This is a genomic window from Bacillus sp. P4_E1 (genome assembly GCF_056401715.1).
In genome coordinates this window covers 57,672-106,188 of the sequence record NZ_JBFUIV010000019.1, presented here as the reverse complement: position 1 = coordinate 106,188, position 48,517 = coordinate 57,672, and the positions used below count along the sequence as shown (strand labels likewise).

Genomic DNA, 48,517 nt, shown 5'->3' with positions numbered 1-48,517 from the left:
CTCTAGGACCAGTGGAACCAGTAGCGCCCGTGTTACCTCTAGGACCAGTGGAACCAGTAGCGCCCGTGTTACCTCTAGGACCAGTGGAACCAGTAGCGCCCGTGTTACCTCTAAGACCGGTCGCACCAGTAGCGCCCGTGTTACCTCTAAGACCGGTCGCACCAGTAGCGCCCGTGTTACCTCTAGGACCAGTGGCACCAGTCACGCCCGTGTTACCTCTAGGACCAGTGGAACCAGTAGCGCCCGTGTTACCTCTAGGACCAGTGGCACCAGTCACGCCCGTGTTACCTCTAGGACCAGTGGAACCAGTAGCGCCCGTGTTACCTCTAGGACCAGTGGCACCAGTCACGCCTGTGTTACCTCTAGGTCCGGTAGCACCAGTAGCGCCCGTGTTACCTCTAGGTCCAGTAGGTCCAGTAGGTCCTCTGCCGAACGAAGCTGAATTAACTAGAGTAGTTTGTAACTCTGCAATTAATTTAAGGAGTTCTTGGAGTGTACAAGGATCAATTCGGAATAACTTTGTAATGTAAAGTAAATAATTAATTAAAATTTGAAGTTCAACAAATACAGCACTTGCTACGAAGGTTGGATTTTTTAATATAGTTATTAAGTTTTTAATGATGGCTAATCCTTGTGCTTTCAGAGCGGAGGTAGTGTCTAGTGAACAGATGAATTTGCTTAGTAGGTGCAATGTATCTATTAGATTCTCAATGTTTTTGGGAGATGGATTGGCGAAAAGTTTAGGGATTATTTTTATTAAATCGTTAATGATTGCACGGAATGTTCTAATTTGCGCTTTAGTAATTGGAATCGTTGGGGTAGTTGGAATTCGTCCAGCGCTAGTTGGAAAGCATGGATTGGAGTATTTATTTTGATTGTCGTTAAAGCGAGACATTAAATCTCTCCTTTCTAATAAGAATGTGAACGAAACTCATCATAGTAGATGCAGAGAGTAGTTAAATGGTCATAGTGAAATGGATTCTTTCGAGAAAAAAATAAAAAAAACGCCTTATTATAGGGCGTTTTTTTTATTTTCAGCATATTGATAATATCGCTTTAGTGAAATTTTTGATTTGAAGCCAACTAATTTTATGATTTCTGGCTCTGGGGTTTGTTTTTTTATTAGGCGTAAAATAAACGTGTTCCGGAAATGTTGTCCAGAAATGCCTTTACGTAAATTCGCTCTTGCTACTTCAAGTCGGATCATTTTTTGGATAGCGATTTCTGTTAGTGCTTTTGGTGCATTGTTTTCGTATACCCATCTGTATGTTCCGCGGTTAAAATCGAATGCAACAAACAACGGGTCATTACTATGGTATTTAGGACGAACTGGTTCTGGAATACTTTTATAATATGTGTACAGTTGTTTTTTGTCTTCGATTGCTAATGTGATTGTTCTTTCTACTCCTGCGGTTGCTGGAATAGAAAGTGTATTAGTTTCAAAATGAACGTGATGCATAGTTAATGCTGTAAGCTCTTGTAAGGATAGTCCGTAGTCGATTAATATACTTAAAATGGCGATATTACGATCCATTAATAATGGACGAACGGGACGCTGTTTTTCTGAAAGTCCTTCTAATGAAGTGACTATATGCTTTAATCTTTTTTCTTCATCGGATGAAATGAAATCTTCATTACGCAATGCACGGTTTGGTTGAATAGTAATTTCCATATCATTCAATGGATTTGGAATGTTAAGAAAATGATGYATTCTATTTAATACAATAAATACACGATGCATTGTTTTCTCAGAGTAGTGTCGATTCTTTTTTAAGTCTGAAAAGTAATCTTCATAGTCTTTTGTACAAAGTGTTGCCCATATATTACTGGAAGGGAGCTTTTTGTTTTTTTCTAACCAATGTCCAAAATCTTCAATGTCATAAACGTAACGTTTAATGGTTGAAGACTTTCGGCCTTTATTCAATAAAAAAATAGAAAAGGCTTGTATTGTATCATGGAATTCCGTTGTTTCCATAGTCCCACCACCTTGATTATTTCTTATATTATAGCAAACTTTTCTGAAAATAGGCATTTGCAAGAGGGACTGGAATAATAATATTTGGTGAGTGGATAAAATGAGGTGATTGTATGGAACAATCGATGCGTAAGAAAAATAACAATCAAATTAATATTGTATTAAACCATCGAAAGAAAATTTCGTTACCGGCATCAGAAAATAAAACGGTAATTTCAAGTGAAACCACTACTAAACATGAGATGTTGCAGAGAATTGAAGAAGAGATGGGAAAGCTTGTTGGGATGGATGAAATAAAAAAGATAATAAAAGAAATTTATGCTTGGATTTATGTAAATAAAAAAAGACAAGAGATGGGGTTGAAATCTGAGAAGCAAGTGCTTCACATGTTATTTAGGGGGAATCCCGGTACTGGGAAGACAACCGTTGCTAGAATGATAGGGAAATTGTTGTTTGAGATGAATATTTTATCGAAGGGGCATTTAGTTGAAGCAGAACGTGCTGATCTTGTGGGGGAGTATATCGGTCATACAGCGCAAAAGACGAGAGATTTAATAAAAAAGGCCATGGGAGGTATTTTGTTTATTGATGAGGCGTATTCTTTAGCGCGGGGGGGAGAGAAGGATTTTGGGAAGGAAGCTATTGATACACTTGTGAAGCATATGGAAGATAAGCAGCACGGTTTTGTATTAATTTTAGCTGGATATTCAAGAGAGATGAATCATTTTCTTTCATTAAATCCAGGGTTACAATCTCGTTTTCCATTTATTATTGAATTTGCGGATTACTCGGTAAATCAGCTGTTGGAAATTGGAAAGAGAATGTATGAGGAGCGTGAATATCAGTTATCTAAAGAAGCGGAGTGGAAATTTCGAGATCATTTACATGCGGTAAAGTATTCGTCGCAAATTACATCGTTTAGTAATGGGCGATACGTACGGAATATTGTTGAAAAATCGATTCGTACACAAGCTATGCGATTGTTACAAGAGGATACGTATGATAAATATGATTTAATTGGGATATCAAGTATGGATTTAATGCTTGAAGAGGAGACGCACAGTACGTAAACTGTGCGTCTGTTTTTATGCATAAGTTCGTTTACTCTTTTTTTGCTTTTTCTTGGTGAGTTTTATGAAGACGTTCCATTTTAGCGCTCTTTTCGTGCGCTGAATTTGGATCATGTCCAAATTGGTTTACTGAGCTTTTTTGAACTCCTTTATTAACATGGTTTGTCATTTGCATTCACCTCGCTTTAAAAATTAGTATAAACATTATGTAAAGAAAAACTCGTTAGAAAAGAAAAACCTCTTTACGATATGTAAAGAGGTTAGATTGCTATTTATGCATTGAGCGCTCCTTTGTATCGATGCGTCTATGCGGTAAATGCCATTTGTAATGAATAGAAACCATGCGGAAGCAAACAATTAAAATGAATAAGGTGTATAGAGCCCAATCGCTAACGATGACTTTAGCGCCAATCAAAAAACCGGCTAAAATCGTCCAAAACGCATATACATCAGCTCGAAGGACGAGAGGTTTTCTACGTGCTAAAAGATCACGAATAATACCGCCGCCAATGCCAGTTAAAACAGCAGCTACAATTGTAGCGCTAATTGGTAAATTTAATTTTTGGGCGTATAGAGCTCCTTGTACGGCGAACGCTGATAAGCCGATGGCATCTGTGATGTTTTCCCACTTTTTCCAATGTTTAATTAATTTATTAGGAAAAAGAAAAATGATCGTCATTGATAATAGTGCGATTTGGAATAACATGTCTTGTTGCCAAAACGCGACGATTGGATAACCGATTAATAAATTACGAAGGGCACCTCCCCCAAATGCGGTTGCCATTCCTAAAATATATACCCCGAAAATATCATAATCCTCTTCCATTGCAACAATGGCTCCGCTTAGTGCGAAAGCGATTGTGCCTATGATGCTAAAAATCTCCCATGCCATGAATTTTCTCCCCCGCTAACTAGATGAAATGTGCTTCCTCTGCTATTATATTAGAAGGTTTAAATTTCGAAAAGGATGAGTGAACATATTTGATGGAAGAAAAAGAAAAAATCATATTAGTTGGCTGTCAATTGCCACAAGATGATGATGAAAAATTTATGCATTCCATGAAAGAGCTTGCATCGCTAGCGAAAACTGCGCGAGCGGAAGTGTTAGTATCAACGACGCAAAAGCGCCCGAAGTTTCATCCGGCGACTTATATAGGAAAAGGTAAACTAGAAGAGCTTGCAGCGTTGACGGAAGAATTAGAACCAGCTGTTATTGTTTTTAATAATGAGTTAACACCAAGTCAAATTCGGAATTTATCTTCAGTATTAGATGCGAGAGTGATTGACCGAACGCAGTTAATACTAGATATTTTTGCGCAACGTGCGAAATCGAGAGAGGGTAAGCTTCAAGTAGAATTAGCTCAATTGCAATATACAATGCCGCGCCTTATGGGACAAGGTCTTGCTTTATCACGTCTTGGTGGTGGAATTGGTACAAGGGGACCAGGAGAGACGAAGCTTGAGACAGATCGTCGTCATATTCGATCTCGTATTGATGAAATAAAGAGACAACTAGCGGTTGTTGTGGAGCATCGAAAGAGATATCGTGAGAGAAGAAAAGATAATAAAGTGTTTCAAGTTGCGTTAATTGGGTATACAAATGCAGGAAAATCTACGTTGTTTAATAGATTAACGGAAGCTGATACGTTTGAAGAAAACTTATTGTTTGCAACGCTAGATCCGACGACAAGAAAGATGCCGTTACCTTCTGGTTATACAGTGCTTTTGACTGATACGGTTGGTTTTATACAAGATTTACCTACGTCACTAATTGCTGCTTTTCGATCTACGTTAGAAGAAGCTGGGGAAGCGGATGTTATTTTACATGTTGTTGATTCAGCAGATCCTAATTATGTAGGGCATGAGCAGACAGTAAAACAATTATTGTCGGACCTTGAAATTAATCGTATTCCTATTATTACGTTATATAATAAAAAAGATAAATTGCATCAAAACTTCATTCCATTTCCGAAAAGTGATTTCTTAATGACTAGTGCTTTTGAAGAAAGTGATTTATTGCGTATAAAAGAAGCGCTAGAAACGAAGATGAAGGAAGAAATGGATGATTATCAAGTGGAAATCCCTCCGAGTGAAGGTAGGTTATTAACGCTTTTAAAGACAGAAACAATATTAACTAAAATGGAGTTTCTAGAAGATAAATTTGTATATGATTGTACAGGGTATATATTTGCTCATTCATCGCTTAAGGGGCAATTAAAGAGATTTTTAGTGGAAGAAGGAGAAAATAATGTTTGATCGTTTGAAAAATGGAGAAAAAATTGCTCCAATCGTAAAAGAAGTAGAAAGTCAAATTATAGAAGTACATAAACATGTGGATGAAGTGATTGAGAGTAACCAATTTCGTGTATTAGAAAGTTTTCGTAAACACAAAATTAGCGATTCGCATTTTATTCCGACGACAGGTTATGGTTATGATGATATTGGTCGTGACACGTTAGAAAAAGTGTATGCTGATGTATTTGGGGCAGAAGCGGGTCTTGTTCGTCCGCAAATTATTTCAGGTACTCACGCAATTTCGACAGCTCTATTCGGTATTTTACGTCCAGGAGATGAACTGCTATACATAACAGGAAAACCATATGATACGTTAGAAGAAATCGTTGGTGTACGCGGAAAAGGTGTAGGCTCATTTAAAGAATATAATATTGGTTATAACGCAGTTCCGTTAACTGAAGAGGGATTTGTGGACTTTGAATATGTTGCAACTGCGATCCATAGTAATACGAAGATGATTGGTATTCAGCGTTCAAAAGGATATGCTACTCGTCCGTCGTTTACTGTTTCACAAATTAAAGAGATGATTGCGTTTGTGAAAGAGATTAAACCTGATGTTGTTGTATTTGTAGATAACTGCTATGGCGAATTTATTGAAGAAGAAGAGCCATGTCATGTTGGTGCGGACTTAATGGCAGGCTCTCTTATTAAGAATCCTGGCGGTGGAATTGTTAAAACTGGTGGTTACATTGTTGGTAAAGAGCAGTATGTTGAAGCGTGTGCATATCGTCTAACATCTCCAGGAATCGGTGCGGAAGCAGGGGCATCTTTATACAGTCTGCAAGAAATGTATCAAGGTTTCTTCTTAGCGCCGCATGTAGCGGGACAAGCGCTAAAAGGTGCGATTTTTACAGCTGCATTTTTAGAAAAGTTAGGGATGAATACATCACCAGCTTGGAATGCACCAAGAACAGATTTAATTCAGTCTGTTCAATTTGATGATAAAGATCGTATGATTGCGTTCTGTCAAGCGATTCAATATGCATCTCCAATTAATTCTCATTTCACTCCATATGCAAACTATATGCCGGGTTATGAAGATGATGTAATTATGGCTGCGGGGACGTTTATTCAAGGTGCAAGTATTGAGCTGTCGGCTGATGGTCCGATTCGTCCGCCTTATGTTGCTTACGTGCAAGGTGGGTTAACTTATTCGCATGTAAAGATTGCGATTTGTTCTGCGATTGATGCGTTAATTGAAAAAAAACTATTAACAATTTCTTAAAGGAAAGCTGTCGATTTCGGCAGCTTTTTTCGTGTGGAAGTAATGATTTGTGCCATTAGAAAAAAAATGAAAAAATTCACAAAAAAATCATGTAAGAAAAGCTAACATCTATTGACACTAAACATAACATGGTATAAAATGAGAAACAGTTAAGGCGAAGGAGGAACTGAAACAATGAAAGAAGATAGACGTTCTGCTCCGCTGTTTCCAATTGGTATTGTAATGGATTTAACACAATTATCTGCACGTCAAATTCGCTACTATGAAGAGCATAATCTTATTTTTCCAACCCGTACAAAAGGGAATCGTAGATTATTTTCATTTAACGATGTAGATAAATTGTTGGAAATTAAAGATTTGTTAGATCAAGGCTTAAATATGGCCGGAATTAAACAAGTATTGCAAATGAAAGAAAATCAAACAGAAGCAGTGAAAGTAAAAGAAGAAACGAAAGAAATTTCAAAATCCGAGCTTCGCAAAATTCTTCGAGATGAACTACAACATACAGGTAGATTTAATCGGACCTCATTGCGACAAGGTGACATTTCAAGGTTTTTTCACTAAAGATAACTGATTCTGAAGGTGTTTAGAGGGACTAAGGAGGAATTTATAATGGCTAGGTACACAAAAGAAGATATTTTCCGTTTGGCGAAAGAAGAGAATGTAAAGTATATCCGTCTGCAATTTACGGACCTTTTAGGGGTAATTAAAAACGTAGAAATTCCAGTGAGCCAATTAACAAAAGCTCTTGATAACAAAATGATGTTTGATGGATCTTCTATTGAAGGTTTCGTACGTATTGAAGAATCTGATATGTATTTATATCCGGATTTAGATACTTGGGTAATTTTCCCTTGGACAGCTGAAAAAGGTAAAGTAGCTCGTTTAATCTGTGATATTTACAATGCTGATGGTACTCCATTTGATGGTGACCCACGTAACAACTTAAAGCGTGTGTTAAAAGAAATGGAAGCATTAGGATTCTCAGATTTCAATCTTGGACCAGAGCCAGAATTCTTCCTATTTAAAGTTGATGAAAAAGGAAATCCAACATTAGAATTAAACGATAACGGTGGATACTTCGACCTTGCGCCGATGGATCTAGGGGAAAACTGTCGTCGTGATATCGTTCTTGAACTTGAAGAAATGGGCTTTGAAATTGAAGCATCTCACCATGAGGTTGCGCCAGGTCAACATGAAATTGACTTTAAATATGCAAATGCAATTCGCTCATGTGATGACATTCAAACATTCAAGCTTGTTGTAAGAACGATTGCTCGTAAACATGGTTTACACGCAACATTTATGCCGAAACCATTATACGGTGTGAACGGTTCAGGTATGCACTGTAACTTATCACTATTTAAAAATGGTGAGAACGTATTCTTCGATCAAAACGGTGATTTACAATTAAGTGATGATGCTCGTCACTTCATCGCAGGTATTTTAAAACATGCGCCAGCATTTACAGCGGTAGCAAACCCAACTGTAAACTCTTACAAGCGTTTAGTACCTGGATATGAAGCTCCATGTTACGTAGCATGGTCTGCACAAAACCGTAGTCCATTAGTGCGTATCCCTGCATCTCGTGGTATTAGTACACGCGTAGAAGTACGTAGTGTTGACCCAGCTGCGAACCCGTATTTAGTAATGGCTACATTATTAGCAGCAGGTCTTGATGGAATTAAAAATAAATTAACTCCACCAGCTGCAGTAGACCGTAACATCTACGTAATGACAAAAGAAGAGCGTGAAGAAGCAGGTATCGTTGACTTACCAGCAACATTAGCGCAAGCGTTAGTTACTTTACAATCTAATGAAATCGTATGTGGCGCATTAGGTGATCATTTACTTGAGCACTTCATTGAAGCAAAAGAAATTGAGTGGGATATTTTCCGCACGCAAGTTCACCAATGGGAACGCGATCAATATATGTCTCTATACTAAGAGAGAAAAAAGCCCTAATACTACGGTATTAGGGCTTTTTTTATTTGTGGCAAATATAAAGGCTTGTGAAATGAATTGGATGGGTGCCCGCAAAAAGTCATGTGGATTATTTAAAATGCGTGCTAGCTATGAATGAAAATGTGGAAGTTGAAATATGGTGTGGATGTATTTAATTCGAAAATTAAGTATTGAAAAATATAGTACCTTGCAATAAACAATACTAAGTGGTATATTATGGATAAAATAGCTACCGTTTATTGAACAGTACTAAAATGAGAAAGGGGGATTGTCCTTGAACGTTCAGTTTAAAAAAGGTGTGTTAGAACTATGTGTTTTGGCACTAGTGAAACGTAAAGATAGTTACGGTTATGAACTTGTTCAGCAAATCTCTAATAAATTTTTAATATCGGAAGGTTCTGTATATCCGTTATTACGTCGTTTAACGAAAGAGGGATATTTTCAAACGTATTTAAAAGAATCCACGGAAGGACCGCCCCGTAAATATTATCAACTAACAGAGCAAGGAGAGATGCAACTTACTTTATTAGTAACAGAGTGGCGTGATTTTGCTAAAGGTGTTCAAGAAATTATTGAAGGGGTGGAATGGGATGAGTAAAGAGCAGTTTCTTAAAGAATTATCAAGTCATCTTAGAAAGTTACCAGAAGAAGAGCGACAAGATATTTTATTTGATTATGAAGAGCACTTTCAGTTTGGGATGGAAGAGGGGAAAACTGGATCAGAAATAATAAAAGGACTTGGCTCTCCGAAAGTAATTGCGAAAGACTTACTTGCGATGTATCGATTTGATGAAATGAAAAAAGATCCGTCGACTTCAAATGTGACAAGAGCTGTCATGGCAGCGGTTGGACTTAGTTTGTTTAATTTTATTATTGTGTTAGGCCCGTTAGTTGCAATTATAGCTTTTATATTTTCCTTTTGGGTCGGTGGGATTGCTAGTGTAGTGACACCATTTTTCGTTATTGTAAAAGTATTTATGGGCACTTTCATATGGTTGGATCTTTTCGTTAGTATAACGTTTGTCGGAGTAGGTTTGTTGTTATGTATTGTAGCTTATTATAGTACGAAGTGGTTTAAAAGATTATGTGTACGCTATGTAGTCTGGAACTTCAAAATGATAAAAGGGGAGTAGATGATGAAAAAGATATTATTAGTAGCTATCGCTTGTATCATTATTGGAGTAATAGGGATTTCACAAACATATGAAAAAGCAGTACAAACTGCAGAGAAAGGAGATAAAGAGGACGTAATTAAAAACGAAACGCTAAAAAATGTAGAAGTTAAGTTAGATGCTGGAGATATTGTTGTCCAAAAATCTCCTGATTCCTCTTTTTATGTAAAGCAAAAAGGAGACGTAAGTAAACAGGAGATTCGTATTGCTGAAGATGGTGATACATTAAAAATCATAGGGGAAATAGAAAAAGGTGTTTCATTTGATTTTTCATTTTACAATTTCGGATTTCAAACGCCTACATTGACTATATTAGTACCTGAACGTTCTTATCAAGAGATAAAAGTAAATTCATCCGCTGGACAAATAGAAATAAGTAATGTGAAAAGTGACCGCGTAAGTGTTGAAACACTCGCCGGAGAAGTGGATTTGAAACATGTAACAGCAAAGAGTGTGGAGGGGTCTACAAAAGCTGGTGAGGTGAATTTTAAAAAAGTAATAGGGAAAGTAACAGCAAAAACGGCTAGTGGGGATATAGATATTATTGATCATGATTCTAAATATGATTTAGAGGTAAGTTCAACTGCTGGAGATGTAGATATTACTTTATTGGAAAAACCACGAGATGCAGTTATAACTGGGCAAACTGCTGCTGGAGACGTGACAATTTTTAATGAAGACAATAAAAATATAACGATTGGTAATGGTAGTAAAAAGATTAGCGGTAAAACCGCTGCTGGAGATGTTACTATTGAAACGCGTTAATAATTAATGAAACGCATTCTTTTGAATGAACGGAAATCTATCAAAATATAAAAAGAAGATAATTACCTATATAAATAAGGGAATTATCTTCTTTTTATTATTTTTAATGTAAATCACGATATACGCCAATTACTTTTCCAATAACTGACACTTGTTTTAAAATAATAGGTTCTAGTGAAGAGTTTTCCGGTTGTAGACGGAAATGATCTTTTTCTTTATAGAAACGTTTAACAGTTGCTTCGTTATCTTCTGTTAAAGCAACTACAATTTCACCGTTGTATGCAGACTGTTGTTGGCGAACAACAACTAAATCACCATCAAAGATACCGGCTTCAATCATGCTATCTCCAGAAATGCGTAACATAAACACTTGATCTGCTCCAGCAACGATACTAGCTGGAAGTGGGAAGTGATCTTCTACACTTTCGACTGCTGTAATCGGTAAACCGGCAGTAACTTTTCCGATGATTGGAACTTGAATAACAGATTGTGTTTCCGTTCGGTTGTCACCTAAAATTTCAATTGCGCGTGGTTTTGTTGGATCGCGTCGAATATATCCCTTTTCTTCTAGTCGTGATAAATGTCCGTGCACTGTAGAACTAGAAGCAAGGCCGACTGCTTGACCGATTTCACGTACGGAAGGTGGATATCCTTTTTCTTGTACTTTTAGCTTAATAAAGTCGAGAATGTCTTGCTGGCGTTTCGTTAACTTTTCCATGTTTTCTAACACCTCGTTTTCTTTCATTTTTCTTATTATTAAGTATAACATGCGAAAAAACATTCTACAAACATAAGTTCGAACGAAAGGCAAATTTATGATACACTATAAGGAAAATATAGTGAGAAAGAAGGGTTCAAAATGAATGCAATTATTTATGCACGTGTGAGCACAACAAAAGAAGCACAGGAAACATCATTATTGCGTCAAAAAGATGAATTATTGCATTTAGCTGAGCGCTATCAAATGGATGTTACAAAGGTAATTGAGGAGCAGGCTAGCGGTTATACAATTGAACGTGATGGCATATTAGAAGTGCTAGATACAATTCGAGATGAACAAGTTGATGTACTACTTATACAAGATGAAACGCGTCTTGGTAGAGGAAATGCAAAGATTGCGTTAATGCATTGTTTACATAAAGAGGGGATAAAAGTTTATACGCACACGCATAGTGGTGAATTACAGCTTTCAGATTCTGATTCGATGGTGCTAAATATAATTGGGATCGTTGAAGAGTATCAAAGAAAGATCCACAATTTAAAAATTAAACGTGGCATGCAAAGAGCAGTGGAGAAAGGATTTCGTCCAGAAAATAATTTGAAAAATCGTCATTTAAGCGTAGGACGTGAGAAAAAAGAAGTGCCAATTGAGGAAATTGTACGTTTGCGCCGGAATGAATTAACTTTTGAAGAAATTGCAGCAACACTTCGTGGTTTTGGTCATGATGTTTCAAAAGCAACTGTACATCGAAGGTATGTAGAATATACAAAGCAATTGCTTGATAAAGAGGAATAACTATTGTATGATAATAATCAGTTTTGAGTAGAAGGGGGATTCGAGATGCCAAGTCAAGAACTCATTGAACGCATTAACTTCTTAGCGAAAAAAGCAAAAGCTGAAGGCTTAACTGAAGAAGAACAACGTGAGCGCCAATCGCTTCGTGAACAATATTTAAAAGGATTTCGTCAAAATATGTTAAACGAATTAAAAGGAATTAAAGTCGTTAACGAAGAAGGCACGGACGTTACACCGGCGAAATTAAAAGCTTTAAAAAAGCAGGATAATGCAAAATTAAATTAAAAGATGGGCATAGCCCATCTTTTTTTATTTGTTAAAATTGTTATTTAATAACTTTCCAGTTTTCATTTTTCGTTGCTTCTATCCTTTTATGCTTCAATATATAGTTAGCGATAAGTTCAGACATATCTGTTGGTATGTCTTTTACTACTGGTTTATTTTGAAACATAAAGAAGTTCCCGCCACCGCTTGCACGATAATTATTCATAACAACGTCATATTCTTCATTCATATTAAGAGGAGTGCCTTTATACTGCAAAGACTCTACTCTCTCTCCAATTGGTTTTGAAATGTTTAATACATACGAAATCCCTTCCCACATATCGTAATTATAGTGTTGTGGTTTTGGTTCTATATAGGTAGGGTTTACGATGATGGTTCCATCTGCTTTTAATGTGAAATAAGAAGCAGAGAGTTCGAGAGCATCTTTTATATCCGCTCCGGTTATTCTAATTACTTTTAATGTATTTGGATAAATATAATTAGAAACGATGTCACGCATTGTTACATGTTTCGGGAAACCTGGAGATGTATTATGAAACAAACTTGTACAAGAAATTGAAACATTAGCTATATCCATCTGTATTTTATTTATGAATTCAATAAAAGGATGGTCTTGCAAACGTGTTTGCATAGCATCGGAAATTTGCATATCCCCATAAATTATTCCAATAGGTTTATCAAGCCAATTTTGTGTTTTCTCTTCATAATTGGCAACCAAGGAAAGAACATCTTGGTCTGCCGCAATTCCTTGTACGGGCAATAACTCTGAATAACTCTCTTTTTTTACCCATTTTTGTTCTGCTTTTTCGAATGTTACTGTTACTTTTCCAACTGAGTGTCCATTGCATCCGGTCTGTAAAATTGTTACACCATTAATCACGGTGTGAGCGATTTCTCGGTGTTGGTGGCCTGTTAGTAAAATATCTATGCCTTCAATTTCATGGCACATTGCATATCCTTGGTTTTCACCTGTTAAAACTTCAGTCGGTACTCCGGTTTGTAAATCACGTTCAAATCCCCCGTGATAGGCTACGACTAGTAAATCTGGTTTTTCATGTTTACGGATGTAAGAAACCCATTTTTTTGTTGTTTCAAATGCATCTTCAAATTGTAAATCTTTAATATGATGTGCTTGTTCCCAATGGGGGATGTAATGCGTTGTCACCCCTAAAATAGCAATTTTTATATTTGATTCAATATGTTTTATTATATATGGTTTCCCGAAATAAGGTTCTTTTCTGTTTTTATCTAAAATGTTTGCTGATAGATAAGAAGAATTTGCAGTAGCCACAGCATTATTTAATATATCCATTCCGTAATTAAATTCATGATTTCCGATAATTGCAATGTCATACTCTAAGTAGTTGGCTAATAAGGACATTGGGTTTTCCATATCTTTTTCGTATGTAGCGTAATGATAAGTAAATGGTGTTCCTTGAATGAAGTCCCCGTTATCAATCAGAAGAACGTTTGCATTTTGAGAACGTTCTTTTTTTATGAGAGTAGAAATTTTAGCTAAACCAATTTCTGCTTTGGAGTTATCTTGGTAGTGAATTGGATACACAGTACCATGTACATCGCTTGTTAATAAAATATTTAAAGTTACAATTTGATTTTGATTCAACGCCATTCACCTTTTCTATAGTTATCTTTCAATTAATCATATCAAATATATGAAAAGAATTTTAATGTGAATGTATAGAATGTGTAAAGATTCCGTAAATAAGCAATTATTTGTAAAAATATGTGATATATTTCTTCATGTTTATGGAAGGTTATTTTATAACAACGAAAAATGGAGGCATTAACATGTTGAAAAAAGTTTTTGCAATGAGCACAACAGTTGTACTAGCAGCGGGATTATTAAGTGGATGTGGAACGAAGGAATCAAGTGCAAGTAAAAATGAAGATACGAAAAAAGGTTATGTACCGAAGACACTAAATGTTCAATTTGTTCCTTCTCAAAATGCAGATACGTTAGAGGCGAAGGCAAAACCATTGGAAAAGCTATTAAGTGATAAATTAAACATTCCGGTAAAAGTTAGTATTTCAACGAATTACAATACAATTGTAGAAGCGATGGCATCTAAGCAAGTAGATGTAGGCTTTTTACCTCCAACAGCGTATGTGTTAGCGCATGAGAAAAAGGCTGCAAACGTAATTTTACAGGCGCAACGTTTTGGGGTAGATGATGAAACTGGAGCTCCGACAAAGGATTTAGTAGATGTTTATAAATCAGAGTTTGTTGTTAAGAAAGATTCTAATATTAATAGTGTAAAAGATTTAAAAGGTAAAAAAATTGGCTATCAAGATGTAACATCATCAGCGGGTTATGTATGGCCTGCGGCTGTATTGTTAAAAGAGGGAATCGATCCGCTAAAGGATGTGAAACCTGTTACATTAAAAGGTCATGATCAGTCACTTATTGCTCTTTTAAATGGTGATGTAGATGCAGCTGTTGTATTCCAAGATGCTCGCAATATTGTAAAAAAAGATTATCCGAATATATTCGATCAAACGAAAATAGTAAAATTTACGGAGAAAATTCCAAACGATACGATTTCTGTACGTTCTGATTTAGATGCAGAGTGGAGCAAGAAATTACAGGATGCTTTCATTGAAATAGGAAAGAATGAGGAAGGGCACAAAATCATTAAAGAAGTATACTCACATGAAGGATACGTTAAATCTGATGATAGTAAATTTGATATCGTTCGTGAATATGGAAAGAAAGTGAAAACGCAATAATACATATGGAAATGGCGACTAACTGGAAAGTGTGTGATTTCAGTTAGTTTGCCGTTTTTCAGTTATTGATAATACATAGAAGGTAGGTAAGATGTGTGATAGAGTTTCGAAATGTTTCCAAAGTGTATCCGAATGGTACAAAAGGATTGAATAATATAAACTTGAAAATTCAAAAAGGTGAGTTTGTTGTAATGGTCGGGCTATCCGGTGCTGGAAAATCAACACTTCTCAGATCGGTAAATCGCCTTCATGAAATCACAGAAGGAGAAATCATTATTGAAGGGGAGTCTATTACTGCTGCAAAAGGAAAAGGATTACGACGCATGCGCCGAGATATTGGTATGATTTTTCAAAGCTTTAACCTTGTGAAGCGATCAACGGTACTGAAGAATGTATTAGCTGGGCGGGTTGGATATCATTCTACATTGCGTACAACGTTAGGTCTGTTTCCGAAAGAGGACGTGGAGCTTGCATTCCAGGCGCTGAATAGAGTGAATATCTCAGAAAAAGCATATGCACGAGCTGATGAATTATCAGGGGGACAACAGCAACGTGTATCAATTGCTAGAGCATTGGCACAAGAAGCGAAAATCATATTGGCAGATGAGCCTGTTGCTTCGTTAGATCCTCTGACAACAAAGCAAGTAATGGATGATTTGAAGAAAATTAATGAAGATTTTGGAATTACGACAATTGTAAACTTACATTCTATTGATTTAGCGAGGCAATATGCTACTCGTATTATTGGATTACATGCTGGTGAAATTGTTTTTGATGGATTAGTAGAAGAGGCAACGGATGAAAAATTCGCTGAAATTTATGGGGACGTAGCTCAGAAAAGCGCATTATTAGAGGTGGCAGCTAAATGAATGAAGTGACGATATATTCGAAATCGATACCGAAGCCGCCGAGTAAATTGAAACATATGTTAACGGTTATTTTAGTTATTTTACTGTTGTGGGGTAGTAGTGTACAGGTCGACGCATCATTTTCAAAACTAGTAGTTGGTTTTCCAAATATGATGGATTTATTGAAGGAAATGGTGCCACCAGATTGGAGTTATTTTCAAATTATTACAACAGCAATGTTAGATACAATACGTATGGCGATTATTGGAACGACTTTAGGGGCGATTTTAGCCATTCCACTTGCACTATTTGCGGCAAGTAATGTATTTACTAGTGTATTTTTGTACAGTCCAGCTCGATTGATTTTAAATTTTATACGAACAATACCAGATTTATTATTAGCGGCTATTTTTGTAGCGATTTTTGGAATAGGACCACTTCCAGGTATTTTGGCTCTTACTTGTTTCTCCGTTGGACTCGTAGCGAAATTATTGTATGAGTCAATTGAATCAATTGATCCAGGTCCATTAGAAGCGATGACAGCTGTAGGAGCGAATAAGGTGCAATGGATAGTTTATGGGGTCATTCCGCAAGTGAAAGCGCACTTCGTCTCCTATGTACTTTATACATTTGAGGTGAATGTACGTGCAGCAGCTGTTCTAGGTTTAGTAGGAGCAGGTGGGATTGGATTATATTATGATCGTACACTTGGATTTTTACAATATCAACAAACTGCTTCTATTATTATTTATACCCTTGTTGTTGTATTGCTAATTGATTATATAAGTACAGTGTTGCAGGGGAAATTATAATGAGTAAAACGACGATAATCGTACCAAAACCGAAGAAACCGAGTATATATCGCTGGATTATTTTTATAGCACTTACAGTTGTATATGTATGGGCCTTTTCAGGAGTCCCGTTAGAGGGAATAAAGAATACGGCGGGAGAAATTACAAAAGCAATTATGACAGGCGTATTGAACCCAGATTGGTCGTATGTATCTTTGCCAGATGGTGAAGATTTATTACACGGTTTAATTGATACGTTGGCAATTGCGATATTAGGTACATTTATTTCTGCTTTTTTATCTGTTCCATTTGCTTTTTGGGCGGCAACGAATATGAGTAGTGGAAAATTAACTTCAGGAACTGGGAAATTTGTACTTAGTTTTGTTCGTACATTTCCTGAATTAGTTATGGCTCTTTTATTTATAAAAGCTGTTGGTCCAGGCTCTTTTGCCGGAGTTCTAGCTTTAGGGTTACACTCTATCGGAATGTTGGGGAAACTATATTCGGAAGGAATTGAAAATATAGATAAGGGACCGACGGAAGCGTTAATAGCAACGGGTGCAAATCGGTTTCAAATACTTTGGTATGCCGTATTACCACAAGTGTTACCGGATTTTCTATCGTATACGTTATACAGGTTTGAAATTAATGTACGATCCGCTGCGATTTTAGGTGTTATTGGAGCAGGTGGTATTGGTACGCCATTAATTTTTGCACTTAGTTCACGTAATTGGTCTCGTGTGGGAATTATTTTATTAGGTATCATTTTAATGGTAATTATAATTGATTTTATTTCAAGTTCTATTCGTAAGCGGATTATTTAATTTGTTTTAAAAGCATCTAATTCAGATGCTTTTTTGTATTTTTAAAGGTTATCAAAAAGGAGATATATCAGAAATTAGTATATTTGTATAAATATACAGATAATTATATTTATTTTTAAAATAAAAACAATTAAAAAGTATGTCATATTGAATGCCCATACATTCCCTAAATCACTGTGTTTTTTATGAAAAATCAAAAAAACATCAACATATTTGTCGATACATGTTGTATAATCTTGCGTGGGAAGCTATCATATAAATGTATAAAACGTTTACTAACATACGCGAAGGGAAGAATAGCATGTCACATTCAATCGAACAACTTTCTATCAACACGATTCGCACATTATCCATTGATGCGATTGAAAAAGCAAACTCTGGTCACCCAGGAATGCCAATGGGTGCAGCACCAATGGCTTATACATTATGGACTCAATTTATGAAACACAATCCAAATAACCCAACGTGGTTTAACCGCGATCGTTTCGTATTATCTGCAGGTCATGGCTCAATGTTACTATACAGTCTACTTCATCTATCTGGTTATGACTTAACAATGGATGATTTAAAGAACTTCCGTCAATGGGGAAGCAAAACTCCAGGACATCCTGAGTATGGTCACACAGCAGGTGTAGACTCAACAACTGGTCCACTTGGACAAGGTATTGCAACTGCTGTAGGTATGGCAATGGCTGAAAGACATTTAGCGGCTAAATACAACCGTGATGCGTATAATGTAGTAGATCATCATACATACGCTATTTGTGGTGATGGAGATTTAATGGAAGGCGTTTCTGCTGAAGCATCTTCATTAGCTGCTCATTTACAATTAGGTCGTCTTGTTGTACTTTACGATTCAAACGATATTTCATTAGATGGCGATTTAAATCGTTCATTCTCTGAAAGTGTAGAAGATCGTTACAAAGCATACGGATGGCAAGTAATCCGTGTTGAGGATGGAAATGATATTGAAGCAATCGCAAAAGCAATTGAAGAAGCGAAAGCTGACGAAAAACGCCCAACGCTAATTGAAGTAAGAACGACAATTGGTTTCGGTTCTCCAAACAAATCAGGAAAATCAGCTTCACATGGTTCTCCACTTGGTGTAGACGAAACAAAATTAACGAAAGAAGCATACGCTTGGACTGCTGAACAAGACTTCCATGTAGCAGAAGAAGTATATGACAACTTCCGTAAAACAGTACAAGATGTTGGTGAAACGACGCAAGCTGCGTGGAACACGATGCTCGGTGAATATGCACAAGCATATCCAGAATTAGCAAACGAACTGCAAGCAGCAATGAACGGTCTTCTTCCAGAAGGTTGGGAACAAAGCTTACCAACTTATGAATTAGGATCAAAAGCAGCAACACGTAATTCTTCAGGTGCTGTAATTAATGCAATTGCAGAGTCTGTACCATCATTCTTCGGTGGATCTGCTGACCTTGCTGGTTCTAACAAAACATACATGAATAACGAAAAAGACTTTACAAGAGCTGATTACAGCGGAAAAAACATTTGGTACGGTGTACGTGAGTTCGCAATGGGTGCAGCAATGAACGGTATCGCACTTCATGGCGGTTTAAAAACTTACGGTGGTACGTTCTTCGTATTCTCTGACTACTTACGTCCAGCAATTCGTCTTGCAGCATTAATGCAATTGCCTGTAACGTATGTATTTACACATGACAGTATTGCTGTTGGTGAAGATGGTCCAACACATGAACCAGTTGAGCAATTAGCAGCGCTTCGTGCAATGCCAAATGTATCTGTTATTCGTCCAGCAGACGGTAACGAATCAGTTGCAGCTTGGAGACTAGCTCTAGAATCTACAAAAACACCAACTGCATTAGTGTTAACTCGTCAAGATCTTCCAACATTAGAAGGTGCAAAAGACGATACTTATGAAAAAGTAGCAAAAGGTGCATATGTAGTTTCTGCAAGCAAGAAAGAAACTGCTGATGTAATCTTAATTGCAACTGGATCTGAAGTAAGCTTAGCAATCGAAGCGCAAAAAGCTCTAGCAGCAGACGGCGTTGATGCAGCTGTTGTTAGCATGCCATCTATGGATCGCTTCGAAGCTCAAACTGCTGAGTACAAAGAATCTGTACTACCAAAAGCAGTAACGAAACGTTTCGCAATTGAAATGGGTGCTACATTCGGATGGCACCGTTACGTAGGCCTTGATGGAGATGTACTAGGTATCGACACATTCGGTGCTTCTGCTCCTGGTGAGAAGATTATGGAAGAGTATGGATTTACTGTAGAGAACGTTGTTCGTAAAGTAAAAGAAATGCTTTAATGATTTTAGAAAAATCTCTCCAGCATGGGGAGATTTTTCTATGTAATTGAGTTTTTTCGACAGGAAAAGTTTTTTCTCTCTCCGTAGTCAGACAATCATTGCAAATCTTCTCTTATATAATGTAGGGAAAAGGTTGTCCAGATCGGGAGGGGAAAAATGAAAACGTATGAATTGTATTTAATTCAAGAGGATATTGCGAAAGCTTACTTTGGTCGTGAATATTTGTTTTTTGATTTATTTGCTCGATTTTCAGAATCTGGGTTCCTTTCGGAGAAGAAAGTATTATATAAACAAATGACGTATATTACGATGCCGTTACAAGTAATGAAAATTCATCATAAATTAGAACAAGCTTTGCGTGTTCTTGGTAAATATGAAAGAACAAATCATACTCATACGCTTTATACAGGAGCCGAATACGGAGAAATAATGGTGAAACCACAATATATTCGAATAAATACTTCTGGAAATGTATCCATGGAAACAACTTTCTTTGAGGTGCTTAGAAAGTGTGAGTTAACATTTTTAGCGATGGATTATGAAAATAAAAAGTACGGTTGGTTAAATCCTCTCAAACAAGTACGAACATATGTGTAAAAAATGTCGAATAGTATCTTGTCTTATTGAAAAGGTTTTAGTACACTGTAAGGTAGACAACATGAAGGAGGAAAAGATATGCCAATGTGGTTAGGTATTCTAGTGGGCGTAGTAGCACTAGTAGCAGGCGTGGCGTTAGGATTTTTCATTGCCCGCAAATACATGATGAATTACTTACAAAAAAATCCACCAATTAACGAACAAATGTTAAAAATGATGATGATGCAAATGGGACAAAAACCTTCCCAAAAGAAAATCAATCAAATGATGAGCGCGATGAACAAGCAACAAACAAAATAAGCGCAAAAGGGCACTCTTACCGAGTGCCCTTTTCTTTTGGTTATAAAACATATTTAAAACTTTTAAATATTCTGTATTTTTGTTACACTGAAAACATCGCTCATTTTAAGGGAGGAGGATAAATATGAAAGTGTTTTTTAATTTAGCTTGGTTTTTTAAGCAAGAAAAACGAGCGTACATAATCGGAATTATTATGTTATTTGGTGTCGCGCTTCTTGAACTTGTAGCGCCAAGAGTACTAGGGATTGTAGTAGATGAAATTAATAGTGGAACATTAACGTCTGAAAAATTGTTGAACTGGGTTATTCTATTAGTAGTTGTAGGAATTATGATGTATATATTACGTTATTTATGGCGTATTATGATTTTTGGATCTTCTTTAAAACTAGCTCGTCAACTGCGAAAGAATCTATATGAACATTTTACTAAGATGAGCCCATCCTTTTATCAATCACGTCGCACAGGCGATTTGATGGCACATGCGACAAATGATATTCAGGCGATTCAGCAAACTGCGGGGGCAGGTGTTTTAACACTCGTTGATTCATTAGCTGTTGGAGGATGTGTACTCGTAGCGATGGGATTTACAATTAGTTGGAAGTTAACGTTATTAAGTTTAATTCCGATGCCAATTGTAGCTATTTCTACAAATTATTATGGAACTTTATTGCATAGAAGATTTCATAAGGCACAGCAATCGTTTTCTGAAATCAATGATAAAGTACAAGAAAGTATGAGTGGGATGAAGGTAATTCGCTCACTTGGACAAGAGAAAGAGGATTTACAAGCGTTTCGGAAAAAATCTGAAGATGTCGTACATAAAAATATGCTAGTTGCACGTATTGACTCGTTATTCGATCCAACGATTTCCCTAATTGTCGGATTTTCATTTTTGATCGCAATTTGTTACGGATCATTATTAGTCGTACGAGGTGAATTAACTGTAGGGGAATTAGTAACATTTACAACGTACTTAGGGACACTTGTATGGCCAATGTTAGCTTTTGGATGGCTATTTAATATTATGGAGCGTGGACGTGCTTCGTATGATCGTGTGGAGAAAATATTTTCACAAACTTCAGATGTAGTGAATAAGGAAAATGCTATACATGCTATAGCAAGTGGTGATGTTTCGTTTGCTGTTGATTCGTTTTCTTATAAAAAGAATGAACTATTAAACTTAAAAGATATTTACTTTAACTTAAGAAAAGGTGAAACGTTAGGAGTTGTAGGGCGTACCGGTGCAGGGAAGACGACGTTATTAAAATGTTTAATTCGAGAGTATGATCATTTTAATGGTGAATTAAAAGTTGGGGAGCGGGATATTCGAGATTTAACACTTCACGGTGTGCGTTCTGCAATTTCATATGTACCGCAAGATCACTTTTTATTTTCAGCGAGTATTGGGGAGAACATTGCTTTTGGAAAGGCCGATGCTACATATAAAGAAATTAGCCGAGCTGCTGATATTGCTTGTATTCATAATGATATATTTCAATTTCCAGAAGGGTATGACACTGTAGTAGGTGAAAGGGGCGTTTCACTATCAGGAGGTCAAAAACAGAGAATCTCTATTGCGCGTGCATTATTAACAAATGCTGAAATTTTAATATTAGATGATTGTTTATCAGCCGTAGATGCAAAAACAGAAGAAACTATTTTAACTGCATTGAAACGAGAAAGGGCAGAGAAAACGACGATTATTACTGCCCATCGTTTAAGTGCTATTCAGCATGCAAATCTTATTCTTGTTATTGATGAAGGTAGGGTTATGCAGCGAGGGACACATGAGCAATTAATGAAAGAAAATGGTTGGTATAAAGAAATGTACGAAAGCCAGCAGTTAGAGGCATTAGTAGAGAAAGGAGGCGTATGATGGCTGAGAAAAAACGGAGTGATTTAAGAAGGTTGCTTTCTTATATGAGGCCCTATAAAGGGTTATTGGCGTTAGCATTTTTATTTCTAGTTGGTGCAACTGTAACTGAAATGATGGGTCCTTTTTTAATTAAGCAATTTCTTGATGAACACTTAGTGCCAGGTAACTTTGAACAATCAGCACTTGTAACCCTATTTGTAGTGTATATTATTGCTCATTTATTAAAAGTATTATTTACTTATTTAGACTTATTGTACTTTCAAAATATCGCTTTTAAGATTGTCCAAGATATGCGAGTTGAAGTGTATGAACATGTTCAAAAATTGTCATTAAGCTTCTTTGATCGTACGCCGATTGGTACGCTCGTATCTCGCATAACGAATGATACAGAAGCGATTAAGGATTTTTATGTTAGTGTACTATCAACATTCGTGAAAAATGTAGTCTTTTTAGTAGGGATTTTAGTAGCGATGTTTTTATTAGATGTAAAATTAGCGCTATTTTCGCTCATATTAATTCCGGTAATGTTTGCAATTATGGTGTTGTATCAACGGAAAAGTGCAGCTTTTTATTTAGAGGTACGTAATCAGCTGAGTATATTAAATGCAAAGTTAAATGAGTCCATTCAAGGTATGAATATTGTTCAGGTGTTCCGGCAAGAAAAGCGGATGAGAAAAGAATTTGAAGAAGTGAACAATAAACATTTTAGTGCTGGACGTCGTACATTGAAATTAGATGCATTACTTTTACGTCCAGCAACAGATCTTGTTCATATTGTAGCAATTGCGTTAGTACTTGGTTTATTCGGAATCGATGCTTTAAAGAGTCCTGTTGAAGTAGGGGTTTTATATGCTTTCGTTAACTATATTCATCGTTTCTTCCAGCCGGTAAATGAGATGATGATGAAACTATCTTTCTTCCAGCAAGCGCTTGTTTCATCATCGCGTGTATTTCATTTAATGGATGATAAAGATTTAGCTCCTGTTCAAATGGGGAGTGAACAGCCACGAGTAGCTAACGGGGAAATTCAGTTTAAAGATGTTACTTTTTCATATGATGGAAAGCGTGATGTTTTAAAAAATGTATCTTTTCACGTAAAGCCAGGGCAAACGGTTGCTTTCGTAGGGCATACTGGTAGCGGAAAGAGTACGATTATGAATTTATTAATGAGATTTTACAATATTAAATCAGGAAATATTGTAATAGACGGAGTAGATTTAGAGAAGTTCGAAGAACAAGAAATTCGAAAGAAAATTGGTCTTGTGCTGCAAGATGCATTTTTATTTGCTGGAAATGTAAAGCAAAATATTCGTATGTATAATGAAGAGATTACGGATGAAGAGATAGAGGAAGCGGCAAAGTTTGTGCAAGCGAATACGTTTATTGAAAAATTACCAGAGCAGTATGATACAGAAGTTGTCGAAAGAGGAGCTGCATTTTCTAGTGGTCAAAGGCAATTAATTGCTTTTGCTAGAACGATAGCAACCAATCCGAAAGTATTAGTGTTAGATGAAGCGACGGCAAATATTGATACAGAAACAGAAGAGGCTATCCAAACGGCATTGCAGCAAATGCGAAAAGGTAGAACAACGATAGCGATAGCGCACAGATTGTCTACAATCCAAGATGCGGATCAAATATTTGTTATGCATGAAGGGGAAATTGTAGAAAGTGGAACACATCAAGAGTTACTTAGTAAACAAGGACTTTACTATAATATGTACTTGCTACAAAATAAAGGGAGTTTGCAAAAGGCCTTGTAGAATTACAAGGCCTTTTTTCTATTCTCTCAGATATTAAAATGTAATAAAATCTTCGAAATATGTGAGAGGTTTGTCGTGTCCTTTAACTAGAGTTGTACATATTGTATATAGAATAACAAAATTTGATAGGAGCTTTTATATGCAAAATAGATCCAGTTCAAATATTACGTTTATTGATGTGTCTCATTGGGAAGGAAATATTAATTGGAATGCTGTGAAGTCATCTGGCATTCCAGCGGCGTACGCAAAAGCGACGGAAGGTGTGAACTATATTGACCCCACTTTCGTTCAAAATGTACAAGCTGCGAGAAATGCGAATGTATTAATTGGTGCATATCATTTTGCTCATCCAGAACAAAATGATGCAATTTCAGAAGCGAAATATTTTGTGAGTATATTACAGAGTAATCAGACGGACTTAATTCCTGTTTTAGATTTAGAATCGCCAACGGATACTAGCAATAGTAGTTTAACGGGTGCGACTATATCGAATTGGGCAAGAAGTTTCGTAAATTATGTGAAACAAGCTACTGGGAAAGATGTAATGTTATATACAGGAATTTGGTATATTAATGAATTTGGAATTAACGGGTTAAGTGACATTCCACTTTGGATTTCCAAATATTCTAGTATACCGCCTGCTGATGCTGGTGGATGGACAGAGTGGACAGCATGGCAGTACACAGATTCTGGGCAAATTTCAGGTGTAGGAAATTGTGACGTATCAGCAGCTGTTTCATTAGAAGCTTTACAAGGAAATGGAGCAAGTGGTGGAGGGAATGTTTCCACGCCTAATAATGCGACTCCAGTATACGGAGTTGCTGTAATTAATGGAGATAATGTGAATTTACGAAGTGGACCATCTTTACAGTCTAGTGTAATTCGCCAATTGAATCGTGGCGAATCATATGAAGTTTGGGGAGAACAAAATGGATGGCTCTGCTTAGGGACAAATCAGTGGGTATATAATGATTCAAGTTATATTCAGTATAAACATTATGTAGCAACTATTACTGGCGATAATGTGAATCTGCGAGATGCTCCATCATTAAACGGGAATGTTATAAGACAGTTACATCATGGTGAATCATATCGAGTATGGAGTAAGCAAGATGGATGGCTTTGCTTAGGGACAAATCAATGGGTATACTATGATTCAAGTTATATTCAGTATGGTGTACAATAAAGTGAATCTAAAAGGTATCTCGACTGAGGTGCCTTTTATGAAAAATATATAATTTTTACAAAGTATATATTGGTAACATAGTATAATGTAATTGATATATGTTTAAAAATAATCGGAAATGAAATAAAGGAGTAATAATATGGAGTATGTGCTAATAGGTGGGATTTTAATATTATTAGCTGTAGTGTTTGTACTGTTTTATAAAAATAAACAGTTAGAATCAGAGAGTCAGCAAGTAGAGTTTGAAAAGAAACAAGCGATTGAAACGTATGAAAATGAGATTGCAGCTACGATTACAGGGCATAAAGAACAACAGGATACTTTAAAGAATATGGAACAGAAAAAATATAATGATTTACAAGTGAATACAGCTAGAGAACTTGAAAATATGCGTATGATGAAAAATCAATTGGCTGTTCAACATAGTAAAGAACGTAGTGAAATGCAAGATAAGCATAGTAGTGAAATACATATGTTTCAAAATTTAATTGCGGATTTACGAGAATATACCAAAAATGGTGCTGAAGTGAATGCGCATGAAATATTACATTATATGAAGCGAGGTTTCGTTGAGCAAGGAATAATACTAGAAGAAGAGTTTCATATTATACCGAACGTTTTTATGATAAGCAATAAATATAGAGATAAACGTGACATAAATGATAATCGAATTCATCACCTTATCTTATGTAAAACTGGTATTTATCTACTTGTGACGAAAGAATGGACAGGGAAATTAATCCATGGCTTAACGAAAGAAAATGCGGGTATATATTCATTTATGATTGAGGAAATTGGTAAGTATCAACATGAAATTGAAAAAGAAGAGACATTTGAATTTATTACGGATGGAACTTCATTAACTTTGCAAGTAAGAAATGAAGGGAATCCAGCGTATAAAGCGAAAATTCTATCTCAAACTTTATATAATTGTTTGGAAGAAATGCAAGTAGATATTGTAAAGGAAAAAGTAAAACCAATTGTATATTTTGAAAATGAGAGTGGAAAAGAAGTTATTGATCTTTCTAATGAAGAATTGCCGAGATTTAAAAATAGAGAGCAAATTGTAATGTTTTTCAGAAATGAAGTTTTAACAAGTAAAGTAATATATACAGCACGAGAACTACAAAAGATTAGAGATATGATTGGCAAGATGAATTATGTTGTGAAGTGAAAAATAAAGTAGGGGTGTTGAATGAATGGAGAAAGGTAAAAGCTCTATATTGTGGGGAATGTTGTACATTTATATTTGTTTGCATATATTAATGTACATTGCGTTTATTTTCGTTATTGATATGGTTCATGTGTCATTGAGTGTAATGAGTATTTTGGTGGTAGTAATGCCTTTTATTTTATTAGTTATTATTCAAAAGTCTATCTTACATGTTTCGGCAAGACGTGATAAAGGTAAGAAACAACTGTTCACTATAATGATGGTAGGTCTCATTCCATTGCTAGTATGCACCGTACAATTAAGTATAAATAAATACACTTCAAATTTTAATCAGGATCGGTGGTTAAATTATGAAGAAAAACGAGTACATATGGTAGATGACCTATTACAGGAGCATAAATTGATAGGGAAATCAAACGAGGAAATTACAAAATTGTTAGGGGCCCCTACGAAAACAAGCAGTTTGGAAACGGGAATTACTACACTATACTATCTTGGGAATGAACGTGGTTTCATTCCTATAGATAGTGAATGTCTTGTTTTGCAATTTGATAAAGATGGTAAAGTTGTGAAATATGAGATGCAAAGAGATTAATGAGATTTAAAGAGAAGCTATATATTATAGCTTCTTTTCTATATTCCAATATAGAAAAAATAGGCAAATAGTAGTCATTCCTATCTATACGAATGAGATAGAGTTTGTTATATTGTAAAGGGTTATTTAGTTTAGAAGTCTGCTAGATAGCCTTAAATATTTTAGATTAGGGAGGGAAGTTAACACGAATTAAGATATAAACGTGTTAAATAATTAGTATGAAAAAAGAATTTTATAATGTTTTAGCTGCATCAATTGTATTTAGTATGGTAACGATTCCAAGTTTTTCCTATGCAGACACAGTAGAAAAGACCGTAACAATTTCAACAGACGAGCAAGCATTAAAAAGTATTGAAAGCCATATGAAAGATGAAGATGGACGTGGAGAGAGCAAAGGAATAACAAATGAAGTACAAGGAGATTTTTTTGTACATATAATAGGTTCAGCATCTTTATTTGATTCTGCTGAGTTACAAAAAGCGACAGGTGTTCAGCTTTCTAATCAAGTAGTGAAAGCCGAAAAACAAAAAGGAAACGCTTACTATATACAAACAGAATCTGGAACTGGGTGGATACAAAGTAGTGAAGGAAATGTAGAGGTTAAGGAAGTTTATCACTTGGCAAACGAAAAGTTAGTAATTAATGAAGAGACAGCTACATATTCCGCACCATTTAATTCATATAAAGACGAGAAAGTGTTACAACCGCAAACAATTATTGCAATTGGACAAGTTGGAGAGTGGTTCCAAGTTCAAATAGATAATGAGGTGAAATGGATTTATTCACCTTCAGCAAAATTTGAGGGTACAAAAGCATCTCTTATTCAAAGCACAACTCCAACTCGTACGAAACGTGCAGCGGTTATGTATACTGCACCAATAGAAGAGAAAACAGCGGATATTTACGGTGTACCATTAAAGGAAATGATTGTACCAACAGGTAATGAAAATATTCGTCCAGGTTATGCGATGAAACCAAAATACATTACAATTCATGAGACAGATAATTATAGTGTTGGAGCAAATGCTAGAAACCATGCACAATATTTATACAGTCAAGCAACAGGAACGACTGACCGTTCAGCATCTTGGCATTTTACAGTAGATGATAAAGAAATTTATCAACATCTACCATTAAATGAAAATGGTTGGCATGCTGGAGATGGATCAGAAGGAACCGGTAACAGAGAATCAATTGCAATTGAAATTGCTGTCAATCAAGATGGTGATTATAATAAAGCTGTGGAAAATGCTCGCAAACTAGCAGCCTATTTAATGGGGGAATTAAATATTCCTTTAGAAAATGTGAAAAAACATCAATTTTGGAGCGGAAAGAATTGTCCGGCCATTATGATAAGGAATAATGCGTGGGAGCCATTTTTACAGGGAACGAAAGCTTATTATGATGCGAATCATAAAGATGATATAACTGGCGGTTGGTATGAAGCAGATATTCGTGAATTAGATAAAAGAGGTATTATGGTTGGAGACGGTAAGGGTTCTTACTGGCCAGAACGTCTTGTAACACGTGGTGAATTTGCGAATTTAGTTTCAAGATCATTGCAATTACCAGAGGGGAAATCGAATTTCAAAGATTTAAGCACAGCTCATCCATCGCTAGTAGATGGTATTAATCGTGCAGCTAGTGCTGGGATTATAAGTGGACGAGGAAATGATATATTTGCTCCGAATGATACGATTAAACGTGATGAAGCTGTCATTATGATTGATCGTGCATTGCAATACAAAAATATTAAAGGTAATTTAGTTCCATTACCATTTACGGATCAAAATTTAGCGTATGATAAACAGGCGGTTCAACGTGTTTATGGGTTAGGTATCGTAAAAGGGAATGAGAATAATGAGTTTATGCCAAAAGGTTCTGCAACACGTGGGGAATCGGCAGCATTTATTAATAGAATGTTAAAAGTAATAGAGAGTAAATAATGGAAAGGCATTCGCTTTGGCGAGTGCTTTTTATTTTTCAATATGTTATAGAAAGGGGATGTGAATTTTGGCTGGAATAAGGAATGAAAGTGGAGGTGATGCATATATTTAGATGCATTGGGTAGTTTTTTGTAATTTCGTATAAAATGAAAAGGAGGTAGGGCGGTGAAATCAATACCGACTGATGTCCTGAGTAAGGAATTGATGGAAAGAGAAGGGGTTATATCTATTACAGTGATGGAATTTGAAAAGATAGAAGTGGCCGGAGTAGTTGTTTCTGGTCCAGCTGTTATTTTGATTAATCAAGAGTAAGTACATATTATTAATATAGAAAAGTAGAAAGAGCATCCATTTAGGATGCTTTTTGTTTGTATAGAGGTGCGCATGTGATAGATAATTGGAATATTGGAGGGGGAATATGTGGCAATTATTATAACAATGCTATTAATGGGAGTTTTATTAGGGTTTGTCGGAGCAGGAGGAGCTGGATTTATCATCGCGATACTCACTGTAGTATTCCATATCCCTATTCACGTTGCTCTTGCAACATCTCTAACTGCCATGGCATTTACGACATTATCTGGGGTAGTAAGTCATTATAGAGAAGGGAATGTTGTATTTGTAATAGGCGGAATTGTTGGGGGATTTGGAGCGATTGGTTCCTTTATTGGTTCGAAGTTTGGTTCGCTAATACCAGCGAATCTTCTACATTGGTTTACAGCGGGAATGTTATTTTTATCTGCAATTTTTATGTTTATTCGGTTGATTATGTTTCAAAAAAGATCACAGTCGTCTTTAAAAGGGCATAAAGAACTTTCGAAAGATAACGTGATTAAATGTATATTCCTCGGATTGGTGACTGGAATTTTAGCAGGTGCATTTGGTATTGGCTCAGCACCTTTTATCCAACTCGGATTAATGGTTCTATTAGGTTTAACAATCCGTCAATCTGTAGGGACGACAATGCTCGTTATATTACCAATCGCAATTGGAGGTGGGTTTGGATATAGTTCGGAAGGGTATTTAGATTATGTATTATTAGTACAAGTTTTAATCGGGACAATGTTAGGAGCATATATAGGAGCTAAGTTTACAAATTATGCACCTCGCATGCTTCTAAGGTTTTCGATGATTATGACACCAATATTAGCTGGATGTATGTTGTTAGTAGAGTAAAGAAAACTATTAATATATTTTACGAATGAATTATATAAGTAATTCATATTTCTCATATAAAAGGATTTGCTTTAATATAATGAGTATAAAGTTCGAGTATTCGAAGTATTACTTGAATTATATCCCTATCCCTTTTCTAAAAATGCGAACAAGTTTTGCCCTATTCTATTCAATAGTTTATTGTATAGAAATATATTGTTCGATGACCATTATGGAACGCACATAATGGGTAAATCCCGATCCTTAAAGAGGATGCCCCTAATCTTCATGTGAAAATATGATCGGATAAGAAAGCTGGCCAATTTATGGTCAGCTTTCTTTTTGTTCAATGAGTAAGTCTTCTTTAATTTCTGTTTGCAGTAATAAAGTTTTTCCGAAGCGACGTTTACATTCAGCTCGTACTTTTTGAATGGCTAGTAGCTGAGAAGTAGCAGGCACTGTGACAATGGCTTGCCGAGGTTTTCGGTTTTCTTCACAAAAAACACATTCCACAACATATTTAGAAATCATAATTTCATCCTTCCGGTTTGAATTTCTAAGAAGGGACTGCTCATGAAGTTGATGTAAACTTTCGGCATCTTTTTACTTATTTCCTCTTTTTTTTCAAAGGGGAAATAAAAAAGAAGGTGAATTTTAGTAGGGGAGGGATGTATATGGAGAGATGGATAGGTACGGCAGCTATTTGTATGAATGAAAGAAATGAAATTTTAATGGTATTGCAAGGAAAAGAAGGGGAAGAAAAAAGGTGGTCTGTCCCAAGTGGAGGACTTGAAAAGGGAGAAACACTAGAAGAATGTTGTATCAGGGAAGTTTGGGAGGAAACAGGCTACAATGTGGAGGTTGTAAATAAAATATACGAAAAAGAAGGTATTACATACGGGATTCCGGTGTATGTTCATTATTACTTTGTTAAAAAAATAGGCGGTAATATGAAAATCCAAGATCCGGATGAGTTAATACATGAGATTGATTGGAAAGGGATACATGAAGTTGGAAAATTATCGTTAGCTTTTCCGGAGGATTACGAGCTAATATACCGATATATAAATAAAAAAGCAAGTGTGTAAATACTTGCTTTTTTAGTGTATCCAAGATAAGAAAAGTGGAACGATAACTAAACTAGCTCCAGCTGTTAAAAGCATTGATAAACTTGCAATTGTACCTTCTACAGGACCGATTTCAAATGCTTTTGATGTTCCGGTCCCATTCGCGCTAGTACCTAGCATTATACCTTTTGCGAGTGCTGTTTTAATACGGCATATGCGTATGAGTGTAGGGCCGAATAACGCTCCAGTTAAGGCAGTTAATACAACGAAAACTGCTGTTAATTGTGACATGCCGCCAATCATTTCTGAAATAGCCATTGCAATAGGTGTTGTTACAATGTGCGGTGCTAAACTTTGTTCTATTGTAGAGTCAATTTGAAAAAAATTAGCTAGTAGTGCGGAAGTAATAACAGATAGAAAAGAACCGACAATGACATTAATTAAAATAGCAGTGCCGTGTTTTTTTAATAGATCAAAATGTTTATAGATTGGCCATGCGAAAGCAACTGTTGCAGGTTTTAATAATTCTGTTAGCCAATGACTACCAGATTCGTAGGTTTCGTATGGTGTATCTAATCCAAGTAATAAAGCGATTAAAATGATTGGGCATACAAGAAGGGGAGAAAGCAAACTCCAATTCCAGCGTTGATACATTTTTTTAGATACCCAATATGTGAATAGTGTTAATAGTAAACAAAGAAAGCCGATCATTGTGTTGATCCTTTCCGCTTTAATAGCAATTCTGTTAAAAGTCCTGTTACGAGAGTGACACAAAGTGTACTAATCACGATAATTAAAATGAGATCGATTCCATACTGTGATAATGTATCTTTGTAACGAATGACAGCGACTGCAGAAGGGATGAAAAATAAAATAAGTTCTTTTAATAAAAAGTCTGCACCGTCTTGTATCCATTCTTTTTTCACTATATTAAATTTTAATGAGATTAACAATAAAAAAATACCGATTATACTTCCTGGAACTGGGAGGTGTGCCTGTTTTGCAATCCATTCACCTGTCCAAGCGAAACAAAATAATAATAAAATTTGTCCGCTTAACTTCCACCATTTCATACAGTAACCACCTCTTTGTTTTTTACATAAAAATTGTAAAAAAGAATTAACAATTTCTACTATACGTTCATTCGAAATATTTGTCTAATATATAAATTATATGTTATTAATATATTAGATGTATTAATCGAAAGTGAAAAGGGTGTCCAAAATGGAATTACGGCATTTGCAATATTTTGTTGTAGTGGCAGAGGAATTACACTTTGGACGAGCAGCTGCTCGTTTACAAATGACACAACCACCGCTTAGTCAACAAATTCAGCAATTAGAAAAAGAAATGGGAGTTATGTTATTTTCAAGAACGAAGAGAAAGGTTGAATTAACAGAAGCAGGAGAAATGTTTTTAAAAGAAGTAAAAAAAGCGTTTGAACAAATTGAAAAAGCAGTAGAAGTTGCACAAAGTGCTCAAAGGGGAGAAGTTGGATCACTTTCAATTGGTTTTGTAGGTGCGGCGATATATGATATTTTACCATCAATCGTCAGAGAGTATAGAAAGAAATTTCCGAGAGTTTCTGTAGCATTACATGAATTGTCCACACCGGATCAGGTGCATGCACTTCATGATAATCGAATTGATATTGGATTTTTACGTCCGCCAATTCCAACGCAATTACTTGAGTTAGAACCAATTCAAAAACTTTCATGTACGTTATGTTTACCGAAGGCACATCCTCTTGCTGAAAAGGACGAAATACATATCGAAGATTTAAGGGATGAACCGTTCGTATTTATTACGAGACCAGTATGGCCAGCGTTATATGATACAATTTTATCGCTTTGCCGTGATGTAGGTTTTAGTCCGCACATTGTACAAGAAGCAACGGAGTATCAAACTGTTATGGGGCTTGTAGCGGCAGGTATTGGAATTACGGTAATACCTGTATCCGCAAATAAATTGTATAAAACAGAAGTTGTATATAAAGAGTTATGTGATTCTAATTTTGTTGCAGAAATGTCAGTGGCTTATAAAAAAATGAATAACAATCCAGAGTTGTTAGAGTTTTTGAAAATTGCAAGAGAGAAAAAAAGGATTGAAGTGGAAGATGCGAAGGCTGAATAGTTGATGAAGTTACAAGGTAGTCATGATAATTAAGTTATATAAAGATTCACCTCGTTAAACAAAAAACGGAAATGTAACTAAAGTGCATTTCCGTTTTTTGTTTTTTTGTTCAATGCTAAAGAGGTAAATATGCTTGGTTTCTAGGACTAAAGGCTTAGTAAAGATTCCGATTGAAGTGCGATGTTTAAAATGTCATATTCTTATACACTAGTAGTATAGAATGCGTATGTTATGAAGTAAGGTAGGGGGAAATTATGTCTTTATTTCGGTTAGCGAGAAAAAATATACAAATATTTGCTACCAAAAGGTTAAAACAATTTATGTGGATTGCTATGAATACAATGATTTGTTTTTTTATGATATCATTCCGATTTAATGAAGCTGTAATAAGTAAAGCGGAATATACACCTATGTTTGTAAAGTGGTTTTATGCTATGTTTCTATTTATAGTTTTTGTGTGTATTTTCGTTACATATAAAATGACAACCTCTCTTTTACAGGTAAGAAGAGAGGAGTTTAAATCGTATGAAGTAGTGAAGATGACAAGAAAAGAAATGTTATGTTTATTATGTCAGGAGCAATTATTAACTTACGGAGGAGCTTTTGTTTTCGGATTAATTCATGGTATGTTATTTTTGAAATTATTTATTATTATTTTTATGAAAGCAGTAGGAATCCAAGGGATAACCAATGCACCGATTACGATGTATGCGGTAGTGATAACAGCAGTTGTTATGATAACCGTCATTATAATATCAATGTGGCAATGTTGTAGGTTTACACAAAGGTTAAAGGGTGAAAAGTCATATGAAACGAGGAGAAAGGCATGAGAAATCATGGCTTTTTCTTCATTTTACACATGTTATTAATCATGATACAGTGGGAAGAACTGAAAAAAAGAGTTAAGAAGAAAGGTTGTATGGAATGATAAATGAGCAAGCGATCGTAAAAGTTGATCGATTAACAAAGCGAATTGGTTCAAAGACGTTAGTAGAAAATATTAGTTTTGAAGTGAAAAAAGGTGAAGTAGTTGGCTTATTAGGACCAAATGGTGCTGGAAAAACGACATTAATGCGAATGATGGTCGGAATGATCCGTATGACAGAAGGGGAAGTATGGATTGATGGTCAATCTGTAAAACAGCAATTTGAAAAAACTGCTGCGAAAATTGGTGCTGTAATTGAGACACCAGAATTTTATCCTTTCTTAAGCGGCTATGAAAATTTAACATATTTCGGACGAATGAATGGGAATGTGACTGAAGAGCGTATCGATGAAGTAGTGCAATTGTTAGGAATGGGACAAGTAATTGACCGTAAAGTAAAAGCATATTCACTCGGTATGAGACAGCGTTTAGGAATTGCTCAGGCACTTATACATAATCCAGATGTATTAATACTAGACGAACCGACGAACGGATTAGATCCTAGTGGTATACATGAAATGCGGATGTACATAAAGAAAATTGCGCATGAACAAGGAAAAGCTGTCCTTGTTTCTAGTCACTTACTCTCAGAAGTTGAATTAATGTGTGACAGGGTTATTATTATTCAGCATGGAGAATATGTCGCAACACAAAATATTCAAAGTGATAAAAAGGAAGAAACAGAAGAAATACATATACGTGTAGATGATGCGAATAAAGCGGCAGAGGTTTTAGAATACGATGTTTTAGTAAAAGAAAACGAATTAATTATAAACGTGAAAGATGAAGAAGTTCCAAATATTCTTCGTACATTGATGGAGAAAAACATTCAAGTTTATCGTGTATATGAAGAAAGAAAAACGCTAGAAGAGCAGTTTTTAGAATTAACAGGAGGAAAAGATATTGTTTAATTTAGTTTATAACGAGCTGTATAAAATATTTAAGCGAAAGCGAACGATTATTCCTTTTGCAGTTATTGCGGTATTAATTATTGGATTAGGATGGGTTACGGTAAAATATTTAGAGCCAGAAACAAAAGGGTGGAAAGCGGATTATACAGAACGCACTGTAGAAATTGAGAAAAAGCTCGGCATGAAAAAAGAGGATATTTTAACAGAAAAGTCAGGAGACGAGCTTGTAAAGGAATACCAGCTTAAAATGAAGCATTTAGATACAAATACAGCGCCAGCAAGTAGTTCTCCGCTTTCATTTATGAGAGATACAGGTTTTATCGTATTTCCAATTTTACTTCCGTTTATTCTCGTATATGCGAGTACGATTTTTGCGAATGAATATAGCTGGGGAACATATAAATTTTTAACAATTCGTCCAGCGAGCCGATTTAAAATTTTAACATCTAAGTTTTTGGCAATCGTTATATTTGCGGCATTATTATTTATATTTAATATGATTTTTTCCGTATTATGCGGGTTGATTATTTATAAATTCCAACAACCAGCTTGGGCTGAATTTGTCGTTCAAAATGGAAATATAATAAAACAAAATATTTTCGTAGAAGCAAGTAAATATTATATTTTATCTTGGTTACCAACTCTTGTGTATGCTGCATTTGCCTTTATGATTTCCGTTTTAACGAGATCGAGCGGAGGTGCAATCGGGATTTCTTTATTTCTTGCATTATCAGGGGGAATAGCGCTAATTCCGGCAGCAAGATATGAATGGGCGAAATATTTATTACCAGCGAATACAGATTTATATGGGCTTTTAAAGGGTGGAAGCTTTATTGATGGAGTAACATTCCCATTTGCTTCTTGTATGCTTCTTCTATACTTAGCTGTATTTTTAGGGGTTTCCTATACTGTATTTATAAAACGAGATTTAACAGCATAAGCAAAAGCCGTTAAGGGTAACTTAACGGCTTTTTGTTTGTAATAATTGATGAATAGCTTCTTCGGCTAATAGGGCGAAATACTCTGCGCTAATAGGCAATGCTTTTTCATCTACTGTAAAAGCTGGATGATGCCATTCATGTGTACCACTTGTTCCCATAAAGACGAATGAACCTGGTATTTCTTGTTGGTAAAAAGAAAAGTCTTCTCCTGCCATTGATGGTGTAGGAGAGATAACGTTTAGATTCATTTTCTCTGCAATATGAATAGAAAAATCAGTGAGTACTTTATCGTTTTGAACGGCAGGAGGACCTGGATAAAATCGGAATTCTGTTTTTACACCTAGTGCATCAGAAACGCCTTTAATGATACGTTTCATTAATGCCGGAATCTTTTCACGTGTTTCAGCTTGGAATGTACGGACAGTTCCTTCTAATATTGCTTTTTCGGGAATAACGTTCCACGTATTCCCTGAATGAATGTTTGTTACACTTACGACAGCGTTATGAGAAGAACTAATATTTCGGCTTACAATCGTTTGAAGTGCCATAACGATTTGAGATGATGCAACGATAGGATCGACGCCGGCATCAGGCACAGCTGCATGTGTACCAACACCATGGATTTCAATTTCAAATCGATCAACTCCGGCCATTAGTGGCCCATCTTTAATACCGATTGTACCTACTGGTAAATCAGGTTTATTATGCATACCGAAAATAGCTTGCACGCCACGTAAATGCCCAGCTTCAATAACTTTGCAAGCACCATTACTACTTTCTTCAGCTGGCTGGAATATAAGGCGGACAGTTCCGTTAAGAGAAGATTCTTTTTCCTTTAATAAATAGGCTGCACCAATAATAGCAGCTGTATGAAAATCATGCCCACAAGCATGCATTTTACCTTGTATTTTTGAAGTGTATGGAAGGTCTGTTTCTTCCTGGATAGGAAGGGCATCGATATCAGCACGAAGCGCTACAACCGGTCCGTTTTTATTACCAGAAATTTCAGCGATAACTCCTGTTTCTAAATTGGAATCAATAATAGTGATATTGGCCTCGTCTAACCAATTTTTTATCGCTTTTGTCGTTTCAAATTCTTCGTATGATAGTTCTGGATTTTCATGTAAATGCCGGCGAATGGAAATAAGTTTTTCTGTTAATTGATCAGGAATAGATGCCACTTATTATGCCCTCTTTCTTAAGTGAAATATTTGTATTAATTATACAATAATAAAAGAGAGGATTCTCAAATGAAAATCCTCTCTCGTTTTATGCTGCAACTTTTTTATGAGTATGCTGTTTTTTATAACGTCCACGCATTGCGTATGCAATTTGCGGAATTGCGATACCGATTAAAATAAGTGATACACCGATCCATTGTGAAGATAGTACAGCTTCTTTTAAAACGAATACAGACATAATTGTTGTAACTGGCAGTTCTGCTGCACCAAGAATAGTTGCTAATCCAGAACCGATTTTTGGAATGCCAATTGTAAAGGCAATAGATGGAATAACGATACTAAATATTCCTAATCCTAAGCCGTATTTCCAAAGGCCTTGAGAGATCGCCCCATTAAAAATAAATGTTGGCGGGAATACGATCATGACTAAAGTTAAAGCGCCAGCCATTAAAAGGACACCGCGTGTTAATGAAGGTACTTCAACGGCAACTTTCCCGCTTACGAAAATGTATGTTGCAAATGTAACAGCAGATAATAAGCCTAAAATGATTCCAGTCGTATCGAAATCACCAGCTGATGTTTCTAATAACCCACTTGATAAAAATGTACCTGCAAGTAAGAAGATTACTGAAATAACTTTTTCTCTTGAAGGTAATGTTTTTGTTGCGACTGCTTCAATGATAATCCCAACCCAAACGAACTGGAATAAAAGTATAATTGCAATAGAAGCTGGTACAGTTTTTAAAGAAGCGTAATAAAAAATTCCAGTAAAACTTGCAGACGTTCCTGCGACGAATAAAATTAACATTTGTTTTAGTGGAACACGATGTCTAGAAAATAGAAGTGTAATAGCAAGTAAAATAATCCAACCGAACAAATACTGGCTACCAATTACCTCTCCAAGTGAAAACCCTTCTGCATATGCAAGTTTAACAAAAATAGCTAAAACCCCATAACTACACGCTCCTAATAAAACTAAAAGAGAATAACGAAGCATGAAAAATTCCTCCCATCTATATGAAATTGTTCCGTGACGGACATATATAACTAGAGGGAAGTATACAAAATTAAAAATGAAGGGTCAAATGAAAGAAAAGTGCAAAATTTTATAGAATAATAATAAAAGTATGATATTTATGCATAATCTTGAAATTAATAATAATTAAAGTATTGTAAAATCAGCTTTATGTTGTATAAAGATAGCATTTGAAAAAAAAATTTAAGGCCAATAGGTGTGAAGTCAATTGTAATGTGCTAATCATTTGAGAAACTGTGGAACCTTTGTTATGTTAGTAACAATTAGAAAGAGTTTCATAATTCAATTGAGATTTTTCTATATAATAGAAGGGAATGAAAACGTTTTATTAGAAAATGTGTGAAAGGGTAGTTTTTCTTATTGTCATGTTGGAAAAGTGAATTCATGAAATGTCCATAGTATTTTCAATTGTTTTTGCTACAATATTGAAGAGGAGAGGAGTGGAATAATGCAAGATATTAGTATTTTTTTAGCGTTTGGAGCTGGGTTCTTATCATTTATATCCCCATGTTGCTTACCGCTTTATCCGGCATTTTTATCATACATAACAGGTATGTCGGTTTCTGAATTGAAAGAAGAAAATGCAATGCTTCGCAAAAGAAGTATGATACATACAGCGTTTTTCTTACTTGGTTTTTCAATTATTTTTATTGCAATTGGATTTGGTACAAGTTTTATTGGAGGCATCTTTACAAATTATAAAGATTTAATTAGACAGTTAGGCGGTATATTTATCATCGTGTTCGGTCTTATTATTGTCGGTGTATTTAAGCCGAAGTTTTTAATGCAAGACCGTAAATTTACGTTTAAAAATCGTCCGAGTGGCTATTTTGGATCCGTTCTAATTGGGTTGGCCTTTGCTGCTGGATGGACACCTTGTACTGGGCCTATATTAGTGTCTGTCATTGGATTAGCAGCAACAAATCCAGAATCGGCAATGATTTATATGATTGCTTACATACTTGGATTTGCTATCCCGTTTTTCGTACTTTCATTCTTTATTACGAAAATGTCTTGGATTAAAAGAAATAGTATGAAATTCATGAAGATTGGAGGATACGTTATGATTGTCATGGGTATCTTCCTATATTTTAACTGGATGACGAAAATTATCGTATATTTCTCAAGTTTATTTGGTGGTTTTACCGGTTTTTAGTATTATTCTGTGAAAATGTTGGAAATACTAACGGAAAAGCATATAATAAAATTATATTTTGCATATAGCCACAAAAAAGGATGAGAAAATATGAACATAGTTCTGTTATCAAGTATCGTTGCTGTTTGTATGGCTGTCGGTGCGATGTTTATTCGTTTAAAAGCAGCTAAGAAACCTGCAACATTGAAAAAAATTATACTTCCCCCATTTTTTATGAGCACGGGAGCGTTGATGTTTGTTTTTCCTGAATTTCGATTAACTCCAGCAGAAATGTTAGAAGCAATTGGCGTCGGTTTGTTTTTCTCTATTTTTCTTATTAAAACATCTAAATTTGAAATTAGAGGACAAGAGATTTATTTGAAGCGTTCAAAAGCATTTGTTTTTATACTAATTGGATTACTTGTCGTGCGGATTGTATTTAAAACATACTTAAGCCAATCTCTTGATTTAGGACAACTTAGTGGCATGTTCTTCTTACTTGCGTTTGCAATGATCGTTTCATGGAGAATTGCAATGTACCGTTCCTTTACGAAATTACAGAAGGAAATGGAAAAAGAAGATGGTTTTTATAATGAAAAAGATATGAAGTTAACGTAAAGAGTGTTATATGTATAAAGAAACAACGTCTGATTAGACGTTGTTTTTTGTTAATCACTGAAAGGTAACTTCCTCAATTCTAGTTGTGATGTATAAATTGTCGACCATCGAAGAAGGAATTTAAGTTTGACGTTACGAATGGACCGATATAAGGAATACTATTTGGTTTGAAGTTTTATCACCGGTAATTGATGGCTAAGTTAGATTAGGTTGGATCGTATAGGAGACGTTCCTTCATTAACAATTACTCCACTTGATGGTACTGATACAACATGAAAGTGGAATGTTAATGACGAAATTTCACTTAGCTTAAGTGTCTTGAGCCGAATCTAATATTGCAAATATAAATGCAACAGGATGAATTGCTGCGAATACAACATATACCTCTGTAAATATTACAGGTACTGGTGATACGATTTATACGAGTGCTGTAGGGTTACAGATAGATTTAGCGAAAGCGAGATTAATTGCTACAAAATCAGTAACTGTAAGTTGAGCTTATAAAAAAGATTGCTATAAAATAGCAATCTTTTTTTACGAAGGGTATTTTGTTAGTAAAGATTGATAATGAGAATAATCAATCTTTTTTTCTTGTAGTTTTTTAACTAAAAATTTATGATCACGCTTTGGTGTGGCGATGATATATCCTTTAATAATTAAATCTTGTGTAATTTTAGAGGCATTTTCTTGTAATGCTAGTTCTCCGATTTTGCCAGCAATTTTTGACTTAGCAACATCGCGAAATAATTCCGGAACGGGACTTACTAGTTCTTCTAACAATTGTTTTTGTTCGTCAGCCCATAAGTGTCTTGTTTTATTAATATAGTGATCTTCCCAATCCAAAATGGACATACCGTCTTCTTTCGGTAACCGTTTTAGGAATTTTCTGAACATGAAATATCCACCAATGKACATAAGCCCTAATAATACAACAGTCCAAACGACTATAAACCAACTAAACCATCCTTCAAGCAATTGTATGCCCTCCTTTAACGAAAGCAATATTTTGTATTTTATTTATATTATAAGCAATGAGATTCATAGAAAGCAAGAACGCTTGATCATTTTGACCAAGCGTTGTGATTTAAACGAAGTATAGTTGTTCAACACATAAAATATCATTGTCATTTTCTACATATTCAATGATGAGTGTGCCAACTTTACGATCTTTATCTTCAGTTGTGAAAATAGAGTAAGAAGTAAAACGTGTTGTTGATAGGCCGCTTATATGTGTAGGTAAAGGAATGTAGTCGTTATCGCGGAAGAATTCCATCAGTTCAATATCTTCAAATTCTTTTCGGTCAACTTGTTTGTTTGTATAGCGGCGTTGAAGTTGTTTTAAAGATGCATTCCAAGAAATTGCTTTTGTGTCGTATACCATTGTTCTATCTCCTTACTGTATGTAATTATTAAGAACATACGTTCTAATCTAGTATACTCTTTTTATAAGAAAAGGGAAAGCAAAAAATAATGTAAGCTTGGATTTCCAAGCTTACATTATTTTGCGTCCGTCATAATCTCTATTTTTTATTATAAGTTAGATAAGAATAAGAAACAAGATGATATATATCTTGTTGATAGTTTTTAAAATTCTGTTTATTATTTATGTAATACAGTACAAGGGAATGAGAGGGATGACATACGTAATTTCACTCCAAGGACCGATGGCAAGTGGGAAAACAACATTGGCAAAAAGGTTAGAGCAATATGAGCTTTCAATTATATACGAAAATCCATATCCAATTGTAGAAAAAAGAAAAGAATTACATTTAGATATGAACTCAAAAGAGGGGTTTATTACAAATCAAAAAATGTTTATTGAAGCAAAAATAAAAGAGTTTCAAAATGTGAAAAGCTCAGTCGTGATTTTTGATCGTGGACCAGAAGATATTGAATTTTATACACTCTTTTATCCGAAGATGATAGGGAAAGAGTGGGGTATAGAAACAGAATTAAAAGATGAATTGTATAAATTAAGAGAATGCCGTTCGGATGCAATTTTTTATTTAGATGTTTCGAAAGAGAGTTTGTATGATAGGAGAAATAATGATAGGACAAGAAATCGAAGTACATTTGAGGAACAATTTAAATTAGTAGAAGTTGAAAAAGAATGGTATAAACAATTTCCCGTAACTTATGTGGACACTAATATATTATCAGTGGACGAATTAGAGGCATATTTTATAGGGTGGCTAAGGGAGAAAAGGCTATGAAAAAATATTATTATTCGTATATCCGACATTTGCAGAGTTTGAAATAACGGTAGCAACAGCATTGCTGAAAAAGAAATATGAAATCATTACAGCGGGTTTAACAAAAGAAATGATTATAAGTGAAACAGGCTTACAAGTACAGCCGTATATAGAATTAAGTGAAGTGCGTGTAGAAGAATATGAGGGGATTATCATTCCGGGCGGAGATGAAATACATATGAAAGAGGCGAAACTGCTTTTTTCAGTTATTCGTCAATTTTCTGAGCAAGGAAAATTAGTGGCAGCGATTTGTGCTGGACCGTATGCGTTAGCAAGGGCAGGTTTACTAAAAGAAATCTCTTATACAGTGACTATAGATTATCAAAAATTAGATTGTTTTCCAGTAGAAAATTTTGTGTATACAGAAGTTGTACAGCACGCAAATATTATTACAGCACAAGGACATGCATTTGTGCCATTTGGACTAGCGATTGCCTCCTATTTTGGAGTAGTGAATGAACATAATACAAATTTTTATAGTGGAAAGGGCAATATAATGATGGAGAATCTTTTACCGGAAAACGTGTAAAAGCTAGCGAATGCTAGCTCTTTTCTTTTTTACATCGATAAATAACTAACGTTTTCGGATCGCGCCATATACCGTTATGAAATGATAAATCATTTTCTATTTCTTCTTTTAGCCATTCCTTCATTTCGGTGTGAAGGGACATATTATCAGGTATATTCAGCGACGGGAACATGCTAGAAATATAGTTAACGATTGGAGTGGCATGATGAAAAACAAGTGCATTATGAATAATTGTTTCTTCAACAGTTGAAAAAACAGAGTGTAATAGATCTTTACCATTTTCTAAACAAAATGGAGCTACTGACGGTGATGTTTTCGGTAAATCAAATGTGACTAACATTTTGTTACACATTTCATCTATACGAGGTAATGAAACTTTAGAATTTGTTGTAGCTAAAAGGGCGCCGCCAGGACGAATTATCTTATGGAATCCTTGAATAGTTTTTTCGACATCTTTCATGTGGTATAACATATGCCTTGCGATTAGCAGGTCATAACAATTAGCTTCGAAAGGAAGTTTACTAGCGTCACCGAGTTTCCATTCAATCATATTATTCGTTATAGCAGCTTCAGAAAGCATAGTTTCGGATTGATCAAAACCAGTTAGATGTCCTTTATGACCATTAGTTTGCAAAAGGGAAAGAAATTTTCCGTTAGCACACCCGACCTCTAATATTTTTTCTTCACCTTGGAGTTGTAAATGTTCAATGACGACTTCATCTACATTCACTTGTTTTTCTTCGTAATGTTTATGCGTATCGATACGTGTTTGTAAATGGTTACTTACGTTGTATTGGCGTTTTACATCATTCATTTTTTCACATTCCACCTTTATGCAAAATTGCTGAATCGCATGTGTTAATACATCTGTTTTATTTAAACCTTCGTAATGGAGTGCGTCTTCAAACCTTGTAAGTAATTTTTCTTCAATTCGAAAATGAATATCTTTTCGCTTCGCCACTGAAATTTCGCCCCTTTGCATCTGTTAGTGAGACTATAGCACGTCTGAAAAAAATCTGTAAATAAATTGTGTACACAAGTACAAGTATGAGAGGGATAAAAAATTGCTTGAATAATATTTTAAACTATTGACGATTTAACCGTTTTCATATATTCTTAAATTAAGTAATATTCAAATAATTCAAAAGAAATGAGAGAGTCACATGCTTCTTCAAGGAACACATCGAATTGGTCGTATGGCCATGCTGTTGGCACTTGCGGATGAGAATGAAAGTCCCGTATTATCTATTCCGAAAGGTTGGAAATATTGTACTGGGAAAGTTGGTTCTATGAATTCGCAAAAAGTAGTAGCAGCAATGGAAACAGCGGCTAAGAGCAACCGAGTTATTGAAACAGATGTTTACAGAGAAACACATGCACTTTATCATGCAATTATGGAAGCTTTGTACGGAGTGACGAGAGGTCAAATTCAGTTAGCAGACGTTCTTCGTACAGTAGGACTTCGCTTTGCGATTGTGCGCGGTACACCATACGACGGAAAAAAAGAAGGCGAATGGGTTGCTGTTGCACTTTATGGAACGATTGGTGCACCTGTAAAAGGATCTGAGCATGAGGCGATTGGTTTAGGAATTAATCACATATGATTTGCCCATAGTCTATTAGTTAGAAGGGGGCCTTATTTTTTAGGACAGAAGTCTGTCTTAAAAAGATAAGGTCCCCTTTTGCCTTTATAAGGAGGAAAAAGAATGATTACGTTAACAGGACACACATTGACAGTTGAAGAAATGAAGAGGTTGTTACTTGAAGGTGAAGGTGTAACAGCTTGCCCAACTAGTATGCAAAAAGTGGCAGAGTGCCGCGAAGTTGTCGAGAAAATTGTAGAGGACGGAAAAGTCGTTTACGGTATTACAACTGGATTTGGAAAGTTTAGTGATGTACTTATTCAAAAAGATGATGTAAAAGCACTTCAACACAACTTAATTCAGTCACATGCGTGCGGAATAGGCGATCCATTCCCTGAAGAAGTATCACGCGGTATGTTGATTTTACGAGCTAATACGATGTTAAAAGGAGTATCGGGTGTTAGACCACTTGTTGTAAACATGCTTCTTGAGTTTGTAAATCGTAAAATTCATCCAGTCGTTCCGCAACAAGGATCACTAGGAGCGAGCGGTGATTTAGCACCTTTATCTCATCTTGCTCTCGTTTTATTAGGTGAAGGTGAAGTGTTCTACAAAGGAAAACGAGTTCATGCGATGGTTGCTCTTACAGAAGAAGGACTTGAACCTATTGAACTTGAAGCAAAAGAAGGTCTTGCGTTAATCAATGGTACGCAGGCAATGACAGCGCAAGGGGTTCTTTCTTATATAGAAGCTGAAGCAAGTGCTTATCAATCAGAATTAATTGCATCGATGACAATGGAAGGATTACGCGGCATTATTGATGCATTCGATGAAAATGTTCATAAAGCGCGTGGTTATAAAGAGCAAGTCGAAGTGGCAAGCAGAATTCGTGATATTCTTCATGATAGTAAACTTGTGACAAAACAAGGAGAACTTCGTGTACAAGATGCATATTCACTTCGTTGTATCCCGCAAGTTCACGGTGCTTCTTGGCAAGTTTTAAATTATGTGAAAGAAAAATTAGAAATTGAAATGAATGCAGCAACAGATAATCCACTTATTTTTGATGGCGGTGAAAAAGTAATCTCTGGTGGTAATTTCCACGGACAACCAATTGCATTTGCAATGGACTTCTTAAAAGTAGGGATGGCGGAGCTTGCAAATATTTCAGAGCGCCGTATTGAACGCCTAGTAAATCCGCAATTAAATGACTTACCACCATTTTTAAGTCCAGAACCAGGACTTCAATCAGGTGCCATGATTATGCAATATGCAGCGGCTTCACTCGTTTCAGAAAATAAAACGTTAGCTCATCCAGCGAGTGTAGATTCAATTCCGTCTTCAGCTAACCAAGAAGATCACGTAAGTATGGGAACAATAGCTTCACGTCATGCGCATCAAATTATTCAAAATGCAAGACGCGTTCTTGCAATTGAGATGATCTGTGCGATGCAAGCAGCAGAATATCGCGGAATTGAAAACATGAGTACAGTTACAAAAACGTTCTATCATCAAGGTCGTCAGCAAGTGCCATCTATTACAAATGACCGTATATTCTCAACGGATATTGAAAATATCGCGCATTGGTTAAAAACGAATTATTCAATAAAGGAAAGATTGGATGTAAATGCAGCACTATAAAACGAGAAAAGGGAGAGATTGAAATGGAAAAAGTACAACAAACAATTCGTGCGGCAAGAGGTACTGAGTTACAAACGAAAGGATGGGTTCAAGAAGCTGCACTTCGAATGTTAATGAACAATTTAGATCCTGAAGTAGCTGAAAAACCAGAAGAATTAGTTGTATATGGCGGAATTGGCCGTGCAGCTCGTAATTGGGAAAGCTACCATGCAATTGTTGATTCATTAAAAACGTTAGAAAACGATGAAACGTTACTTGTTCAATCAGGAAAACCGGTAGCAATTTTTAAATCACATGAAGATGCGCCTCGCGTTCTTTTAGCGAACTCAAACTTAGTACCGAAGTGGGCGAACTGGGATCACTTCCGTGAACTAGAGAAAAAAGGTCTTATGATGTACGGACAAATGACAGCGGGTAGCTGGATTTACATTGGGACACAAGGGATTTTACAAGGAACATATGAAACATTTGGTGAAGCGGCACGTCAACATTTCGATGGTTCATTAAAAGGTACTGTAACGATTACTGCTGGTTTAGGTGGCATGGGTGGCGCACAACCGCTTGCTGTAACGATGAACGGCGGTGTTGTAATTGCTATTGATGTAGATAAGCGTAGTATCGATCGTCGTATTGAAAAGAGATATTGTGATAAGTATACAGAATCATTAGAAGAAGCATTGGCTATTGCAAACGAATATAAAGAGAAGAAAGAGCCTATTTCAATTGGATTATTAGGTAATGCAGCAGAAATTTTACCTGAGTTAGTAAACCGTAATATTATCCCTGACTTAGTTACGGATCAAACTTCTGCCCATGATCCATTAAACGGTTATATTCCAGTAGGTTACACAGTAGAAGAAGCAGCGAAGCTTCGTGAAGAAGATCCAGAACGTTACGTACAATTATCAAAAGAAAGTATGAAAAAACATGTAGAAGCAATGCTTGCAATGCAAGAAAAAGGCGCGATTACATTTGATTACGGAAATAACATTCGCCAAGTTGCTTTCGATGAAGGATTAAAAAATGCTTTCGATTTCCCGGGATTCGTTCCAGCATTTATCCGTCCATTATTCTGTGAAGGAAAAGGACCATTCCGCTGGGTAGCACTTTCTGGTGATCCAGAAGATATTTATAAAACAGACGAAGTTATTTTACGCGAGTTCGCGGATAATGAGCATTTATGTAATTGGATTCGTATGGCACGTCAGCAAGTTGAGTTCCAAGGTCTTCCATCACGTATTTGTTGGCTTGGTTATGGCGAGCGTGCGAAATTTGGCCGCATTATTAATGAAATGGTGGCTAATGGTGAATTATCAGCACCGATCGTTATCGGCCGTGACCATTTAGATTGTGGATCAGTAGCATCTCCAAACCGTGAAACAGAATCTATGAAAGACGGTAGTGATGCAGTAGCAGACTGGCCAATTTTAAATGCATTAATTAACAGTGTAAACGGTGCAAGCTGGGTGTCTGTTCATCACGGTGGTGGCGTTGGTATGGGTTATTCACTTCACGCTGGAATGGTTATCGTTGCAGATGGAACAGAAGCAGCGGCAAAACGTATTGAACGCGTATTAACTTCTGACCCTGGTATGGGTGTTGTTCGTCACGTTGATGCTGGCTATGACTTAGCGGTTCAAACTGCGAAAGAAAAAGGCGTTAACATCCCAATGATGAAATAAGGAGGAAGAAACATGCTGGACACTTTACTAATAAATATCGGTCAATTACTAACAATGGATCAAGAAGATGGCTTGTTAAGACGGGAAGCGATGAATACGCTTCCTGTTATTGAAAACGGTGCGGTTGGAATTGAAAATGGTGTAGTTACTTTCGTTGGAACAGCGGAAGAAGCTAAAGGATTACAAGCGAAAGAGGTTATTGATTGCGACGGGAAAATGGTTTCTCCTGGTCTTGTTGATCCGCATACTCATCTTGTATTTGGTGGATCTCGTGAAAATGAAATCGCGCTAAAACTACAAGGAGTTCCGTACTTGGAAATTTTAGAACAAGGTGGAGGTATTCTTTCAACTGTAAATGCAACGAAACAAGCGTCGAAAGAAGAACTTGTTCAAAAAGCTAAATTCCATTTAGACCGTATGCTATCTTTTGGAGTTACAACTGTAGAAGCGAAGAGTGGTTACGGATTGGATGATGAGACAGAATGGAAACAATTAGAGGCAACTGCACAA

At 35.8% G+C, this 48,517-nt stretch carries 52 protein-coding genes (1 of these 52 running past the window's edge); 38 read left to right on the top strand and 14 right to left on the bottom strand.

Annotated features, from left to right (window positions below; genetic code table 11):
- On the bottom strand, window positions 1-895 hold an 895-nt coding region (locus tag AC1DS7_RS22745; protein ID WP_476999232.1), incomplete at its 3' end, for a collagen-like repeat preface domain-containing protein.
- 117 nt (window positions 896-1,012) lie between these two features.
- Complete coding sequence (locus tag AC1DS7_RS22740) at window positions 1,013-1,975, bottom strand: tyrosine-type recombinase/integrase (protein WP_476999231.1); 963 nt, start codon at window positions 1,973-1,975, stop codon at window positions 1,013-1,015.
- Window positions 1,976-2,088: 113 nt separating this feature from the next.
- Here AC1DS7_RS22740 and spoVK point away from each other — a divergent pair, with 113 nt between their 5' ends.
- Window positions 2,089-3,045: a stage V sporulation protein K gene (spoVK, locus tag AC1DS7_RS22735; protein WP_002014481.1), complete on the top strand. Its 957-nt coding sequence runs from the start codon at window positions 2,089-2,091 to the stop codon at window positions 3,043-3,045.
- A gap of 31 nt (window positions 3,046-3,076) precedes the next feature.
- Here spoVK and AC1DS7_RS22730 read toward each other — a convergent pair whose 3' ends face one another.
- Window positions 3,077-3,214 (bottom strand): hypothetical protein, encoded by a 138-nt coding sequence (locus AC1DS7_RS22730; RefSeq protein ID WP_242248032.1) that lies wholly within the window; start codon window positions 3,212-3,214, stop codon window positions 3,077-3,079.
- Window positions 3,215-3,313: 99 nt separating this feature from the next.
- Window positions 3,314-3,937 carry a trimeric intracellular cation channel family protein gene (locus AC1DS7_RS22725; RefSeq protein ID WP_002014478.1) on the bottom strand — a complete coding sequence of 208 codons (624 nt, stop codon included), beginning with the start codon at window positions 3,935-3,937 and terminating at the stop codon, window positions 3,314-3,316.
- Window positions 3,938-4,029: 92 nt separating this feature from the next.
- Between AC1DS7_RS22725 and hflX the strand changes: the two genes are divergently transcribed.
- The 7 genes from hflX to AC1DS7_RS22690 all read left to right on the top strand — a co-directional run bounded on the left by hflX (window position 4,030) and on the right by AC1DS7_RS22690 (window position 10,467).
- Complete coding sequence (gene hflX, locus AC1DS7_RS22720) at window positions 4,030-5,301, top strand: GTPase HflX (RefSeq protein WP_002069969.1); 1,272 nt, start codon at window positions 4,030-4,032, stop codon at window positions 5,299-5,301.
- Window positions 5,294-6,565 (top strand): methionine gamma-lyase family protein, encoded by a 1,272-nt coding sequence (locus AC1DS7_RS22715; RefSeq protein WP_016100807.1) that lies wholly within the window; start codon window positions 5,294-5,296, stop codon window positions 6,563-6,565. The genes hflX and AC1DS7_RS22715 overlap by 8 nt, the downstream gene beginning before the upstream one ends.
- Before the next feature lie 174 nt (window positions 6,566-6,739).
- Window positions 6,740-7,129 carry a transcriptional repressor GlnR gene (glnR, locus tag AC1DS7_RS22710; RefSeq protein WP_002014475.1) on the top strand — a complete coding sequence of 130 codons (390 nt, stop codon included), beginning with the start codon at window positions 6,740-6,742 and terminating at the stop codon, window positions 7,127-7,129.
- 48 nt (window positions 7,130-7,177) lie between these two features.
- Complete coding sequence (gene glnA, locus AC1DS7_RS22705) at window positions 7,178-8,512, top strand: type I glutamate--ammonia ligase (RefSeq protein WP_002014472.1); 1,335 nt, start codon at window positions 7,178-7,180, stop codon at window positions 8,510-8,512.
- 292 nt (window positions 8,513-8,804) lie between these two features.
- Entirely contained in the window at window positions 8,805-9,128 is a 324-nt protein-coding gene (locus tag AC1DS7_RS22700; protein WP_002185126.1) for a PadR family transcriptional regulator, read from the top strand.
- Window positions 9,121-9,663 (top strand): DUF1700 domain-containing protein, encoded by a 543-nt coding sequence (locus AC1DS7_RS22695; RefSeq protein WP_016100808.1) that lies wholly within the window; start codon window positions 9,121-9,123, stop codon window positions 9,661-9,663. The genes AC1DS7_RS22700 and AC1DS7_RS22695 overlap by 8 nt, the downstream gene beginning before the upstream one ends.
- Entirely contained in the window at window positions 9,664-10,467 is an 804-nt protein-coding gene (locus tag AC1DS7_RS22690) for a DUF4097 family beta strand repeat-containing protein (RefSeq protein WP_002033476.1), read from the top strand.
- A gap of 103 nt (window positions 10,468-10,570) precedes the next feature.
- Here AC1DS7_RS22690 and lexA read toward each other — a convergent pair whose 3' ends face one another.
- Window positions 10,571-11,185, bottom strand: a complete 615-nt coding sequence (gene lexA / locus AC1DS7_RS22685) for a transcriptional repressor LexA (protein WP_002087894.1) — start codon at window positions 11,183-11,185, stop codon at window positions 10,571-10,573.
- 141 nt (window positions 11,186-11,326) lie between these two features.
- Here lexA and AC1DS7_RS22680 point away from each other — a divergent pair, with 141 nt between their 5' ends.
- The gene (locus AC1DS7_RS22680; RefSeq protein WP_476999230.1) at window positions 11,327-11,983 is read left to right on the top strand and encodes a YneB family resolvase-like protein; all 657 of its coding nucleotides are present in this window, start codon (window positions 11,327-11,329) and stop codon (window positions 11,981-11,983) included.
- Window positions 11,984-12,028: 45 nt separating this feature from the next.
- Entirely contained in the window at window positions 12,029-12,268 is a 240-nt protein-coding gene (locus AC1DS7_RS22675; protein ID WP_002014431.1) for a DUF896 domain-containing protein, read from the top strand.
- A gap of 40 nt (window positions 12,269-12,308) precedes the next feature.
- On the opposite strand, the gene AC1DS7_RS22670 is transcribed toward AC1DS7_RS22675, so the two are convergent.
- Window positions 12,309-13,892, bottom strand: a complete 1,584-nt coding sequence (locus tag AC1DS7_RS22670; protein ID WP_016100810.1) for a bifunctional metallophosphatase/5'-nucleotidase — start codon at window positions 13,890-13,892, stop codon at window positions 12,309-12,311.
- A gap of 185 nt (window positions 13,893-14,077) precedes the next feature.
- On the opposite strand from AC1DS7_RS22670, the gene AC1DS7_RS22665 reads away from it, so the two are divergent.
- The 15 genes from AC1DS7_RS22665 (at window position 14,078) to AC1DS7_RS22595 (ending at window position 30,394) form a co-directional block, all read left to right on the top strand.
- Window positions 14,078-15,016, top strand: coding sequence for a phosphate/phosphite/phosphonate ABC transporter substrate-binding protein (locus AC1DS7_RS22665; protein ID WP_002137777.1), 939 nt, complete (start codon window positions 14,078-14,080; stop codon window positions 15,014-15,016).
- A gap of 95 nt (window positions 15,017-15,111) precedes the next feature.
- On the top strand, window positions 15,112-15,885 hold the full coding sequence (gene phnC / locus AC1DS7_RS22660; RefSeq protein ID WP_002033479.1) for a phosphonate ABC transporter ATP-binding protein: 774 nt from the start codon (window positions 15,112-15,114) through the stop codon (window positions 15,883-15,885).
- A complete protein-coding gene (phnE, locus tag AC1DS7_RS22655) occupies window positions 15,882-16,676 on the top strand; it encodes a phosphonate ABC transporter, permease protein PhnE (protein WP_016100812.1) in 795 nt (264 codons plus the stop codon). The genes phnC and phnE (AC1DS7_RS22655) overlap by 4 nt, the downstream gene beginning before the upstream one ends.
- Entirely contained in the window at window positions 16,676-17,479 is an 804-nt protein-coding gene (gene phnE / locus AC1DS7_RS22650; protein ID WP_002033481.1) for a phosphonate ABC transporter, permease protein PhnE, read from the top strand. Before phnE (AC1DS7_RS22655) ends, phnE (AC1DS7_RS22650) begins: the two co-directional genes overlap by 1 nt.
- Window positions 17,480-17,780: 301 nt before the next feature.
- Window positions 17,781-19,781, top strand: a complete 2,001-nt coding sequence (gene tkt, locus AC1DS7_RS22645) for a transketolase (protein ID WP_002033482.1) — start codon at window positions 17,781-17,783, stop codon at window positions 19,779-19,781.
- Window positions 19,782-19,937: 156 nt separating this feature from the next.
- The gene (gene sirA / locus AC1DS7_RS22640) at window positions 19,938-20,378 is read left to right on the top strand and encodes a sporulation inhibitor of replication protein SirA (protein ID WP_002014415.1); all 441 of its coding nucleotides are present in this window, start codon (window positions 19,938-19,940) and stop codon (window positions 20,376-20,378) included.
- Between the two features lie 78 nt (window positions 20,379-20,456).
- Window positions 20,457-20,678, top strand: coding sequence for a YneF family protein (locus AC1DS7_RS22635; RefSeq protein ID WP_001132292.1), 222 nt, complete (start codon window positions 20,457-20,459; stop codon window positions 20,676-20,678).
- A gap of 124 nt (window positions 20,679-20,802) precedes the next feature.
- Window positions 20,803-22,554, top strand: a complete 1,752-nt coding sequence (locus tag AC1DS7_RS22630) for an ABC transporter transmembrane domain-containing protein (RefSeq protein WP_002033485.1) — start codon at window positions 20,803-20,805, stop codon at window positions 22,552-22,554.
- On the top strand, window positions 22,554-24,317 hold the full coding sequence (locus AC1DS7_RS22625) for an ABC transporter ATP-binding protein (protein WP_016100813.1): 1,764 nt from the start codon (window positions 22,554-22,556) through the stop codon (window positions 24,315-24,317). Before AC1DS7_RS22630 ends, AC1DS7_RS22625 begins: the two co-directional genes overlap by 1 nt.
- 139 nt (window positions 24,318-24,456) lie before the next feature.
- Window positions 24,457-25,503, top strand: coding sequence for a GH25 family lysozyme (locus AC1DS7_RS22620; protein ID WP_476999229.1), 1,047 nt, complete (start codon window positions 24,457-24,459; stop codon window positions 25,501-25,503).
- Between the two features lie 139 nt (window positions 25,504-25,642).
- Window positions 25,643-26,677 carry a chromosome segregation protein gene (locus AC1DS7_RS22615; protein ID WP_061689957.1) on the top strand — a complete coding sequence of 345 codons (1,035 nt, stop codon included), beginning with the start codon at window positions 25,643-25,645 and terminating at the stop codon, window positions 26,675-26,677.
- Window positions 26,678-26,702: 25 nt separating this feature from the next.
- Window positions 26,703-27,272, top strand: coding sequence for a hypothetical protein (locus AC1DS7_RS22610; protein ID WP_002033489.1), 570 nt, complete (start codon window positions 26,703-26,705; stop codon window positions 27,270-27,272).
- Window positions 27,273-27,490: 218 nt separating this feature from the next.
- The gene (locus tag AC1DS7_RS22605; protein ID WP_061689958.1) at window positions 27,491-29,218 is read left to right on the top strand and encodes an S-layer homology domain-containing protein; all 1,728 of its coding nucleotides are present in this window, start codon (window positions 27,491-27,493) and stop codon (window positions 29,216-29,218) included.
- A 165-nt stretch (window positions 29,219-29,383) separates the two neighbouring features.
- Window positions 29,384-29,530 (top strand): BC1881 family protein, encoded by a 147-nt coding sequence (locus tag AC1DS7_RS22600; RefSeq protein WP_002033491.1) that lies wholly within the window; start codon window positions 29,384-29,386, stop codon window positions 29,528-29,530.
- A gap of 108 nt (window positions 29,531-29,638) precedes the next feature.
- Window positions 29,639-30,394 (top strand): sulfite exporter TauE/SafE family protein, encoded by a 756-nt coding sequence (locus tag AC1DS7_RS22595; RefSeq protein WP_061689959.1) that lies wholly within the window; start codon window positions 29,639-29,641, stop codon window positions 30,392-30,394.
- 309 nt (window positions 30,395-30,703) lie between these two features.
- On the opposite strand, the gene AC1DS7_RS22590 is transcribed toward AC1DS7_RS22595, so the two are convergent.
- Window positions 30,704-30,904, bottom strand: a complete 201-nt coding sequence (locus AC1DS7_RS22590) for a DUF3903 domain-containing protein (RefSeq protein ID WP_002137765.1) — start codon at window positions 30,902-30,904, stop codon at window positions 30,704-30,706.
- Window positions 30,905-31,047: 143 nt separating this feature from the next.
- On the opposite strand from AC1DS7_RS22590, the gene AC1DS7_RS22585 reads away from it, so the two are divergent.
- Complete coding sequence (locus tag AC1DS7_RS22585; protein ID WP_002142750.1) at window positions 31,048-31,461, top strand: NUDIX hydrolase; 414 nt, start codon at window positions 31,048-31,050, stop codon at window positions 31,459-31,461.
- 12 nt (window positions 31,462-31,473) lie between these two features.
- On the opposite strand, the gene AC1DS7_RS22580 is transcribed toward AC1DS7_RS22585, so the two are convergent.
- Both AC1DS7_RS22580 and AC1DS7_RS22575 read right to left on the bottom strand, forming a co-directional pair.
- The gene (locus tag AC1DS7_RS22580; protein ID WP_002137763.1) at window positions 31,474-32,151 is read right to left on the bottom strand and encodes an LrgB family protein; all 678 of its coding nucleotides are present in this window, start codon (window positions 32,149-32,151) and stop codon (window positions 31,474-31,476) included.
- A complete protein-coding gene (locus AC1DS7_RS22575; protein WP_000872360.1) occupies window positions 32,148-32,513 on the bottom strand; it encodes a CidA/LrgA family holin-like protein in 366 nt (121 codons plus the stop codon). Before AC1DS7_RS22575 ends, AC1DS7_RS22580 begins: the two co-directional genes overlap by 4 nt.
- 151 nt (window positions 32,514-32,664) lie before the next feature.
- On the opposite strand from AC1DS7_RS22575, the gene alsR reads away from it, so the two are divergent.
- The 4 genes from alsR to AC1DS7_RS22555 all read left to right on the top strand — a co-directional run bounded on the left by alsR (window position 32,665) and on the right by AC1DS7_RS22555 (window position 36,349).
- Window positions 32,665-33,573 carry an acetoin biosynthesis transcriptional regulator AlsR gene (gene alsR / locus AC1DS7_RS22570; protein ID WP_002033496.1) on the top strand — a complete coding sequence of 303 codons (909 nt, stop codon included), beginning with the start codon at window positions 32,665-32,667 and terminating at the stop codon, window positions 33,571-33,573.
- Between the two features lie 254 nt (window positions 33,574-33,827).
- Window positions 33,828-34,403, top strand: a complete 576-nt coding sequence (locus AC1DS7_RS22565) for an FtsX-like permease family protein (protein ID WP_002142748.1) — start codon at window positions 33,828-33,830, stop codon at window positions 34,401-34,403.
- 94 nt (window positions 34,404-34,497) lie between these two features.
- Window positions 34,498-35,409, top strand: coding sequence for an ABC transporter ATP-binding protein (locus AC1DS7_RS22560; RefSeq protein WP_002014392.1), 912 nt, complete (start codon window positions 34,498-34,500; stop codon window positions 35,407-35,409).
- Window positions 35,402-36,349, top strand: a complete 948-nt coding sequence (locus AC1DS7_RS22555) for an ABC transporter permease (protein WP_002128553.1) — start codon at window positions 35,402-35,404, stop codon at window positions 36,347-36,349. Before AC1DS7_RS22560 ends, AC1DS7_RS22555 begins: the two co-directional genes overlap by 8 nt.
- Window positions 36,350-36,370: 21 nt before the next feature.
- Here the strand turns inward: AC1DS7_RS22555 and AC1DS7_RS22550 are convergent, their stop codons facing one another.
- Both AC1DS7_RS22550 and AC1DS7_RS22545 read right to left on the bottom strand, forming a co-directional pair.
- Window positions 36,371-37,531, bottom strand: a complete 1,161-nt coding sequence (locus AC1DS7_RS22550) for a M20 peptidase aminoacylase family protein (protein ID WP_002137758.1) — start codon at window positions 37,529-37,531, stop codon at window positions 36,371-36,373.
- 88 nt (window positions 37,532-37,619) lie between these two features.
- Window positions 37,620-38,528, bottom strand: coding sequence for an EamA family transporter (locus AC1DS7_RS22545; RefSeq protein WP_002033502.1), 909 nt, complete (start codon window positions 38,526-38,528; stop codon window positions 37,620-37,622).
- A 487-nt stretch (window positions 38,529-39,015) separates the two neighbouring features.
- On the opposite strand from AC1DS7_RS22545, the gene ccdA reads away from it, so the two are divergent.
- Both ccdA and AC1DS7_RS22535 read left to right on the top strand, forming a co-directional pair.
- Entirely contained in the window at window positions 39,016-39,723 is a 708-nt protein-coding gene (ccdA, locus tag AC1DS7_RS22540) for a cytochrome c-type biogenesis protein CcdA (protein WP_001152684.1), read from the top strand.
- A 90-nt stretch (window positions 39,724-39,813) separates the two neighbouring features.
- Window positions 39,814-40,320 carry a CcdC family protein gene (locus tag AC1DS7_RS22535; RefSeq protein WP_002014224.1) on the top strand — a complete coding sequence of 169 codons (507 nt, stop codon included), beginning with the start codon at window positions 39,814-39,816 and terminating at the stop codon, window positions 40,318-40,320.
- Window positions 40,321-40,854: 534 nt separating this feature from the next.
- Here AC1DS7_RS22535 and AC1DS7_RS22530 read toward each other — a convergent pair.
- Both AC1DS7_RS22530 and AC1DS7_RS22525 read right to left on the bottom strand, forming a co-directional pair.
- Window positions 40,855-41,295, bottom strand: coding sequence for a DUF2621 domain-containing protein (locus tag AC1DS7_RS22530; protein ID WP_476999228.1), 441 nt, complete (start codon window positions 41,293-41,295; stop codon window positions 40,855-40,857).
- A 109-nt stretch (window positions 41,296-41,404) separates the two neighbouring features.
- Complete coding sequence (locus AC1DS7_RS22525; RefSeq protein ID WP_002033506.1) at window positions 41,405-41,701, bottom strand: hypothetical protein; 297 nt, start codon at window positions 41,699-41,701, stop codon at window positions 41,405-41,407.
- A 253-nt stretch (window positions 41,702-41,954) separates the two neighbouring features.
- Between AC1DS7_RS22525 and AC1DS7_RS22520 the strand changes: the two genes are divergently transcribed.
- Window positions 41,955-42,533: an AAA family ATPase gene (locus tag AC1DS7_RS22520; protein ID WP_002128548.1), complete on the top strand. Its 579-nt coding sequence runs from the start codon at window positions 41,955-41,957 to the stop codon at window positions 42,531-42,533.
- A gap of 4 nt (window positions 42,534-42,537) precedes the next feature.
- Window positions 42,538-43,101, top strand: a complete 564-nt coding sequence (locus tag AC1DS7_RS22515; protein WP_476999233.1) for a DJ-1/PfpI family protein — start codon at window positions 42,538-42,540, stop codon at window positions 43,099-43,101.
- Between the two features lie 13 nt (window positions 43,102-43,114).
- Here AC1DS7_RS22515 and AC1DS7_RS22510 read toward each other — a convergent pair whose 3' ends face one another.
- The gene (locus AC1DS7_RS22510; RefSeq protein ID WP_085960791.1) at window positions 43,115-44,083 is read right to left on the bottom strand and encodes a class I SAM-dependent methyltransferase; all 969 of its coding nucleotides are present in this window, start codon (window positions 44,081-44,083) and stop codon (window positions 43,115-43,117) included.
- 181 nt (window positions 44,084-44,264) lie between these two features.
- Here AC1DS7_RS22510 and hutP point away from each other — a divergent pair, with 181 nt between their 5' ends.
- The 4 genes from hutP to hutI form a co-directional block, all read left to right on the top strand.
- Window positions 44,265-44,705: a hut operon transcriptional regulator HutP gene (gene hutP, locus AC1DS7_RS22505; RefSeq protein WP_000926519.1), complete on the top strand. Its 441-nt coding sequence runs from the start codon at window positions 44,265-44,267 to the stop codon at window positions 44,703-44,705.
- A 102-nt stretch (window positions 44,706-44,807) separates the two neighbouring features.
- The gene (hutH, locus tag AC1DS7_RS22500; protein WP_002033511.1) at window positions 44,808-46,325 is read left to right on the top strand and encodes a histidine ammonia-lyase; all 1,518 of its coding nucleotides are present in this window, start codon (window positions 44,808-44,810) and stop codon (window positions 46,323-46,325) included.
- A gap of 23 nt (window positions 46,326-46,348) precedes the next feature.
- Window positions 46,349-48,007: a urocanate hydratase gene (hutU, locus tag AC1DS7_RS22495; protein ID WP_002033512.1), complete on the top strand. Its 1,659-nt coding sequence runs from the start codon at window positions 46,349-46,351 to the stop codon at window positions 48,005-48,007.
- Between the two features lie 12 nt (window positions 48,008-48,019).
- A protein-coding gene (hutI, locus tag AC1DS7_RS22490) for an imidazolonepropionase (RefSeq protein ID WP_012261421.1) crosses the window boundary here: on the top strand, window positions 48,020-48,517 show its 5' portion. It continues 774 nt past the right edge of the window; 498 of the gene's 1,272 nt are visible here — the first part of the coding sequence; the start codon lies at window positions 48,020-48,022; its stop codon lies beyond the right edge, outside the window.

Bases quoted from the DNA above. Each gene is read 5' to 3' on its own strand.
- spoVK (WP_002014481.1), top strand. From the start codon at position 2,089: ATGGAACAATCGATGCGTAAGAAAAATAACAATCAAATTAATATTGTA.
- AC1DS7_RS22730 (WP_242248032.1), bottom strand. From the start codon at position 3,214: ATGACAAACCATGTTAATAAAGGAGTTCAAAAAAGCTCAGTAAACCAA.
- AC1DS7_RS22725 (WP_002014478.1), bottom strand. From the start codon at position 3,937: ATGGCATGGGAGATTTTTAGCATCATAGGCACAATCGCTTTCGCACTA.
- hflX (WP_002069969.1), top strand. From the start codon at position 4,030: ATGGAAGAAAAAGAAAAAATCATATTAGTTGGCTGTCAATTGCCACAA.
- AC1DS7_RS22715 (WP_016100807.1), top strand. From the start codon at position 5,294: ATGTTTGATCGTTTGAAAAATGGAGAAAAAATTGCTCCAATCGTAAAA.
- glnR (WP_002014475.1), top strand. From the start codon at position 6,740: ATGAAAGAAGATAGACGTTCTGCTCCGCTGTTTCCAATTGGTATTGTA.
- glnA (WP_002014472.1), top strand. From the start codon at position 7,178: ATGGCTAGGTACACAAAAGAAGATATTTTCCGTTTGGCGAAAGAAGAG.
- AC1DS7_RS22695 (WP_016100808.1), top strand. From the start codon at position 9,121: ATGAGTAAAGAGCAGTTTCTTAAAGAATTATCAAGTCATCTTAGAAAG.
- AC1DS7_RS22690 (WP_002033476.1), top strand. From the start codon at position 9,664: ATGATGAAAAAGATATTATTAGTAGCTATCGCTTGTATCATTATTGGA.
- lexA (WP_002087894.1), bottom strand. From the start codon at position 11,185: ATGGAAAAGTTAACGAAACGCCAGCAAGACATTCTCGACTTTATTAAG.
- AC1DS7_RS22680 (WP_476999230.1), top strand. From the start codon at position 11,327: ATGAATGCAATTATTTATGCACGTGTGAGCACAACAAAAGAAGCACAG.
- AC1DS7_RS22675 (WP_002014431.1), top strand. From the start codon at position 12,029: ATGCCAAGTCAAGAACTCATTGAACGCATTAACTTCTTAGCGAAAAAA.
- AC1DS7_RS22665 (WP_002137777.1), top strand. From the start codon at position 14,078: ATGTTGAAAAAAGTTTTTGCAATGAGCACAACAGTTGTACTAGCAGCG.
- phnE (WP_016100812.1), top strand. From the start codon at position 15,882: ATGAATGAAGTGACGATATATTCGAAATCGATACCGAAGCCGCCGAGT.
- phnE (WP_002033481.1), top strand. From the start codon at position 16,676: ATGAGTAAAACGACGATAATCGTACCAAAACCGAAGAAACCGAGTATA.
- tkt (WP_002033482.1), top strand. From the start codon at position 17,781: ATGTCACATTCAATCGAACAACTTTCTATCAACACGATTCGCACATTA.
- sirA (WP_002014415.1), top strand. From the start codon at position 19,938: ATGAAAACGTATGAATTGTATTTAATTCAAGAGGATATTGCGAAAGCT.
- AC1DS7_RS22635 (WP_001132292.1), top strand. From the start codon at position 20,457: ATGCCAATGTGGTTAGGTATTCTAGTGGGCGTAGTAGCACTAGTAGCA.
- AC1DS7_RS22630 (WP_002033485.1), top strand. From the start codon at position 20,803: ATGAAAGTGTTTTTTAATTTAGCTTGGTTTTTTAAGCAAGAAAAACGA.
- AC1DS7_RS22625 (WP_016100813.1), top strand. From the start codon at position 22,554: ATGGCTGAGAAAAAACGGAGTGATTTAAGAAGGTTGCTTTCTTATATG.
- AC1DS7_RS22620 (WP_476999229.1), top strand. From the start codon at position 24,457: ATGCAAAATAGATCCAGTTCAAATATTACGTTTATTGATGTGTCTCAT.
- AC1DS7_RS22615 (WP_061689957.1), top strand. From the start codon at position 25,643: ATGGAGTATGTGCTAATAGGTGGGATTTTAATATTATTAGCTGTAGTG.
- AC1DS7_RS22610 (WP_002033489.1), top strand. From the start codon at position 26,703: ATGGAGAAAGGTAAAAGCTCTATATTGTGGGGAATGTTGTACATTTAT.
- AC1DS7_RS22605 (WP_061689958.1), top strand. From the start codon at position 27,491: ATGAAAAAAGAATTTTATAATGTTTTAGCTGCATCAATTGTATTTAGT.
- AC1DS7_RS22590 (WP_002137765.1), bottom strand. From the start codon at position 30,904: ATGATTTCTAAATATGTTGTGGAATGTGTTTTTTGTGAAGAAAACCGA.
- AC1DS7_RS22585 (WP_002142750.1), top strand. From the start codon at position 31,048: ATGGAGAGATGGATAGGTACGGCAGCTATTTGTATGAATGAAAGAAAT.
- AC1DS7_RS22580 (WP_002137763.1), bottom strand. From the start codon at position 32,151: ATGATCGGCTTTCTTTGTTTACTATTAACACTATTCACATATTGGGTA.
- AC1DS7_RS22575 (WP_000872360.1), bottom strand. From the start codon at position 32,513: ATGAAATGGTGGAAGTTAAGCGGACAAATTTTATTATTATTTTGTTTC.
- alsR (WP_002033496.1), top strand. From the start codon at position 32,665: ATGGAATTACGGCATTTGCAATATTTTGTTGTAGTGGCAGAGGAATTA.
- AC1DS7_RS22565 (WP_002142748.1), top strand. From the start codon at position 33,828: ATGTCTTTATTTCGGTTAGCGAGAAAAAATATACAAATATTTGCTACC.
- AC1DS7_RS22560 (WP_002014392.1), top strand. From the start codon at position 34,498: ATGATAAATGAGCAAGCGATCGTAAAAGTTGATCGATTAACAAAGCGA.
- AC1DS7_RS22545 (WP_002033502.1), bottom strand. From the start codon at position 38,528: ATGCTTCGTTATTCTCTTTTAGTTTTATTAGGAGCGTGTAGTTATGGG.
- ccdA (WP_001152684.1), top strand. From the start codon at position 39,016: ATGCAAGATATTAGTATTTTTTTAGCGTTTGGAGCTGGGTTCTTATCA.
- AC1DS7_RS22535 (WP_002014224.1), top strand. From the start codon at position 39,814: ATGAACATAGTTCTGTTATCAAGTATCGTTGCTGTTTGTATGGCTGTC.
- AC1DS7_RS22525 (WP_002033506.1), bottom strand. From the start codon at position 41,701: ATGGTATACGACACAAAAGCAATTTCTTGGAATGCATCTTTAAAACAA.
- AC1DS7_RS22520 (WP_002128548.1), top strand. From the start codon at position 41,955: ATGACATACGTAATTTCACTCCAAGGACCGATGGCAAGTGGGAAAACA.
- AC1DS7_RS22510 (WP_085960791.1), bottom strand. From the start codon at position 44,083: ATGCAAAGGGGCGAAATTTCAGTGGCGAAGCGAAAAGATATTCATTTT.
- hutP (WP_000926519.1), top strand. From the start codon at position 44,265: ATGCTTCTTCAAGGAACACATCGAATTGGTCGTATGGCCATGCTGTTG.
- hutH (WP_002033511.1), top strand. From the start codon at position 44,808: ATGATTACGTTAACAGGACACACATTGACAGTTGAAGAAATGAAGAGG.
- hutU (WP_002033512.1), top strand. From the start codon at position 46,349: ATGGAAAAAGTACAACAAACAATTCGTGCGGCAAGAGGTACTGAGTTA.